Origin of the sequence: Bythopirellula polymerisocia, assembly GCF_007860015.1 — a bacterium.
Classification (GTDB): Bacteria; Planctomycetota; Planctomycetia; order Pirellulales; family Lacipirellulaceae; genus Bythopirellula; species Bythopirellula polymerisocia.
The window spans coordinates 230686-288356 of the sequence record NZ_SJPS01000006.1 but is presented as its reverse complement, the minus strand read 5'-3'; the positions used below and the strand labels follow the sequence as shown (position 1 = coordinate 288356).

General features: G+C 53.7%; 46 protein-coding genes (1 of these 46 running past the window's edge). 25 read left to right on the top strand and 21 right to left on the bottom strand.

Translation table 11 applies throughout. The features are described 5' to 3' along the window. Positions 1-49: 49 nt before the first annotated feature. From Pla144_RS18785 to Pla144_RS18770, 4 genes are all read left to right on the top strand, one after another. A complete protein-coding gene (locus Pla144_RS18785) occupies positions 50-1663 on the top strand; it encodes a calcineurin-like phosphoesterase C-terminal domain-containing protein (RefSeq protein ID WP_146452244.1) in 1614 nt (537 codons plus the stop codon). A 198-nt stretch (positions 1664-1861) separates the two neighbouring features. After that, a complete protein-coding gene (locus tag Pla144_RS18780; RefSeq protein ID WP_146452243.1) occupies positions 1862-2866 on the top strand; it encodes a 6-bladed beta-propeller in 1005 nt (334 codons plus the stop codon). 354 nt (positions 2867-3220) lie between these two features. Further along, positions 3221-3880, top strand: coding sequence for a hypothetical protein (locus tag Pla144_RS18775; protein ID WP_146452242.1), 660 nt, complete (start codon positions 3221-3223; stop codon positions 3878-3880). Between the two features lie 133 nt (positions 3881-4013). Then, positions 4014-5252, top strand: a complete 1239-nt coding sequence (locus tag Pla144_RS18770; RefSeq protein WP_146452241.1) for a PQQ-dependent sugar dehydrogenase — start codon at positions 4014-4016, stop codon at positions 5250-5252. A gap of 18 nt (positions 5253-5270) precedes the next feature. Here Pla144_RS18770 and Pla144_RS18765 read toward each other — a convergent pair whose 3' ends face one another. Together Pla144_RS18765 and Pla144_RS18760 are read right to left on the bottom strand one after the other, a co-directional pair. Then, entirely contained in the window at positions 5271-6701 is a 1431-nt protein-coding gene (locus tag Pla144_RS18765; RefSeq protein ID WP_146452240.1) for a DUF1501 domain-containing protein, read from the bottom strand. Positions 6702-6712: 11 nt separating this feature from the next. Further along, positions 6713-9100: a PSD1 and planctomycete cytochrome C domain-containing protein gene (locus tag Pla144_RS18760; protein WP_197530819.1), complete on the bottom strand. Its 2388-nt coding sequence runs from the start codon at positions 9098-9100 to the stop codon at positions 6713-6715. A 197-nt stretch (positions 9101-9297) separates the two neighbouring features. On the opposite strand from Pla144_RS18760, the gene Pla144_RS18755 reads away from it, so the two are divergent. The 5 genes from Pla144_RS18755 (at position 9298) to Pla144_RS18735 (ending at position 18627) form a co-directional block, all read left to right on the top strand. After that, entirely contained in the window at positions 9298-11799 is a 2502-nt protein-coding gene (locus Pla144_RS18755) for a multiheme c-type cytochrome (RefSeq protein WP_146452239.1), read from the top strand. A gap of 11 nt (positions 11800-11810) precedes the next feature. Next, the gene (locus Pla144_RS18750; RefSeq protein WP_146452238.1) at positions 11811-13718 is read left to right on the top strand and encodes a hypothetical protein; all 1908 of its coding nucleotides are present in this window, start codon (positions 11811-11813) and stop codon (positions 13716-13718) included. Between the two features lie 374 nt (positions 13719-14092). Next, entirely contained in the window at positions 14093-14542 is a 450-nt protein-coding gene (locus Pla144_RS18745; protein WP_146452237.1) for a hypothetical protein, read from the top strand. A gap of 133 nt (positions 14543-14675) precedes the next feature. Next, positions 14676-16376, top strand: a complete 1701-nt coding sequence (locus Pla144_RS18740) for a VWA domain-containing protein (RefSeq protein WP_146452236.1) — start codon at positions 14676-14678, stop codon at positions 16374-16376. A gap of 253 nt (positions 16377-16629) precedes the next feature. Further along, the gene (locus Pla144_RS18735) at positions 16630-18627 is read left to right on the top strand and encodes a hypothetical protein (protein ID WP_146452235.1); all 1998 of its coding nucleotides are present in this window, start codon (positions 16630-16632) and stop codon (positions 18625-18627) included. A gap of 14 nt (positions 18628-18641) precedes the next feature. Here the strand turns inward: Pla144_RS18735 and Pla144_RS18730 are convergent, their stop codons facing one another. Next, entirely contained in the window at positions 18642-21023 is a 2382-nt protein-coding gene (locus tag Pla144_RS18730) for a peptidase (RefSeq protein WP_146452234.1), read from the bottom strand. A gap of 320 nt (positions 21024-21343) precedes the next feature. On the opposite strand from Pla144_RS18730, the gene Pla144_RS18725 reads away from it, so the two are divergent. From Pla144_RS18725 to purB, 3 genes are all read left to right on the top strand, one after another. Then, positions 21344-21574: a hypothetical protein gene (locus tag Pla144_RS18725; protein ID WP_146452233.1), complete on the top strand. Its 231-nt coding sequence runs from the start codon at positions 21344-21346 to the stop codon at positions 21572-21574. Between the two features lie 69 nt (positions 21575-21643). Next, positions 21644-23041, top strand: coding sequence for an HD domain-containing protein (locus Pla144_RS18720; protein WP_146452232.1), 1398 nt, complete (start codon positions 21644-21646; stop codon positions 23039-23041). Between the two features lie 77 nt (positions 23042-23118). Next, on the top strand, positions 23119-24543 hold the full coding sequence (purB, locus tag Pla144_RS18715; RefSeq protein ID WP_146452231.1) for an adenylosuccinate lyase: 1425 nt from the start codon (positions 23119-23121) through the stop codon (positions 24541-24543). Between the two features lie 3 nt (positions 24544-24546). On the opposite strand, the gene Pla144_RS18710 is transcribed toward purB, so the two are convergent. After that, positions 24547-25050 carry a Fur family transcriptional regulator gene (locus Pla144_RS18710; RefSeq protein ID WP_146452230.1) on the bottom strand — a complete coding sequence of 168 codons (504 nt, stop codon included), beginning with the start codon at positions 25048-25050 and terminating at the stop codon, positions 24547-24549. Between the two features lie 233 nt (positions 25051-25283). Next, positions 25284-25562 (bottom strand): flagellar biosynthesis anti-sigma factor FlgM, encoded by a 279-nt coding sequence (locus Pla144_RS18705; RefSeq protein WP_146452229.1) that lies wholly within the window; start codon positions 25560-25562, stop codon positions 25284-25286. 687 nt (positions 25563-26249) lie between these two features. On the opposite strand from Pla144_RS18705, the gene proC reads away from it, so the two are divergent. From proC to Pla144_RS18680, 5 genes are read left to right on the top strand one after another with little or no spacing between them, the layout of a single operon-like run. Beyond that, the gene (gene proC, locus Pla144_RS18700; RefSeq protein WP_231936439.1) at positions 26250-27071 is read left to right on the top strand and encodes a pyrroline-5-carboxylate reductase; all 822 of its coding nucleotides are present in this window, start codon (positions 26250-26252) and stop codon (positions 27069-27071) included. A gap of 30 nt (positions 27072-27101) precedes the next feature. Continuing rightward, positions 27102-27347, top strand: a complete 246-nt coding sequence (locus Pla144_RS18695) for a hypothetical protein (RefSeq protein WP_146452228.1) — start codon at positions 27102-27104, stop codon at positions 27345-27347. Between the two features lie 44 nt (positions 27348-27391). Beyond that, positions 27392-27904, top strand: a complete 513-nt coding sequence (locus Pla144_RS18690) for a hypothetical protein (RefSeq protein ID WP_146452227.1) — start codon at positions 27392-27394, stop codon at positions 27902-27904. 50 nt (positions 27905-27954) lie between these two features. Continuing rightward, positions 27955-28518, top strand: a complete 564-nt coding sequence (locus tag Pla144_RS18685) for an elongation factor P (RefSeq protein WP_146452226.1) — start codon at positions 27955-27957, stop codon at positions 28516-28518. A gap of 3 nt (positions 28519-28521) precedes the next feature. Beyond that, the gene (locus tag Pla144_RS18680) at positions 28522-28989 is read left to right on the top strand and encodes a thioredoxin family protein (protein ID WP_146452225.1); all 468 of its coding nucleotides are present in this window, start codon (positions 28522-28524) and stop codon (positions 28987-28989) included. Between the two features lie 40 nt (positions 28990-29029). Here the strand turns inward: Pla144_RS18680 and Pla144_RS18675 are convergent, their stop codons facing one another. The 4 genes from Pla144_RS18675 to guaA all read right to left on the bottom strand — a co-directional run bounded on the left by Pla144_RS18675 (position 29030) and on the right by guaA (position 33371). Further along, positions 29030-29329, bottom strand: a complete 300-nt coding sequence (locus Pla144_RS18675) for a hypothetical protein (protein ID WP_146452224.1) — start codon at positions 29327-29329, stop codon at positions 29030-29032. A gap of 39 nt (positions 29330-29368) precedes the next feature. Then, positions 29369-31048, bottom strand: coding sequence for an energy-dependent translational throttle protein EttA (ettA, locus tag Pla144_RS18670; RefSeq protein WP_146452223.1), 1680 nt, complete (start codon positions 31046-31048; stop codon positions 29369-29371). 73 nt (positions 31049-31121) lie between these two features. Beyond that, positions 31122-31715 (bottom strand): transposase, encoded by a 594-nt coding sequence (locus Pla144_RS18665; protein WP_146452222.1) that lies wholly within the window; start codon positions 31713-31715, stop codon positions 31122-31124. Between the two features lie 87 nt (positions 31716-31802). Next, the gene (guaA, locus tag Pla144_RS18660; protein WP_197530817.1) at positions 31803-33371 is read right to left on the bottom strand and encodes a glutamine-hydrolyzing GMP synthase; all 1569 of its coding nucleotides are present in this window, start codon (positions 33369-33371) and stop codon (positions 31803-31805) included. A 204-nt stretch (positions 33372-33575) separates the two neighbouring features. On the opposite strand from guaA, the gene surE reads away from it, so the two are divergent. The 3 genes from surE (at position 33576) to Pla144_RS24740 (ending at position 36019) form a co-directional block, all read left to right on the top strand. Continuing rightward, positions 33576-34352 carry a 5'/3'-nucleotidase SurE gene (gene surE, locus Pla144_RS18655; RefSeq protein WP_146452220.1) on the top strand — a complete coding sequence of 259 codons (777 nt, stop codon included), beginning with the start codon at positions 33576-33578 and terminating at the stop codon, positions 34350-34352. A 75-nt stretch (positions 34353-34427) separates the two neighbouring features. After that, entirely contained in the window at positions 34428-35177 is a 750-nt protein-coding gene (locus tag Pla144_RS18650; protein WP_146452219.1) for a hypothetical protein, read from the top strand. 86 nt (positions 35178-35263) lie between these two features. Further along, positions 35264-36019, top strand: a complete 756-nt coding sequence (locus Pla144_RS24740) for a hypothetical protein (RefSeq protein ID WP_197530816.1) — start codon at positions 35264-35266, stop codon at positions 36017-36019. Between the two features lies 1 nt (position 36020). Here Pla144_RS24740 and Pla144_RS18640 read toward each other — a convergent pair whose 3' ends face one another. From Pla144_RS18640 to Pla144_RS24735, 9 genes are all read right to left on the bottom strand, one after another. Further along, a complete protein-coding gene (locus Pla144_RS18640) occupies positions 36021-36590 on the bottom strand; it encodes a hypothetical protein (protein WP_146452218.1) in 570 nt (189 codons plus the stop codon). 14 nt (positions 36591-36604) lie between these two features. Then, on the bottom strand, positions 36605-36973 hold the full coding sequence (locus tag Pla144_RS18635) for a hypothetical protein (protein WP_146452217.1): 369 nt from the start codon (positions 36971-36973) through the stop codon (positions 36605-36607). Between the two features lie 27 nt (positions 36974-37000). Further along, complete coding sequence (gene eno, locus Pla144_RS18630) at positions 37001-38278, bottom strand: phosphopyruvate hydratase (RefSeq protein ID WP_146452216.1); 1278 nt, start codon at positions 38276-38278, stop codon at positions 37001-37003. Between the two features lie 138 nt (positions 38279-38416). Next, the gene (locus tag Pla144_RS18625) at positions 38417-39547 is read right to left on the bottom strand and encodes a hypothetical protein (RefSeq protein ID WP_146452215.1); all 1131 of its coding nucleotides are present in this window, start codon (positions 39545-39547) and stop codon (positions 38417-38419) included. 109 nt (positions 39548-39656) lie between these two features. Then, the gene (locus Pla144_RS18620; RefSeq protein WP_146452214.1) at positions 39657-43619 is read right to left on the bottom strand and encodes an FtsK/SpoIIIE domain-containing protein; all 3963 of its coding nucleotides are present in this window, start codon (positions 43617-43619) and stop codon (positions 39657-39659) included. After that, positions 43607-43831, bottom strand: a complete 225-nt coding sequence (locus Pla144_RS18615; protein ID WP_146452213.1) for a hypothetical protein — start codon at positions 43829-43831, stop codon at positions 43607-43609. The genes Pla144_RS18620 and Pla144_RS18615 overlap by 13 nt, the downstream gene beginning before the upstream one ends. 2 nt (positions 43832-43833) lie before the next feature. Then, complete coding sequence (locus Pla144_RS18610) at positions 43834-44403, bottom strand: hypothetical protein (protein ID WP_146452212.1); 570 nt, start codon at positions 44401-44403, stop codon at positions 43834-43836. A 112-nt stretch (positions 44404-44515) separates the two neighbouring features. Further along, entirely contained in the window at positions 44516-44788 is a 273-nt protein-coding gene (locus Pla144_RS18605; RefSeq protein WP_146452211.1) for a WXG100 family type VII secretion target, read from the bottom strand. Positions 44789-45090: 302 nt separating this feature from the next. Continuing rightward, positions 45091-48579 carry an aminotransferase class I/II-fold pyridoxal phosphate-dependent enzyme gene (locus tag Pla144_RS24735; RefSeq protein ID WP_197530815.1) on the bottom strand — a complete coding sequence of 1163 codons (3489 nt, stop codon included), beginning with the start codon at positions 48577-48579 and terminating at the stop codon, positions 45091-45093. A gap of 786 nt (positions 48580-49365) precedes the next feature. Between Pla144_RS24735 and Pla144_RS18590 the strand changes: the two genes are divergently transcribed. Beyond that, positions 49366-49551: a hypothetical protein gene (locus Pla144_RS18590; protein WP_146452210.1), complete on the top strand. Its 186-nt coding sequence runs from the start codon at positions 49366-49368 to the stop codon at positions 49549-49551. A gap of 63 nt (positions 49552-49614) precedes the next feature. Here the strand turns inward: Pla144_RS18590 and Pla144_RS18585 are convergent, their stop codons facing one another. After that, the gene (locus Pla144_RS18585; protein ID WP_146452209.1) at positions 49615-51261 is read right to left on the bottom strand and encodes a BBP7 family outer membrane beta-barrel protein; all 1647 of its coding nucleotides are present in this window, start codon (positions 51259-51261) and stop codon (positions 49615-49617) included. Between the two features lie 406 nt (positions 51262-51667). Between Pla144_RS18585 and Pla144_RS18580 the strand changes: the two genes are divergently transcribed. From Pla144_RS18580 to trmB, 4 genes are all read left to right on the top strand, one after another. After that, complete coding sequence (locus tag Pla144_RS18580; protein WP_146452208.1) at positions 51668-52645, top strand: hypothetical protein; 978 nt, start codon at positions 51668-51670, stop codon at positions 52643-52645. A 102-nt stretch (positions 52646-52747) separates the two neighbouring features. After that, a complete protein-coding gene (locus Pla144_RS25605; protein ID WP_390622054.1) occupies positions 52748-52846 on the top strand; it encodes a 50S ribosomal protein bL37 in 99 nt (32 codons plus the stop codon). 83 nt (positions 52847-52929) lie between these two features. Further along, positions 52930-53451, top strand: coding sequence for a 3-hydroxyacyl-ACP dehydratase FabZ family protein (locus Pla144_RS18575; protein WP_146452207.1), 522 nt, complete (start codon positions 52930-52932; stop codon positions 53449-53451). An 18-nt stretch (positions 53452-53469) separates the two neighbouring features. Beyond that, positions 53470-54111, top strand: a complete 642-nt coding sequence (gene trmB, locus Pla144_RS18570; RefSeq protein WP_146452206.1) for a tRNA (guanosine(46)-N7)-methyltransferase TrmB — start codon at positions 53470-53472, stop codon at positions 54109-54111. 15 nt (positions 54112-54126) lie between these two features. On the opposite strand, the gene Pla144_RS18565 is transcribed toward trmB, so the two are convergent. After that, entirely contained in the window at positions 54127-55707 is a 1581-nt protein-coding gene (locus tag Pla144_RS18565; protein ID WP_146452205.1) for an amidophosphoribosyltransferase, read from the bottom strand. 232 nt (positions 55708-55939) lie between these two features. Beyond that, positions 55940-57671, bottom strand: partial view of a PVC-type heme-binding CxxCH protein gene (locus tag Pla144_RS18560; protein WP_146452204.1) — the 3' portion only. Its footprint extends 587 nt past the window's final position; only the last 1732 of its 2319 coding nucleotides appear in the window; the start codon falls outside the window, past its right edge; its stop codon occupies positions 55940-55942.

Genomic DNA, 57671 nt, shown 5'->3' with positions numbered 1-57671 from the left:
GACCGCCCGTCAGGTAAGTTGTCTAATCTATTCCGGAGTAAGAAATCCTATGAAGTTTTTCAGGAGAAGCTTTTCTTCCAAGAATTTTCTGCTTGCGATAACCATTTTCTTAAGCATTTGCTCTCACGGCATCCTCCGCGCGGAAACCGCTCGCGGCATCGTATTCAACGATCAGAACGCCAACGGTGAACGAGACAGTGGTGAGCCGGGACTGAGAAATATAAAAGTCTCCAATGGGCTGGAAATCGTTACCACTGATTCCGAGGGGAACTATCAGATCGATGTCGATGATGACACTATTCTGTTCGTCATCAAACCCCGCGATTGGCAGACGCCTGTCGATGAGCAGAACCTCCTTCAGTTCTACTACATTCACAAACCGGACGGTTCACCAGACCAGGGATACAAGTATGCAGGGGTCGAACCGACAGGCGATTTGCCTAAGAGCGTTGATTTCCCCTTGGTTGCATCTCCCGATCCCGACGAGTTCACCATGATCGTCATGGGAGATCCCCAACCGGCTACTCGCCAGCAAGTAAGGTTCTACGCCAACGATGTGATCGCCGAGCTGATCGACTCCCCTGCCCTGTTTGGAATGTCGATGGGTGACATTGTTCACAATGATTTGTCACTATTCGAGCCCGTCAACGCCGTGCAGGGGCTCGTTGGAAAACCGTGGTATAATGTGCTGGGCAATCACGACATAAATTTCGATTCCCCCGACGACAAATATTCCGATGAAACCTTCGAGCGGGTCTACGGCCCGCCCAACTATGCGTTTCAGTATGGCGAAGTACATTTTGTGGTGCTCGACAACGTCGTGTGGCTCGGAAGCAAAGACAATAGCTATCTTGGCGGATTGTCGGATGAGCAACTCGACTTTGTGAAAACATATGTCGATGGCGTGCCTCGGGATGATCTCATCGTGATCTGCACGCACATTCCGCTGCCAGAGATTGTCATTGACGCCGACTCCAAGCCGCACAGTTCCCCGGAATATCGAAAGCTGCTGGAAATTCTCTCCGATCACCCACGCACGATGTCGTTCTCTGCCCACACGCATTTCACTCATCAGCACTTCTCTGGCAAGGAAGATGGTTATACTTCCGACGCAGGTGGCGAGCACCACCATCACAATGTTGCGACAGGATCAGGGAGTTGGTACAAAGGCCCGCAGGACGTGCAGGGCCTCCCTGACACAACGATGGCTGACGGCGCGCCCAATGGGTACATCCTGGCAACTTTCAAAGGGCATGACTATCAACTTCGGTTCAAAGGGGCAAGAATGCCCGCCGAATATCAAATGGCGATCCAAGCACCGGAGGTAATCGCAGCCAAGGATACCGTCCCCACAAAGATCGTGGTCAATGTCTTCAACGGAAACGAAAAGTCGAAAATTCGGATGCGAGTCCGAGGCCACGGAGGATGGCAAGTGCTTCCGCAAACTCCCGGATATGATCAGGCATATCAGACCTACCAGGCGCACAATCGAGATACGGAGCGCGAAGAGAATCGAGTCCTCCCCGAAGCCAAATTCACACGCCACCTTTGGTCCGCGCCATTAGGAGTTGCTCTCGAGCCCGGTTTCTATGTCCTGGAAGTCGAAGCCACGGACATGTACGGTCAAAAGGATCATGGGGTGCGGCTGATTGAAGTGGAATAGAAAAGTGGTGCAGGCTTCCAGCCTGTGTATTGAACTGACAACCAGAATGGCTGTACCAGAGGATTCGCTTAGCAAAACGTGGCTGCACAAACTAATCGATTTGGAATGCGATAATTTGCGGTCTAGCCGAAACTGGTTCCCCCAATACGTCAATTCGACAAACATAGTACCGCCAATACCTCGGCAGGAGTCCTCGTCATGAAACTTGATTCAACTTTTCTCGCTCTCACGGTCTCCCTGGTTCTAACGCAGCCAGTTACTGCACAAGAAAAACCCCAGCCTGTAAGGATGGGTTGCGGGGCGATGACCTTCGACACGGTACCCGGATGGGGACTCCGCCCGAATGGAGAATCTGCTCTGGGACCGACCCATGGTTCTGTTGTCATCGATAAGGATGGCAATATTTACACGAGTGCCAAGAAAGGAGTCGTTGTTTTCTCGTCCGAGGGAACTGTGATTCATTCCTACCTCGGGGAGGATTTCACGGACATCCATGATATGGAGATACGCGAGGAAGGTGGAGAAGAATTCATTTATGGGGCCCGCAACAATAATGCTGAAGGAATCAAGTTCAACATCCATGGAGGAGAAGTCGCACTTCGCCTGCCTTTTCCAGAAGAGTCTGGCCTCAAGATCGATGCATTCAAACCCACGGCAATCACAGTTGCTCCCAACGGCGATGTTTTCCTCTCGAACGGTTACGCCAGCAATCACATATTTAAATACGACAAGGCAGGAAAATATCTGAAGCACTTCGGCACGAAGGGGAACGGCCTCAAAGAGTTTAATACGGCCCACGGGATGACTCTCGACACGCGCTACGATCCACCCCGCTTGCTGATTTGTGACCGTAATCATGAGCCCAAAGGTCGATTGCTTCACTATGACTTGAACGGAGAATTCATCGACGAGGTCATTACCGGCCTGGGAATGCCTACTTCTGTTGCCATCCAAGGAGACTTCGTCTCCGTACCCGATTTGCACGGGCGACTGGTCATCCTTGACAAGAACAACACGATTATTGCAGTCCTCGGTAACAATCCAGATCCCGCCAAAGGGTCGAGTTACGACATTCCTCAAAAGGACTGGGTCGAGGGGGCTTTCAGCGGAACCCATGGTTCCTATTGGGATAAAGACGGCAACCTCTATGTCCAAGACTGGAACATCGCGGGGCGAATCATGAAACTAGTGAGAGTCGAGTAGCTGCGACTTAACGTCGGTGCTTATCCTGGCATCCGCTAAGTGTATTCCGGTTGACTCGCTTTTTATTGTGCAGTCGGTTCTCGGCCAAGTAAATTGCCTCGTAATGTGGCAATTAGAATTGTCAACCTGGGACGATAAAACTTCGTTGAATTGAGCCGCGTAGCACAGGCAATGCTGGCTATTGGGCTTGGTATCCACAGCAGATCGCCTGAGGCCGCGCGTTTTCCAAGCCACTCTTTGCCCTTTTCGAAGCTGTCCTGGAGCAGTTAACTTCCAGATGCTATTATTGAGTTAAAGGAGCATTCCAACACCATCAATCTCCACTCGAAACAAGAAATCACTCAGGAGAAAACCATGAACCGCATCCTATCTATTTCCATCTGCTCAGCGATTGTGCTATTGGGACTGACAACGGCCGCGATTAGTCAAAACTCACAGTCCCGAACTCGAACAGCCGTGTCTAGCTCGTCATCTTCAACCGACACCGCTGCCGAGCGCGAGAAGATTTGGAATAGCCCCACGATGCTTCACGCGCGCGCCTGGGTACAGGAGTACTGCCAGCGGTCGGCCAAGATCACTCCCGCGGAAGCCCAACAGTACATGAAGGAATTAGAAAACCTGTCTCCTACGCAGATGAAATTGTGGTTACTCAAGTTCCAGCATGACGAAGACATGGCACGTCAGCAGCAGGCGGATTTTGAGATGGCTCGCAAGGCACATCTCCAACAGGCGATCTCGATTGATAAGGCCACGCAACAAGACTATGCCAATATCAATCGCGATGAGAACGAGGCAGCTTCGACCGCAGAGCAATCGATTCGTACGCAAGCTGCTGAGGCCTCTCAGCGAGAGCAAGCCAAACAAGACCAAACTGCCGTCGATGCCGAGAACGTTGATAGTTTCTACGGTGGTTACGGCGGGATATATGGCGGCTACGGCGGATTGTACGGCGGGTATGGCTTTGTCCCGCATATCCACATCCATGTTCATCCACAAAGCGATCCTGACCAATAGACGTGGTGTAGGCTTCCAGCCAGTGAATGAAGATGACAGCCAAGTTGCTACAGCGACTCGCTTGCGGAGTGGTGGCTGCCTCACCACCTTGCCAATCTCGTTCAATCTTAATTCCCGCACTTAGGAATTTCAAATGCTCTTATGTTTCCGAAGCTGTATTCTTGGTCTCGGCTGCTTGAGCCTGTTTGCCACTGGCGTCATGGGTGAAGTTGATGAATCAACTCTCCCCGTCAAAGTTGTACCGGCGTTTCCTGATCTAGAGTGGCCCGAGTGGCTCACAGGAGTCGACACGGGGAAACCTCGTGATCCTCGCCCAATCGAAATCACTGGTGCAGGGGATGGATCGGACCGTTTGTTCGTGGCCACCCAGTACGGCACCATACATTCGTTTGAGAACAATCCTCATGTTACGAATATGAGTCTGTTTCTTGATATTCAAGAGCGTGTCATGCCTTTCAACCCAAATACCAACGAAGAAGGGTTTTTGGGACTCACGTTTCATCCCCGCTTTCAAGAGAACGGTGAATTCTTCGTCTATTACACCGCCGCACCTACTGAGGAGAAGCCACACCTTTCTCGCGTCTCTCGATTTCGCACCAAAGCAAACAACCCCGATGAGGGCGATCCAGACAGCGAAGAAGTCTTGCTGGAAATCGACGAGCCCTATTGGAATCACAACGGCGGAACGGTGGTGTTTGGTCCAGATGGATATCTTTACATTGTAGTCGGTGATGGAGGTGCATTTAACGATCCCCACATGAATGGTCAGAACCTGCACACCCTGCTTGGGAAAATCCTTAGAATCGATGTCGACCAAAAGGATAAAGATCTGTCTTATGCGATTCCAAAGGACAATCCGTTCATTGGGGAGCCCAAATTCGCGAGGGGTGAAATCTGGGCCTATGGACTCCGCAATCCCTGGCGACTGTCATTCGATCGAGAGACGGAAACTGGCTGGGCTGGTGATGTGGGCCAGAATGAGTGGGAAGAGATCGACATCATCGAGCGTGGGGGCAACTATGGCTGGAATTTACGAGAAGGGATGCACTCCTTTGGCCCCGGCGGGGTTGAGCCTAACGAAAATCTCATCGAGCCCATTTGGGAATACCACCATGACGTCGGTAAGTCGATTACCGGAGGCACTGTCTATCGAGGGAAAAAGATACCAGCGCTCGCTGGAGGCTATCTCTATGCCGACTATGTGAGTGGGCAATTATGGGCGCTGTGGTACGACCCCGAGAAGAAAGAGGTCATCGCCAATCGCTCCATTCGAGACAAAGGAGCCCCCGTGATTTCTTGCGGCGAAGATGACGAAGGAGAAGTCTACTTCACCGGTGAACGTGAAATATTCACGTTTGCTCCTACAGAATAGTGTGCCGTCTTTAAGGGTTTATGAGAGTAAATCGTGAATCACTCGGGCTTCTTCGACGCCAGTGAGTCGCATGTCGAGTCCCTGAAACTTGACGGTAAAGTGTTTGTGGTCAATTCCCAAGAGGTGCAACATGGTTGCGTGGAGATCGCGGACATGCACGGGATTCTCTACAGCGTTATAACCTAGCTCGTCCGTTGCTCCGTAAGAAATACCGGGACGGATGTTGCCCCCCGCCACCCACATTGAAAATCCTTTAATATGATGGTCGCGTCCGGGGCCTCCTTTACCCTGGAACATCGGAGTGCGTCCGAATTCACCTCCCCAGACGATCAACGTATCCGCGAGCATCCCACGTTGCTTTAGATCCAACACAAGGGCTGCTGTCGCCTTGTCGGTCAAGCCACTGCATGTGTTCATGTGCTGGACAAGATCACCGTGGTGATCCCAGCCGCGATGATAAAGATGAATAAATCGCACACCTCGCTCCGCAAGTCGGCGAGCAAGCAGGCAATTAGACGCATACGAACCATCACCGGGCACAGCCCCATACAAATCAAGCACATGTTGTGGCTCGTCAGACATATCCACCAGTTCAGGGACTGAAGTCTGCATGCGGAAGGCCGTTTCGTAGGCCGCAAGTCGCGCTGCAAGGTCGGGATCATGCAGATGCTCTTGTCGATGGCCGTCGAGTGCCAAGACGCTGTCAACGACTCGCCGCTGCATGTCGCCAGATACTCCCGGAGGATTCTTAATGTAGTGCACAGGGTCACCAGAGGAATTGAAGGGGACACCCTGAAATTGACTTGGCAAGAAACCGGCCGACCATTGCCGTGATGCTATCGGTTGCGGGCTTCGACCTCCAACACTGACGAGCACCACGAAACCAGGAAGTGATTGGTTTTCACAACCCAGGCCATAATTGATCCACGCGCCCATTGAGGGTCGGCCACTGATAACGGTACCCGTGTTCATAAAAGTGTGTGCTGGATCATGGTTGATCTGTTCGGTGACCATTGATCGAATAACACAAATTTCATCAGCGATTTGCCGATGGTAAGGGAAAAAGTCGCTTATATATTGGCCGCTCTGGCCATAACGACCGAACCTAGTCATGGGACCTTGCGCGATCAACTCTTGTCCTTGAAGTTGAGCAATCTGTTGTCCTTGGGTGTACGACACAGGCATCGGCTGGCCATTAATTTTTTCGAGAGTTGGTTTGTAATCAAAGGTCTCAAGATGCGAAGGTCCCCCTGCCATGCAGAGAAAGATGACTCGCTTCACCTTCTGCGGCAGATTGGGGAGTGTCGGAAGACCGATGCTTGAGGCTGCGTGTGTTTCGCTCCCTAACATGGTTGCTAAGGCAGCACTTCCCAGCCCCAGTCCTGACTGGGCGAGGAAAGTGCGCCGACAAAGTTGGCGGCCAATGGAAGATGGCAGGGATTCTTTCATAATTGCGGCTTTTAGTTGCGAGTCGTTGTTTCACTCATGTTGAGAATAGCACGGCAAACGGTGGTCCAGGATGCAAGCTCTTCAGGGGGATGTTCTTTTCCAACAGTTGACATACCGACTCCTAAGAGTTCCTCACATGCTAGGGGATTGGCGGCGCAATAAGACCGGCTTTCACTCAATAAGTCCGCCAATACCTGATACTGGCGGTCATCGGGTAGCCGAGAGACAGCCTCGCGGAAGGCGCATTCAATCCGCTCATTATCATCAGGAGCCATTTCGTTCGAAAGAATCCGCGACGCAAATGCCCGGGCAGCCTCCACGCTATTTGGATCGTTCAAGAGCACCAACGCAGCCAGCGCTGTATTAGATTTTGGTCGGTGGGCCGTACATTCTTCTCGAGTAGGCGCGTCGAGTGCTTTGAGCATCGGATGCAAAAAAGTGCGTTGCCAGTGCATGTAGACACCTCGCCGCCATTGTTCATTGCCAGTGTCCGGTTCGTATTCTCGCTCTGGGAAATTAAGGTTCTGGTAGTAATGGGCAGGCTGCATTGGTCTCACACTTCGTCCGCCGATCTTATCTACCAGCAACCCACTTACTGCAAGTGTAGTATCACGAATCATTTCTGCGGGTAAGCGAAAACGATTTTGCCGAGCAACCAGTCGGTTCAATGGATCGCGAGTCCGCAAGGAGTCATCGGCCACAGCAGTCTGCCGATAGGCATTGCTCATCGCGATTAGTTTAATCATATGTTTGGTATCCCAACCGTTCTCCAAGTATTCTACTGCTAAGTTATCAAGCAACTCGGGGTGAGAAGGGGGCTCACCCTGCCCCCCGAAATCGTCGAGTACACGTGCCAATCCTTCTCCGAACATCAACGCCCAGTAGCGATTGACCATGACACGGGCTGTCAGCCCCCCTGCCCCGCTCTCAGGATCCGTGAGCCAATTGGCGAGATCGAGTCGATTCGCGCGCCGGTTCTCCTGGCTTATGTCGCCGAGAAAGTCGGGTATGGCCGGAGTGACAATCTCACCACTCTCGTCCTGCCAATCACCTCGACCAAGGAGGCGAACCTCCCGTGGATCGGTCGATTCTGTAATCATCGTGGGTGATTTTGCTGCGGCCAAAGCTTCACGCTGCGCGAGTAAATTAGCGATCTGCTCGGCGTCCTTCTCAGAATCTAGTGACGCAATCTGCCGGTCCACACTGGCGAGTTCTTCGCGCTGATACACACTGAGCACATCTTTTTCAGGCTTTCGCACTGTGGGAGAGGTGTTTCCAACTGCACCGCTCGGATTTCTGAGATGCCATTCGTCATCGATATCCGCGAAGAATGCTCCCATTGCATAGAAATCTCTCGCAGAATAGGGATCGTACTTATGATCGTGGCATTGGCAGCAACCCATCGTGGCACCCATCCATACTTGTGACACATTCCGTACCCGGTCGGCAAGGTAAATAGCCCGATATTCTTTGAGCTGAATTCCCCCTTCATGAGAAGTCTGCAGCAGGCGGTTGTACCCCGTTGCGATCACTTGATCCTCGGTGCTATCAGGCAACAAATCCCCCGCGAGTTGCTCGCGAGTGAATTCGTCAAATCGCATGTTCCCATTGAATGCGTGGATGACATAATCGCGATACGGCCAAATATTGTGCTCTTGATCCCCATGATAGCCAACTGAGTCTGCATAGCGGACCAAATCGAGCCACATCATAGCCATGCGTTCGCCATAGTGGGGCGAAGCTAAGAATTCATCAACCAGTCGCTCGTAGGCCTTGTCGCTTGGGTCGGCCACGAACTTATCGACTACTTCCGGTTCTGGCGGCAGACCCGTGAGGTCAAATGATAGTCGTCGCACCAGTGTTACGGGGTCGACTTGCTGGCTGGGGGGGAGGTCTTCCGCTTCCAATTTGGCAAGCACAAATTGATCGATCCAGTTGCGATTCCAGTCAGTTTGGTTGGTGACAGGTGGTCTCCACCACTTAGGTGGAACGTACGACCAAGCAGGCGACCAGACGGCTCCCTCGCTGATCCAACGTTTGAATAAAGCGATTTTCTCCCCGGTAAGATGCTTGCCCATCTCGGGAGGGGGCATTTGCTCGTCTTCGTCGCTGCTCTCGATGCGACGTACCAACTCGCTCAGTGAAACATCCTCCGCGACAATCGCGGCATATCCACCGCGGTCTTCTTTTGCGCTATCTTCCTGATCCAGGCGGAGATCTGCCTCACGGGTCGCCGAGTCTGGACCGTGGCAGGCAAAGCAGTTTTCGGACAATAACGGACGTATATCACGGTTAAAATCAACGGGAGCCTGATCGCCGAAGCAATCAGCGCAGTCGATGTGGTAGGCGACCATGGCTCCGAAGAGGCAGAGCCGTGCTAGCAAGCTGCTGTTGACCACTTCGATATCTCCAATGTTATCGGTTCAAGAGCAAATTGGCCCGATTGGTGTAATTTTGTTCATCATTCGAGCTAGAGTGCAATCAATCAGCCCATTCTACACAACCGCCCAAGAGGGAGCTAGCAAGTGTTGCGTTAAGATATGCCGGTTAATTGCATTGCTCTCAAATTGCCAAAGGAATCGGTTCGATCAGTTATATGACCTCCTACACAGCCGCAGGAGCACTTTCTGGGACCGCAAAGCGATTCCACTGTTATTTACAATTAGCATCTCTGCAGAACAAGGACGTTCGCAGCATGGAGCGGAAATCGCTTGGAATAGGAGTGAGGCCATGGCTCGGCGGAGCCGTGGTGGTCGCCATCAGTGCGCTGGTGGGCTATTGGCATGCGCAGCCGCAATCCGCTCCCGAGTCCAGCCGCTATTCAGACATTGTGCTGGTGGATCATGAAAGCGACCGAGTCGAGCAAATTGAGCAGGCATTGGCTCAAGCAGGTTGCCCGGGGTGGATGGTCCTGGCCGGCGAAGGCCCCAGCGCACTTGGTGCTGAAGTAGTTCCTCCTGAGATTCGCACTATATCAGCTGATATACCCCGAGTGAGTTATCCTCAGCCCTTGCGCGTCGCTAGTCGTGTTGCAACGGGGGCATCTTCAACCGCGGTGGTCGCTACGCCTGGCGAATCAAACGACCCGGACGATCTGCTGGATGGCACAGCCGACTTATTGTGGAACGACGATGCGGCGCCGGAAAAAGAAGCAGCTCCAGTGGAAGCTCCCGAAGAGAAACCTCCACAAGAGGACTCTGTTGATAAAACGCCTGCTGTTAATAAACCAGACGACACTCTCCCTTTGCGCGAGCCGAGCTTTCCCGTCGACGTGCCAGAGCCACCAGGGAAAAATGAGCCACAAGCATTGCCGGTCCCTTTGCCCGCAACGGCTGAGGAAATTGCTCCCCCTGCTCAGAGCCCTTTCGCTCCTCCGCCATCGCCAGCCAATGCTGCCCCTCACTCAATGCCCTCCCATGCTACCGGGGATACTCAATCCACTGGCAAATCGTACTGCGAGTTCGTTGCTGATTCCCTCTACCCGTCTGCCTTTGCGTGTGCGACGTGCCACGAAAAACTCTTCGAGGAATGGAGCGTCTCAAGTCATGCCTATGCGGCAGTCTCGCCTATGTTTCACAAGTTCGAGCAGAAGATCAACGATATCTCTCAAGCCACGATCGGTTACTTCTGTTATCGCTGCCACTCTCCGGTAGGAACAAGCCTAGGTATCTCTCGAGCGGCACCTCTCTGGGATCTACCCCAAGTTGCGCGCGAAGGAGTTACCTGCATTGCTTGCCATCGGGTCAACCAGCGCTACGGCAAAGTCAACGGCGAACGTCGCATCGAACCCGGTAATATCTTTGCACCGGTCTACGGTTCAATTGGCGGCAGCGGTGTGGCGGAAGTTATCGCACACAAGAATGAATTCAAAGTGAAAACCTCGTCCCAGGAACAAGGGCCCGGGCAGGACATCCACATCGCGGGATGCTATTTCGATCAACTCTCGAAACCCGAGTTCTGTGTGTCTTGTCATCAGGTGGCCGTGCAACCGGGAATTAAGCTGGAAGTGGTGTGGGAGCAGTATCGAGCTTCGCCAGCCTGCAAGAAGGGAATTTCCTGCCAGGACTGCCACATGGGCCGTCTTCCCGGCGTACCGAGTGGCTATAAAACGGGCCCGGCGGCGATCGTCAACGGCAAGACCGTCAACGACCACCGAAAGCACGCCAACCATGTCTTCTATGGCCCGGGGTACTCAATCGCTCATCCCGGAGTGTTTCCTTTCAACAAGGATGCACTGCGCTGGTCGATGCTCGAATGGTTGCAGTTCGATTACCGCGCTGGGTGGGGCACCGAGGAATTCGAGAAGGCGGTCGAAGATGGCCTTCTGTACGCCACCTTCCCACCTGTGTGGTCCAATGTGGATGACCGCTACGATGCCCGCGAGGTTGTGGAGGCGAATCTCAAGAAACTAGGCCAGAAGGATATCAGCCGCCACCAGATCATGGAGAACGGGTCCCATGTGGATGGGCCATTCTTCGACAAGCCACTTGCGCGCGGACGGGATCTGAGATTCCATTACATCGTGACTAACCGCAACGATGGCCACAACATGCCAAGTGGCTCGCTTGGTGCCCAGCCTCAATTATGGGCGAATGTTGTGCTGATCGGTCCACGTGGGCAACGCTTGTGGGAGTCGGGCTACACCGATCGTTGGGGAGACGTTGCAGACATCCATTCCGAAGATGTTCGCAATAAGCGGATTCCCTATGATTGGCAACTGTTCAACTTGCAGACCATGTTCCTCATCACAGGAGCTACCGGTACCGATCGAGAGTTCTTCTTGCCGGTGAATATAGATATCGACCAGTTGCCCTACCTGAGACCCGGTGCCCAGCCGATCTCCGTGATCAATCACCCACCCTTCATTCGCATGGAGGGTCGATCGCTTGCGCCGCTCGGTTCGCGTCGCGCTCCTTACAAAGTACCAGCGGAGTTGCTTCAGGAACCAGGGTGCTATCGGCTGTCGTTCCGTCTGCGGATGCGGACTCAGCCCATCTACTTTATGCGATTCTGCGACGCGACGCTGGAGATGCAGCGGGCGATGAACGAAGGGATCACCGATTTCCATCTCAACTCCTATGAATTTGAGATTCGCTAACTAGCCACCTTATGATTCACAAGTTTTTCAAGACGATCAGCTCACCAATGAGCCGTGCCTGCTGCGCGGTGTTGCTGGTGGTCACTCTTGGATTCTTGCAAGAGTCTCATGGCGAAGATCTCTTTGCAGCACCGGAACCTGTGGAAACGCCTGCCGAATTGCCAGCTGTAGAAACCATTCACAACGAGTACCGCCCATTGCCGCCCATAGGTGACATCGCGGGCCATCGCTCCTCGATCTTGCCGCGATGGACGTACTCGCCGTTGCAATCTCCGCTCTTTCTCGAATTCCCTGCAGTGACACGGCCAATCTTTGGGCCGCCGCTGTTGAACCGCGGCACACAATGTCAACCGGCACCCGGGTACTGTCCGCCACCGAGTGCGCCGGGCTATATGCGGGGACCAACCCGCTATGGAATCACGTCGCCTGTGGCCCCTGCAGTGGTCTCGGCCCATGCTCCACCGTGGGAGCAACTTCCGACCCCTGCGGAACTCAACGGCGGAATCCTGAAAGTCGGTGAGCAATGCCATGATCCCCGCAGTTGTGAAGCACAGTTCAACAGTGGCGACTTCTCGCCAGGTCCTTTCTATGGGCAGTTCGGTTGGGATTCCTGCGGTGAGTTGGCCATCTATGGTGGCAAGCACATGAACCCAATTCAACGACCGGCCATTGAATGGGGCTTGCCGTTTTACGAAACGGGTCCCCTGCCCCGCTCCGGAACGGCGTTCGGCTGCACGAATCTGGTTCAGCAAAAGTTCTATGTCTACGGTGACTATCGCTCGGCACTTGCCTACAACCAGAATATTGGCAACGAGCAGACCATCTGGGCCAACCGCCTCAACCTCGAATTTGATTGGGCGATTACCGCCACCGAGCGGATTCACATGTTCATGGGGCCCCTTGATGAACGCAATGAATTCAACAGCATCATCTACGATGATGGCGAAATATTCACGAACGATGCCTGGGACTTTTGGGATCAACGCACTGATACACTGTTCTTCGAAGGGGATCTCGGCTACATCATTGGCGGTTTTACCGATCAATACGCGTCGTTCAATTTGCCGTTTGCCCTTGGGCTGATGCCACTGCTGTTTCAGAACGGCATCTGGATGGAAGACGCGTTTCTCGGCGTTGCTGCCACGATCCCCGCGCGGAACAATCCCGTGCTGGATTGGTCGAATTTCGATACGACCTTGTTTATCGGCTTGGATGAAGTGACCAGCAACATCGCCTTCGAGGGAGACAACCGAGCAGCCAATGTTGTCGGTTTCACGACCTTCATCGAACGTCGCGGCGGCTACATCGAAGCCGGCTATGCTTTCCTCGATGACACCGAGAACCAGGGCCGTAGTTATCACAATATCGGAGCCAGCTACACGCGCCGCTATGCCAATCTCGTCTCCAACTCACTACGTATGATTGTCAACACGGGGCAGGATGGCCCCAGCGAACAGCGAACAGCCGACGGCTTGTTGCTGCTCATGGAAAATAGTTTCCTCACCCGCAATCCATACAATGTGATTCCCTACGCAAATTTCTTCGCTGGATTTGGGCATCCCCAATCGGTCGCCCGCTTGCAGGGACCGCTCAAGAACACCGGCATCAACTTTGAAAGCGACCTCTTGACCGGCTATCCCACGCTCGACTCCACGGGGAACAACACCTTTGGTGGTGCCGTAGGAATCGATCTCTTGGGCAATTGTTTCGAGCAGCAATTGATCCTCGAAGCTGCCACTGTGCAGGTGATGAATTCACCAGCCGATCGCGTTGCTCAAGGAGACCAGTATGCTGTGGGTTTACGTTTCCAAAAACCGCTCAGCCATACACTCATCTTCCGCACCGATGCGATGTACGGAATCCTGAAAGACAGCCCGGACATCGCCGGGGCGCGCGTGGAACTTCGGCGGAAATTCTGAGCAGAACTTGCTGCTGTTCTGCGATAGTCCCCCCACTTTCGGACACCGGCTGTGGAGCGGACAATTCCGCTTAAGGAGGATCGAAATGGATGCGCCACAATCGCAGCGAGGGCAGAAGCGTCCGGGAGCGTCGTACTCCGCATGGCTGAACTCCGCTCAGCGACGCGTCACGGCTAACGTAGGGAACTTGATGGGTTGCCCGCAATCCCTATTCTCGCTCAAAAATCGCCAAATTCGATACAGTCGAAGCGACGGGGACAATTTTCTTGATCGCTAGGCAGCTCGCAACTATGCTTGAGGGAGGGGACCGAGAGTTCGTCTTGGTCTCCACTCCACCATCTCTTCTATACCAGCAACTTGCGAGGCATCTCACGATGATTCAAACCGACCTCTTGGAACTGACGATGGAAGGGTGCATTGAAGCAGCCATGGAAGCTGCGGATGCACGCAACAGCGACTTCGCGGCCATGGTGGGTTGCCAGGCGAGGCCAGATCAAGATGGGGTGGCTGGGTTCCGTCGGCAGTGTGATCAATTTGGCGAGTTGGCCGATCGGCTGCGACAATGGAAAATGCGTCTCTCAGGTGGTGAGCAGAAACTGGACCGCAGCGACAAACAACAACTTCTGGCAGATTTGCGGCAAGTGCTGGTGGGGATTCGTGTTGCCGCTTTCGATGTGGGGCTGTACGGTCGATCGGCTCAAATGACAGACACGGAGATCGCCGACGATCTAGGCAAGTATGCCCGCTTGGATAGCCATCTTCGCCAGAGCGTTATCCCACAACTCAAGAACGATCTGGGTGTGACCGATACGCTAGTGTTGTAGGCAGCGATGAATTGTCTCCTGCAGTTTTTGGTCATTGGACCTTGAACACTGTTCATTCTGCCTCGCTAGTTCCCCCCTGCCCGGTTGGTGCGTATGATGTCCTTGCTCGCACTACCACTCTCAGGGGGGGCCCATGGCCAATCGCAACACGCTCGGCGGGATCATTCATACTTATCAGAAATATGACCCCCAACGGTTTCCAAGTCCCACCCAGGACCCCCCCGATCTCGTCTCATCGGCGTTCGAGCATATGCTCATGTACGGCCAGCACCGTGAACTCACGGATGAAGAACTGGCCCGCGCCGTGCGGCTGGACCCCAGTCAGATCGCCGGTTTAGGTCCCAGCATCGACGCGCTGCTGGCAATTCTGCGAGAACGGAAACGTAAGATTCTTGAGAGGTTTGAAACTCGCAAGGTTCGGCAGCGAGCGCATGGCGCGTATGTCGAACAGGCCCAGAGTGTCGCTCCGCCTCGCAAACATCGCGAAAGATTTCACGCGGCCATTCGCGAGGAGCAACTCCGCGACTTGGAACGGCTTTGGTATGCGACTGGGGACGACCAATCTCCTTTCGCCCGAGCGCTGGTCGGATTGATCGAGACCCTCGGCAATAAATATGAGATCGAGGAGTTGGCTGCGCGATACGAGTTTACTGGTCATGAAGCGATGACGGTGCCGCAGGCGCTTGAGGTGAAGGAAGAACTGGAGCGTATCGACGAACTTATCAAGCAACTTGAAGAAGCTCGCGAGACTGCTCAGATCGGTGTGATCGACATGGAAGCGCTGGCCGAGTTTGCCGAGCCGGGAGATATAGACCAACTCTCGGCACTACAGCAGCAGATTCAGGATTACCTGCGCGAGATCGCCGAGCGGCAAGGACTCGAGCAAGAGAAGGGGAACTACCGCGTTACTCCCAAGGCGTATCGCATCTTTCAGGCAAAGCTGATCGATAGGCTATTCAGCGAACTCTCGGAATCACGCTCAGGGAGGCATCTAGGGCCGATTCTGGGCGAAGGGGCCGTCGAACTCCAGGCCACCAAGCCCTACGAATTCGGTGACTCGATCACGCAACTTGATATCCCCGGCACGTTCATCAACGCCATGTTGCGGCAAGGACCGGGGCTGCCGATTCGGTTTAACTCCGACGACATGCAGGTTCACAAGACCCGTAACAATCCTAAGTGCGCGACCTGCGTGTTGATGGACATGAGCGGCTCGATGCGATACGACGGCCAATACATCAACGTCAAGCGAATGGCACTCACTCTCGAAGGGCTGATCCGAAGTGAGTATCCGGGCGACTATTTGCAATTCGTGGAAATGTACAGCTTTGCCAAACAAGTGGAACGCGGTCGGATCGTGGAACTAATGCCCAAGCCGGTGACGGTGTTCGACCCCGTGGTGCGTCTAAGGGCCGATATGAGTCGAGACGACATTAGCGAGTATCAAGTCCCGCCGCACTTCACGAACATCCAGCATGCCCTCTCGACTGCGCGGCGATTGCTTTCGACGCAGGACACCCCTAACCGCCAGATCGTGCTGATCACCGACGGTCTTCCCACGGCCCATTTTGAAGCCGAGATGCTTTATCTCTTGTACCCCCCCGATCCGCAGACGGAGCAAGCCACGATGCGCGAGGGTCAATTGTGCATGCGTGAGGGAATCACGATCAACCTGTTTCTGATTCCAAGTTGGTCGCAAACACAAGAAGATGTGCGTTTTGCATATCGTCTCGCCGAGAGCACAAAAGGTCGCGTATTTTTCACGGCGGGCCGTGATCTGGATCGGTATGTGGTGTGGGATTATCTCAAGCGGCGGCGAGAGATTCTGGCGTGAAGTAGACGCTAATATATCCGACTTCAAAAAGTAGAAAACAAACCGCAGAGCCAGCCCGTACATTCCCCCTATTTTACCAGTTTTCTATTTATCCCGCTGGGATGTCTTGCTCCCATTAGGTAAGCTCTACAGGGTGACGCTAGCTGGGCAAGACAATCTTTGCTGGCTGGTCGATAAATCACTACACCCCCCCGCGTCTTCGCGATCACGCTCATACCGCTCACCTCCACGACCCCTACCAGGCAGGTTCATCGTGCAAATTGAAATCCTCGGACGTCGCCCTCTGCGCATTTTTCCTAACTTGGCACTTTTAGTAGCGCTGCTGAGTACGATGCTGCTTTCTCCAATGCGACTCTTGGCAGCCGTGCCGAGTGATCAATTAATGTCTCCCCAATCGCGCGGTTTCATCTCGGTCCCTAACATAGAGAGCCTGATTGCCCATTGGCATGAAACACAACTCGGGCAACTAGTACAAGACGAGTCCATGCGGCCATTTGTCGAGGATGTTAGAAAGCAGATCGAACGCAAAATCTCTGGAGTTCGAGACAAGCTGGGGATTTCAGTTGAGGATCTGAGGGATGTGGCTGGTGGTGAGATTGGCATCGCAATGGTCGAAGTCGAGAACGGCCGCGCGGCCGTGGCACTTACTGTCGACACCACCGACCGTCACCGCGAACTTGAGGGCTTTTTGGCAAAGCTTGACCGCGACCTAACCAAGCGAGGTGCTACCAAGACCACTGACAACTACGAGGGGACGACGCTTACCACCTATGATATCCCGGCCAAAAAAGAAAACGGCATTGCGCGTCAAACGGTGCACTTTGTCAAAGATAATATTTTCTGTGCCAGCGATAGTGCTATCGAGGCCAACGAGATGCTCAATCGCTTCAAGGACAAGTCAGCGGGGCTTGCCGAGGTCGTGACTTATCAGCAGACGCTGCAGCGTTGTCAAAAGGAAGCCGGCGATATAGTGCCCGACGCGCAATGGTTTGCCGACCCCTTTGGATATGCCAGGGCGGTTCGTTCTTTGGAGTCTGCCGACGCCAAGCGTGGGGGCAAAGACTATGTGAAGATCTTGCAGGAACAGGGGTTTGATGCCGTGCAATCACTGGGAGGATTCGTGAACCTGTCAGTAGGAAGTTCTTTTGAACTCTTGCATCGTACGGCAGTATACGCTCCCGCTATTCCTGGCGAGCCTGACAAATATCGGCTAGCCATGCGGATGATGAAATTCCCAAATCAAGAATCGTTAGAGACTCATGACTGGATTCCTCGCAAGTTGGCCAGCTATCGCACCTTTAGCATTGATATGGACAATGCCTTTCAATTCTTTGGCACTCTGTTCGATGCGATTGCCGGCTACGAAGAAGCTTTTGCCGGGGTTCTGGAAGGTTTGGAGCGTGATCCCTATGGCCCTCAGGTTGACGTTCAGAAAGATTTTATTGCTCACTTGGGCGACCGCGTGGTACTAGTCACGGATTATGAGCTGCCGATCACGCCAAAATGCGAGCGGTTTATGATTGTAGTGGAATTGAGCAATGAACAAGCGATCGCCAAGACGGTAGAGAAGTTTATGAAGAGTGACCCGAATGCCAGCAGTACGGAGTTTGAAAACAAGATCATCTGGGAAATCCATGAACCGGAAGCGGATCTCTCGGGAATGGACCTGGATCTGAACGATCTCGATCTTTTGGAACCCACCGAGGGGGCTTCTCAGGACGATGCCTTTGGTGCCTCCGCACTCACCTCTTCGGCGGTGTGCGTGACCGATGGGCACCTCTTTATTTCCTCCCATGCCGAATTCCTACGCAAGGTTCTTTCGAAACAAGAGGAAAAAAATGACTTGAATGACGCTGGCGACTTTCGCGAGGTTGAGAGTGTGATGAATCACTTGATGCCAGGGCCCGTCGCGGCGAAGTTTTTTGTCCGCACGGACGAAGCCTATCGACCAACCTATGATTTGCTACGGCAGGGCAAAATGCCAGAGGCCGAGACGTTGTTCGGTCGGTTGCTCAATCGCCTGATGACACCGGAGGAAAGCGAAGACGAAGGGATCTTGCGCGAACAGAAGATCGATGGCCATCAGCTGCCAGAGTTTGACATGGTGCGTCGCTACTTCGGCCCAGCCGGGACACTGGTGCGTACCGACGCGGACGGGTGGTTCATCGTGGGAGCTACGCTTACCAAGATCGCCCCCCAAGCTCGGGCATCCAGCACGCAGCTTTCGAGTGATGTGAATTCAGTGCGTTGATTTAGCCAGGAGCTTCACGGCACCTGTAGCTTCGCCCAAAAGGGGCGTTGGCGATCAGCGCGTGTGCGGGCATCTTCTAGCAGTACTTCTAGACTTGGCTGATCGTCCCCCTTCACACGGTTGCCGTTAAGGGTCACGCGGATCGGCTTATCAAAATCTACGACGTCGGGCCTCAGCCAGATGGTCGTCTCAGCGCATGCCGTGCGAGCCGAAAGTCGATTGCCATTACCGATGCGTCCCTCGACAGGGGTCGGACGTGCATTGCGGGCCGGCCAGTTGCCAGGAGTCACGCTGCTGGGAAATCCGCGGCCTTCGATCCACCAGAAAAAGTTATCCCAGTCGCGCATCGTATTGCATTCAAATTCTTGCGGTGGCCAGACTCGCTGCTTTCGCCCCAGCCAATCGAAGATTTCGAGGATCTCGTCGTGAAACGGTTCGTACCCTCGGCCATGGAATTCGACCACGGTGGTATCAAATCGTTTTATGAGAAACTGGTCGAAGAGTTGGGCGTTTTCCGACATCTTAGTGCCATCGAGTTCCCCGGCGACAAAATAGAACGGCACATACTCAGCGTTTTCCCAATAGTGTGGGACATACTTCTCCTGCTTACTGAACTGAGCCACAAACGGAATCGCTCCTGCCCACAAATCGGGATGGGCCAGGGCCATATCCCATGCGGCATCACCGCCGATGCCATGGCCAGAGATAAAGACGCGGTCGGTGTCGACACTGAACCTTCGGCAGACATCGCGAAGCACAGTGAGCACGCCCTCATGCTCTCGAAATGAGTATTCATAGGTGTACTGGCGAGGCTTGAGCCACTTGATGGACACCGTGATATAGCCATGCCGCATTGCCTGCCCTTGTCGCTGGCCAGTGGGCTTGTTCTCTTCATCGAGTGGTGGCTTGCCAGTCCAGAAATCCAACTCCTGGTCGGGGTCATTGAATGCCCCGTTTAGAACAATCAACACTGGATATCTCCGCGAGGGATCGTATTCCGGCGGGACCTGCACAAGATAGCGAAAGTTGCCCTCTTCTGTGTGGCCCCGAGCAGACAATTCGTATGCGCCATAACCCAGTTTTGCTTCCTTAGGAATGGCCAGAGGAGGAGTAAGTTGGGCTAGCACGCTGGCAGTGCGCGACACAGTCACTCCCTCGAGTGTACGAATCGAATCGATGAGCGCTGTACGCTTATGGGCAAGGGTTTCCACGAGATAATTGCCAACCACGCCACGGACGGCAACCATATTCAGAGCCACAGTAAGTTCGTCGATGGCATCCTTGGGCCCCAGCACCCAGCCCGATATAGCCAACGCCAGCTTGTTTTCCGTCGTTAGACTCGCATCATCGGCTAATTGCAAAAAGGGTGCGAGTCGATCGACATTGTTTAGATTGAGATTGTCGAGGATTTCATCGGTCACAGGTTTGACAAGGGCGCGTGAATCGTTGCTGGGAAGTTTGCCAACAAGATCGCGCAAATGAGTTGAGATATTTGCCACACGGGTCTTGTCGTTTTCGTAGTCGGTGGAAGCCTCTCGGACTTGCTGCAAGGTCTCGCCAGAAACGTCCTCAGTGGGAAAATTGGTTAGCAGTCTACCCACGAGTTCATGTTGTCCAGCAGCATGGCGAAGTTGAATCTCACGCAGAATACGACGGGCACCGATCTTTCGCAGTTGTTGCACCTCTGTCTGCAGGTCTGCTTTGTCGGGGAACGCAGCGATGATTGCCTCAAGTTCCGCGAGGGCCTCGCGATAGCGTTCGGCCTGCAAATAGAACCGCACGATTTGGAGCCAATCCTGGGGGTCCTCATGTGAGACGGCCTTATTCAATATGGCAGCAATGGTTTCTCGGGGAATCGAACTGGTGGCTAGCCTCATGTCCCATACAATGGATCTTGGTGCACCGAGTAGTCCTTCGACCTTTGCATAGCGAGGTGTGATCTCAGTGATTCCCTGTACAATCGAAAGCGGTCCGTCACGGGTCTGCATTTCATAGAGTCGGCGACCGAACTCGTCGAAGGGTGAAACTCCCAGGCTGGGACCTACACTCCCCAGCGTGTTTCCCGCTTTTGCCACTTTCTGCCACAAGGGGATCTTGATCAGATTCTCAGGTGCCTGATCCAGAATCGCAGCGACCTGTGCCTTTGGCACATAGACGCGACGAAGTTCATCATCGATCAAGAGTATTGGTGTCGAGACAGCCTCTCCCTCCGGCCCGGCGTCTGCCAATGGAGGATCCGAGACTCCGGTCACCGGAAGCACCCGCCCTTGATAGATGCGACCATCTTTCAATTGTATTTTCTGGGCGCAGACCGGAGCAACGCCAGAGGACAGCAACACAACGGCGCAGCAAACTGCAATGATGGTCCATTTCGCGCGATGATCAGAGAAAGTCATTGCCTACGCTCAATTCCAAGGAATATCCTTCGGCCGGAACAAGCCGTGCGCGGTTCAGGCATGGAAACACAAACGACGCCGTTTGCCGGAACTCGACTTACTCGTTCGAGCCTACAAGATGTCTATCTAGCTTCATTGTGACCTGGCGAAGGAAACAGTCAATTTCGCACCTCGGGGGTGACAGTGCCTCGCGAGTCGAGATTTTCTGCTCTTTCCCAGCATTGACAGGTCACACTGTCGGACAAGAAAATGCACATCCCTGACAAGCTGTAACGATTCCGCAGTTTGCGACACCTTGGTAAAACTCCCCGAGCGGACCGATGAATCTTCGAAACTCTCTAAAAACTCTCCTGGTGTGCGTGCTGGGGCTGCCGATTCTGTTAGCCGTATTAGGGTGGGTAGCCGGACTGCTCACTGCCATGGGTGACGAGGCGACCGCCAGCGTCCTAGGCCACATCAGCACAGCAGCTCGAGTGATCTGGCTCGTGTGCCTGGTCGGGGCAATTGTCGTCTTAGCGATGCAATCGTTGGAACATACTCGTGAAGAGTAATTCAGTGGGAGAGTAAGCTCACATTCGCTCCCATTGCCGTGTTGGCCTCGCCCCGCAACAATACCTCGCATGCCTGATCTTACTCGCGAAAGCCTGCTTCACGACCCCATCCACGGGTACATTCCATTCGTATCCATTGTCGACGAAGGGGAAGCTTCCGAACGCACTCTACTCGACCATCCCTGGCTGCAACGCCTACGGCAAATCCACCAACTACAAACCGCCTGGTGGGTCTATCCGTCTGCCGAGCATACTCGGTTCCAGCATGTCGTAGGCGCCATGCACATGGCGAGTCGTATGGTCGGCTCACTCTACGAGAGCCTGAAGCAGGTTTGCCCAGATGTTCCCAGCCGGGGATATGTGGAATGTCTTTGTCGCCTCGCCGCTTTACTGCATGACGTGGGGCATGGGCCGTTCGGACATTTCTTCGACGCTCATTTCCTTTCGGACTATCGGCTAACCCATGAAAAACTGGGAGCCCACATTATTCGCCATGATTTGGGGCCCCTGCTCTGTTCGATTCGCACCTGTCCCAACAGCCGACTGGCTGACGGTGAGCGAATCGATCCCGACCAGATTGCTTGGCTGATTACCCGCCCGGTGGAAAATGACGCGGCAGACAAACCGCGCTGGCTGGTAATGCTGCGCAGTTTGTTCTGCGGGCTGTACACCGTCGATAACATGGATTTTGTGCTTCGCGATGCCTACATGTCTGGCTACAGCACCCGGTCCTTTGATCTGGAACGTCTGATTCGATACACGTTTTTTAGCGAGCAGGGACTCACGATCCATTCCCGTGGCATGAATGCCCTTGTGCGATTTCGGCAGGCACGTAGCGAGCTCTTTCGTTCCATCTATTTCCATCGCACGGTGCGGGCGATCGACAAGACCCTGGAAGACCTATTTCGTGCCGGCAAGCAATACTTGTTTCCCGGTAACCCTCTAGAGTATCTGGACGAATACCAGCGATTCACGGAGTGGTCGTTGCTGGTCGATGTCGCTCGCTGGCCTCAAAGCGACGACCCAGTCCAACGCGCCCTGGGGGAACGGTGGCAACAGCTTCTGAGCCGACAAGTCGACTGGGATTTGGCCGATGAACGCACCCGACTGGACCCGACTTCCACGGACCTGTTTCGCAAAGGCCGCGAGGCTTTGGCTGAGCAGGCAATTCGTGAGGTGTTACCAATTGAACTGCGCGACATCCCTCTGAAAGTGGACCTTCCGAACTACATTGACCGCCCCGACCCCAAGACGGCTGCCGCGGGCCAGAATTTCCTCTACCGTTCCGCCACAAAACAAATCCGCCCCCTCACCGACGACGAATTGTACAAACACTTGCCGATGAGCCAATTAGTCTGCCGTGTGTATCTCCCGAAGGGTGCGCCAGCTAGTCATAACATCGCGGTATCAAGTGCTCTCGACGCCCTGTTGGGGAGCGCTGGTGATGATGATCTAACGAATATGTGAAAAACGATCTCTATTCGACCCAAGCAGCAGTGGTTTGCCCATACCGAGTGAATCGCTCTCGGACTACAATAAAGTTTATGAGCCACGAAACATACGAAAACCCGCTGATTTCTCGCTATGCTTCGACCGCCATGAGTCGGCTTTTTGGTGCACAACACAAGCACAGCACTTGGCGGCGTTTATGGGTTGCGCTGGCTGAAGCCGAGGCAGAGTTGGGGCTGCCCGTCACGGCTGCACAGATCGAGGAATTGCGTAAGCATGTCGACAAGATCGACTTCGCAGCCGCGGCGAAGTACGAGCGACAACTTCGGCATGATGTAATGGCTCATGTCCACGCCTATGGCGATCAGTGTCCGACCGCCAAACCAATCATTCACCTGGGGGCCACCAGTTGCTTCGTCACCGACAATGCCGATCTGATGATCTTACGTGAGGCACTCGAACTAGTTGCTCAGAGATTGGCGGCGGTTATCGATGCCTTAGGAAAATTCGCAACAGACTACCGCGATTTACCTACCTTGGGTTTTACGCACTTGCAACCGGCCCAGCCCACGACTGTCGGCCGTCGGGCGTGTCTCTGGGCCTACGATCTGGCTCTAGACCTAGCGGAAATTGAGCATCGACTCTCCACTCTGTGTGCCCGCAGCACGAAGGGAACAACAGGCACTCAGGCCAGTTTCTTGCAACTCTTTGATGGCGACCACAACAAGGTTGGCAGGTTGGAACAATTGGTCGCCCAGAAGATGGGCTTCTCGGCTACATACACAGTCACCGGCCAAACCTATCCGCGTAAGGTTGATGCCCAAATCGTCGATTCGCTCTCAGGAATTGCGGCCTCGGCTCATAAGGCAGCTACTGATCTGAGAATTCTCGCGCACCGCAAGGAGTTAGAGGAGCCCTTCGAGAAAGACCAAATCGGCTCTTCAGCCATGGCTTACAAACGAAACCCCATGCGGAGTGAACGCATCTGCGGACTGGCTCGCTTTGCAATGAGCTTGCAATCCAGTACCTCAGCGACCCTCGCCACACAATGGATGGAGCGCACCTTGGATGATAGTGCCAATCGACGTCTGGTGATCCCGCAGGCGTTCTTGGCAATCGATGCGGTTCTCATTCTTTACCAGAACGTCGCCAGTGGGCTGGTAGTATATCCCGAAGTGATCGCCCGCAATCTGCGAGAAGAACTTCCCTTCATGGCGACAGAAAACATCCTCATGGCGGCAGTCTCAGCGGGAGGAGATCGCCAGGATTTGCACGAAAGGATTCGCCAGCACAGTCAGGCCGCGGCGGCTGAAGTAAAGGAGCATGGTCGGACCAATGATCTCGTCGATCGGTTGCAAAAAGATTCGGCCTTTACCGGGGTAGACGTTGATTCAGCAATCGATGCCTCAAGTCTCACAGGCCGTAGCGTTCAGCAGGTGGACGAGTTTCTCTCCGAGGTCGTTGAACCTATCCGCCAGCGCTATACACTTCAAGCGACCACAGAAGAATTACGCGTGTAAGCTCTACACCAAGTCCAGCGGTGTCTGGCGACGATGACGTGTCGCACTGCAGGCAGAGCAAATGCCCGAAATAATCAGCCGATGGCCTGTGTCGCGGAAATCATATTCGGCGGCGACTGCACGGAGGAGATCGGAGAGCTCGCTGCTTTGGAACTCGATTAGCTTGTCGCACATCGTGCAGTGCAGATGATCGTGCTGAGGATAGCCATAATCGTGCTCGTAGATGGCGCGTCCGCGAAGGTTCATTCGCCGTAAGAGTCCCGAGTCGACCAATTCGTTCAAAGTTCGATAGACCGTAGGGCGGCTGACTTTGCGGCCTTCAGGTACCTGGGCTAGGTTGAGGATCAGTTCCTCGGCGTCGAAATGATCGTGCCGCTTGAAGACGAAGTCAATGAGGATCCTCCGCTGCTGAGTGATCCGCTTTCCCTTGCTTTGCAAGAAATCAGCAAACCGCTCCTGTGGGGAGCTAGATACTTCGACGGTGCCTAGTGAATACCCGCTGGACATGGCGAGCCCGACCTTTCTTCCGACTCCAGAATCAATACTGCGAATCTCAATAAGAACTGGAAATGTTCCTATTGAGACAAGCGAGCCAATTCAAATACCCGCTAATAATCGCCAAGAAACGCTACTAAGCTACACTTGGCTGTTCGATTATTGATTCTACACTGAGATTGGAAGAGTCTCAAGAGGCTCGCCTATTGGACGTCGTTAAGAACCTGCAACGCCATGAACCAGCCTCAGACGACATCATCCAGCAATCGCTCCATGGCGGCCTCAAACTTGCCCGGAGTATCGTAGGTCCCGGCAGCAATTTCGTTGCGGACGCGATTCACCAAGTCGGCGCGGATATCGCCAGTTTCGACTGCTTGGGCCGCCGCCTCAGCGGCGGCAGAGATCTCAAATTGATCACCCGTGGCATTCGCTCGTGCGGTAGGTCGGGCACCGTTAGTGTGGTTCGAATAAGGGCCTTTGAGGCTGTGAGGTCCATGAACATGAGAGGAGCCGTGAATTTGCATGATTTTCTCCGGTGGATTGCATCACGTGAGCAGTGCGAGCTGCAACACGTTTGTCCAACTAAATAGCTAGTGTAACGCCTGGGAAAAGTTGAGCCACATTGAATCTAAAAAACTATTCTCAATCGCCAATTTCTTGATCGAAGGGGCGTCGCATCCCTGGTCGGCGGGGAGTAGAGTGACCGTGCGAGCGCAACTGCGAGTGCAATAGGTTCATCGACCAAGGTGCTAGCATGCGTTGATAATTTCTCCGGGGGGCCGATCAATCAACTAACTACTTTTGTAACAGGTATGCGAATCATGATTTGGCGGGACAGGTGGAAACTCACGTTGGCCGTGGCTAAATCACATCATCTAAATCGAGATTGTCCTCATCGATGCCCGGCGACGACTAGAAAAACCGATTGTACGGGCCAGACTCTTCATAGGTCTGGTAACGCTAGAAGTAACTACGCAATAGGACTCGCCAACGTTCGCCTGACAACCGAGCCAAATTTCATGTCCGAGGAAGCACTCTTGAGCTTCGCGAGCGTAAGGAAATCAATAGGCCTCGTCAATCGCATTCTTGGGCCAAGAAATCAGTAATTCCCCGAAAATATGGGCATTTGCGAGATTGTCGGTGTCGGTTCAATTCCGTAGGATACTTGTTACTTCGCCCATAACTAGCAATGCCAGCAAAGGAAACGTTTCTTGCCTGAATTCACCAAGTCCGTTGGTTTCATTGGTGCCGGTCGTATGGCAACCGCGCTTGCGCGGGGTTGCGTCGAAAGTGGCTTGATGACCGTCGGACAGTTGATCTCTGCGGACCCTTCGCTTGACGCTCGGCATGCTTTTGCCGATCAAGTTGCAGGGGTCGCTGTGTTCGATACGAACGAACCGATCCTGGCACGTGCTGACATTATCGTGCTGGCGATCAAGCCACAGGTCATGCCAGATGTGCTGGCTGACATCGGCAACCAAGTTACAGAGCAGCAGCTGGTGGTGTCGATAGCCGCAGGAGTAACGCTAAAGAAACTTGCCAAGGCGTTGCCCACGGACTCTCGGTTGATTCGAGTCATGCCCAATACCCCCTGTCTGGTGGGCGAAGGAGCGTCCTGTTTCAGCCGTGGCTCATCGGCAACGGACGAAGATGCAGAAGACATTCGCCTTGTCTTGGAGAGTGTTGGGCGAGTATTCGAGGTCGCCGAGAATCAACTTGACGCTGTGACGGGGCTTTCGGGTTCAGGTCCCGCTTTCGTGTATAAGATGATTGAAGCGTTAGCCCAGGGGGGCACCCAAATGGGCCTGCCTGAGGAGTTGGCACTCGAATTGGCATCGCAGACAGCCAAAGGTGCTGCTCAGATGGTCCTAACTACTGGTTTGTCTCCGGCTGCGTTGCGTGAACAGGTCACCAGTCCAGGAGGAACGACTGTGGCTGGGTTGGAGGCGTTGGCCAAGCTCGAGGGAGCCGAGGCATTCCGCGAGGCGGTGGTGGCGGCTACGAAGAGGTCACAGGAATTAGGAGAGAGTTAACTCTACCTTGAACTTAAACGGTGAGCAGACGTGTCGATTTTGATTCGTGTCGATGACAAATTTATCCCACTGTACCGAGTGATGTGGGTCGCAGCGACGCCCCATTTTTGTGGCGAAGAGGATTGCACGCGCGAAGGATATTACGAAATTCGGCTTGAGCAAGGAGAATCGGTCTGGGCCAATCTGGCGGAACGCGACGAGATGTCCAATCGACTCGAACTATGGCAGGGTGGCCTTGGTCCACCTGATGAAGAACCCGGCGAGAACCTTTGGTAACGGTGAAGCTGGCTACTGGCTTAGCAAATGGAAGGCATTCGACGATGGCCGAAAATGACGAGCTCTACTGGCGAGAAACGTATTTCATATTGTTTCCGCAGAAGCGGCGACCCACACTCAAGCAAGTTTCGACTGCACTTGCGAACGCGAATTGTCGGTTCCAGATTGAGAATCCTTCCTCAGACCCAGCGGGCTTGATCGAGTCGCTACTCGTAGAATCTCCTGAGGATCATGCTGCCGTCGAAATCAGCTACGAAGTGGGTGACGCCATTATTGAGCAAAATCTCGCCTGGGCTAAAGAGCTACGTGAAGACCTTGCACCAAATCAGTTGCAGGAACTTATCATTGCCGATGCACGGCTGGATGTTGCTCATTTCGAGCGCATGGCGGCCAGTAACGGCGTTGTTAGCGAAGACGCTGTTCACGACGAATTCGCCGATCCTGAGGACGACTACGACATGTTGGACCCGACGTGCCTTTTGACTGTGGTGGAGACTCTGGCCAGCTTGACCGGCGGCTTGACGTTTGACCCCTCGTCTGGTGAAATCCTGGCTTGATTTTCCTGCGATGCGTCGCATCGCGGCTACATCTTTACACGAAGGTCCCTATGCTTGCCAAAGATGCCAAACCAGGTGCAATTGTGCTTCAACTCGAAGCCCCACACATTATTGAAACCGTGCATGTCCAGTCCCCGTCGGCCCGTGGCGGGAATACACTCTACAAGTTCCGTGCTCGCAATCTGGTTACCCAGCAAAAGACGGACTTCGCCTGCAAGGGAACTGACTTGCTCCCTGAAGCCGACTTCCAGCGCCGAGAGGTGACGTTGATGTACTCCGACGGCAGCGAGGTGCATTTCCTTGATTCCCAGGACTATAACCAGTATCAGCTTCCTGCCGCGGACATCGCCGAGCAGATGCAATACATCACCGAGAATCTGACGGGAATCCTCGTTCAGATTTACAACGACGAGTGCGTGGGACTGCAACTTCCTGCTGCTGTGGAATTGAAAATCACGCAGTGTGATCCCGGTGTGAAAGGGAATTCGGCCACCTCTCGCACCAAGCCAGCTACCATGGAAACGGGGGCCATCGTTCAGGTGCCCGAGTATATGAAGGAGGGAGAAGTCATCAAAGTCGATACTCGCACAGGTGATTTCCTGGGAAGGGCGTAGCGCATGCGACTCGCGCTTGGACTGTTGCTGTTAATAGCAATAGCTGGCTGCCAACCCTCAGCCAAGCAGGCTGTCTACACGGTTCCCAATTACAACCCGGAAGCGGATCCGGCTGTTGATCTCGCAATGACTGTCAAACGGGCGCAAGCAGAGAATAAGCGAATCATTTTGCAAGTAGGAGGTGAATGGTGCCAGTTCTGCCATCGACTCGACGCCTTTATCCGAGAGACGCCGAGTGTTGCCGAGGGAATGCGCGAGGGGTTTCTGATCATGAAGGTGAGCTACACGCAGGGACAAAATGAGAACACGGAGTTTCTCGGTCAGTTCCCTACCGTGGCAGGCTATCCACACTGGTACGTGCTGGAGAGCGACGGCACGTTGCTGCACTCGCAAGACACTTCAAAAATCCAAAAAGGTAACTCCTACAGCGAAGACAAATTGCTCGCCTTCATCAAGAAATGGAAACCGTAAAACTAGCCCGGAACTCGTGTTAATCGTTCAGGCCTCCATTCTAGAACAACTCTTTCTGCTTAAGCCCTGATTTCGATTTCTTCTTTCCGCGAGCGGAAGTTTTTTTCTTTGAGACAGGCTTTTTCTTGGGCGACTTCTTAGCTGCAAACTTTTTCGAAGTGGATTTCTTGGTACCGGACTTCTTGGCCGACTTTTTCTTAGGGCTTTTCTTGGTCGGCGGCTTCTTAGTGGACTTCTTCTTGGCTGATTTTTTAACGGCCGACTTTTTCTTTCCGCCGCCAAATGCCGCGCCCCAATTGTCCGCAAATTTCTGGTTTGAACCTAAACGCAGTACGCTCATTTTTTTAGTGCCTTTAATCCGTAAATAGTAAAAACAGAATTAGCTCTGCTGGAGTTTTTTATACCGAAACCGATGCGGGGCGTCAGCCTCTTCACCAAATCGCTGACGGCGTTCTCGTTCGTAGGCCTCAAAATTACCATCGCACCAGTGGACGTAGCCTTCTCCCTCGAAAGCCAGAATATGCGTTGCCAGACGGTCCAGAAACCAGCGGTCGTGGCTCACCACCACCGCACAACCGGCAAAATTGGCGACTGCTTCTTCGAGAGCCCGCAGGGTATCGACGTCGATGTCATTGGTCGGTTCGTCCAATAGAAGCACATTGGACCCGCGCCGCAACAATTTGGCCAGATGCACGCGATTACGCTCCCCGCCGGAAAGGACCCCGACCTTTTTCTGTTGGTCGGTGCCTGTAAAGTTAAACCGCGATACGTACGATCGGCTGTTCAGGCGTCGGCCCCCCATTTCCAAGTTGTCCAGTCCGCCTGAAATCTCCTGATAGACAGTGTTGTCGGCGACCAAATCATCGCGGGACTGGTCGACGTAACCCAGTTCAACTGTGGGGCCGATTTTGAGTTCCCCCTCGTCGGGCGTTTCCAATCCCATAAGCATTTTCAACAGTGTGGTCTTGCCGGATCCATTGGGCCCGATGATTCCAACAATGCCGCCAGGAGGAAGGCGGAAATTGACGTTCTCAAAAATCACGCGGTCGCCAAACGACTTACCAAGATTGACCGCCTCGACGACCATATCCCCCAGTCGCGGTCCGGGGGGGATTTGAATCTCTAATTCATCCGGCCTGTCGTTGAATTCCTCGGCAACCATTTGTTCGTAAGCGTTCACGCGGGCCTTGTTCTTGGCTTGCCGAGCACGCGGTGCCAACTTGACCCATTCCAATTCACGCGCCAACGCCCGTTGTCGAGCACTTGCCTTTTTCTCCTCGGTTTCGAGTCGCTTATGTTTCTGTTCGAGCCATGAAGTGTAGTTCCCTTCGAAGGGATAGCCCTGACCGCGATCAAGTTCCAAGATCCAACCCGCGACGTTGTCGAGAAAATAGCGATCATGCGTCACGGCAACGATCGTGCCGGTGTACTCGGCCAAGTGGCGTTCAAGCCAGGCGACGCTCTCGGCATCGAGGTGGTTGGTGGGTTCGTCGAGCAAGAGTAAGTCGGGCCTTTCAAGCAGTATCTTGCATAGTGCAACCCGACGTTTCTCTCCCCCCGAGAGTTTGGTTACATCGGCATCGCCTGGAGGGAGGTTCATCGCGTCCATAGCGATTTCGATGTGTCGATCAAGTTCCCAGGCATTGGCAGCGTCGATCTTGTCTTGCAGGGCAGACTGACGATTCATCAGTTTTTCCATCGCGTCAGGGTCGTCGGCCACATCGGCGTACTTTTCACCAATGGCCTCGAACTCCTGGAGCAAAGCACGGGTTGCAGCGACTGCTTCTTCAACGTTCCCTTGCACGTCCTTGTCAGGATTGAGATGCGGTTCCTGTTCCAGGAGGCCAACAGTAAACCCTTCCGCGAGGCGGGCCTCGCCGTCGAAATCCTTGTCCTTGCCAGCCATGATTCGCAGTAAGGTGCTTTTGCCAGAGCCGTTGCGCCCAAGGACGCCGATCTTTGCGCCAGGATAGAAGGCGAGCCAGATCTCTTTGAGGACCTCGCGCGGGCCGATTTTCTTGGTGAGGTTGCTGATTTGGTAGATGAATTTTTGGGACATAGAGGTTTTTGGGTTCTAGGCGGGGGGAACTGGTTGCTGAAGCAACCAGTCCGTAGGGGTTGGACTGGTCGCTTCAGCGACCAGTTTGATAGCGTCTATAGGGTACACCTTCAATGAACGCCTTAAGCTCCATCGCACGCTTCAAGCCGCGTTCCAATTCGATTTGCACACGGGTGTGGGGGTAGTCGCGATAGTCTCTGACGACTCCTTGCCGCTCACCTTGAGTAAGAGTATAGCGAAACGCCAGGCGACATTGCTTCTCATCGCGCAGGCAATCATCAAAGTAATCTCGATTCCCAGCGGATCGCCAAAATGGCAACCGCCGCTCAGGGAGCAGGTCGTTGACCAACTGTGCCACTGAACCGTGCAAATGCTGTATCAGCGGACCTAGATTTTCACCGGTCCTGAGGTATCCCAGTGTATGGTAGTGGTTGTCCAAAAGAGACGTAACCCAAGGAAAGAATTCGTACTTGGTGGTGTAGTGATTAACCCGCTCCCAGAAAATGTGTTTCGCATCATCCCCGGCAAATGCCGGATACCGCTCACGGCAGCGGGCAGTAATGAAATAGACTTGGTTGTCCAGGTACCAGTGTTCGTAGCGGTGCTCTCCTCGGAATACCTCCGTTTTGGTCGCGGAGCTTTTGCGGAGTTTTTTAAAGTGACTCATGGGTTTTGTTTTCTCGTGTTTCACTGGTCGCTCAAGCGACCAGCCCGATCAGCTTTGGACTGGTCACTTTAGTGACCAGTCGTCCCGTCACTCCCATTCAATCGTCGCTGGGGGTTTGGAGCTGATGTCGTACACCACGCGGTTGACCCCTTTGACCTCATTAATGATACGAGTCGAAATTCGAGCGAGTAAATCGTAGGGCAAATGGCTCCAGTCGGCGGTCATGAAATCATCAGTGTTCACACACCGCACTGCAAGGGCATCGTCGTAGGTGCGGCTATCGCCCATTACACCGACACTCTGTACGGGAAGTAGCACCGCGAACGCCTGCGAGGTAGCCCGATACAATCCAGCCGCTTTGATTTCACCGACCACAATGGCATCCGCGGCCCGTAGGGTGTCGAGTCGCTCGCGAGTAACTTCCCCCAGGCAGCGCACGGCAAGCCCGGGTCCAGGAAAGGGATGCCGCCAGACAATTTCCTCGGGAAGTCCTAGTTGTAGACCGAGTCGCCGGACTTCGTCCTTGAAAAGATCCCGCAGTGGTTCAATAAGCTCGAATCCAAGTTCGTCCGGCAAGCCACCGACGTTATGGTGCAGCTTAATCGTGTCGGCAGGCCCATCGCGGGAGGCCCCACTTTCGATCACGTCGGGATAGAGCGTTCCTTGGGCCAGGTATTTCGCGCCCTCGATACGCTTCGCCTCTTGGGCAAAACAGTCGATGAATGTGTGTCCGATGCGCCGACGCTTCTCTTGTGGGTCCGTCACTCCGGCGAGAGCCGTCAGAAATTGCTCTTCAGCCTTTACCACGTGGAGGTCCGTTTGAAAGTGCTTAGTGAATTCCTCGATAACTGCTTTTTCTTCGTCGAGTCGCAAGAGGCCATTGTCAACCAGGATACATGACAATTGCGGACCAATCGCGGCAGCTAACATGGCAGCGACGACCGAAGAATCGACTCCACCAGAGAGCCCACAAATCACGCGGTCAGTGCCTACCGACTGACGGATCTGAGCGATCGTCTCAGTGGCAAAGTCGCCTAGTTGCCAAGTGCCGGTTGTGCCGCATATGTTTCGCAAAAAATTGCCAAGCAGTTTGATCCCTTCGAGCGTGTGGGTCACTTCTGGGTGAAATTGCAGGCCATAGATGGGCCGAGAGCGATGCTTCACGGCGGCGAAGCGACAATCGTGTGTGCTGGCGAGTTGCTCAAAGTCTTCGGCAATGTTGGCTACCTGGTCACCGTGGCTCATCCAGACCTGGCTAACGGGAGCGACATCCTCAAACAAGGGGTCGGCTTGGTCGATCCGCCACTCCGCTCGGCCATATTCGCGCGAAGGAAAACTCTCGACCTTACCCCCTAAAACATGACAAGCAAGCTGCATTCCGTAGCAGATACCCAGGATGGGAATACCCAGGTCGAACAGCTCGGGATCGCACTGAGGGGCCCCCTCGGCGTAGACACTCGCGGGGCCGCCGGAAAAGATCAACCCCAAAGGTGCTAACTCGCGGACCCGCTCGGCTGCGATGTTGTGCCGCACAATCTCGCAGTACACATGCTGCTCCCGGACCCGACGGGCGATTAATTGGGCGAATTGCGAACCAAAGTCCAGCACCAACACTCTCTCGGCGGTTGTACTGCTTTGGGTGGTTTGGGTCGTCATGGTCTGAATCCGTGTGACGCGTTGCATCGCGGCTATTGGGAAAACGAGCCATTATAGAGGCCACTAGCTGCTATGCAACGCGCCGCTGGGAGCCCCTAGGCGTTGTCATTTCGCCACACTAAGTTGAATTTTCACACCGCAAAGCGTTATGATGTAGAAAGCAGCAACGAAGACGCAAATCCCTACTAGACGGACAGTTACGGCATGAAAATCCTTCTTACAAACGACGACGGCATCTATGCCCCTGGTTTAGCAGCCATGGAACGCCAGTTGCAACATTTAGGAGAAGTGACCGTTGCCGCTCCGCTCACCGAGCAAAGTGGCGTGGGCCACTCGATCACCTATCTGAAGCCACTGATGGCACGGGAGGTGTTCGACGACGCGGGCCGCCGACGTGGTTGGGCCGTGGAAGGAAGCCCAGCAGATTGCGTGAAGTTAGCAATTTGTGCCCTCCTACCTGACAGACCCGATTTGGTGGTCAGCGGCATCAACAGTGGCATGAACGCCGGTATCAACGTCCTGTACTCCGGCACGGTGGCAGCGGCAATTGAAGGAGCTTTTTTTGGAACAACCAGCGTCGCGGTTTCGCTCGAGTTTCACGAGGCAGCCCGTTATGACGTTGCAGCGGAATTGGCCGTCGGCGTGATCGAACAGATGCTCAGCCAGGAAAAAGCAAAACATCACCTATACAACATGAACATCCCCATGATGGCGCTAGACAATCCGGCTGAAGTGAAAGTCGTACCGATGGCGACCTCCCCTTGGGGCGAAGATTTTCGCAAAAAGATAGACCCGCGTGGCCGCCCCTATTACTGGGCCAACGGCCTTCAACCTGACCCACCTAGCCATGAAGAGACTGACCTGTCCGCTCTCCGAGCGGGAAAAATTACGCTCACGCCGCTGAACTTCGACATGACTCATCGCAGCAAGCTGGCGGAGATGAGAGAATGGAACCTAACGAATGTGGAATGTCAGATGTGAAATCATTGATCCGAATGATCAGACATTTGCTGTTCGACATTTCAAAGTTCAAATCGTTATTAAATGGAAAACCCGATGAAAACCAAATCACTCCTCGCCGTGTCGCTACTTATTATCCCGATGGCGGCTTGCGACGTGCCTGATATCGAAACCGGACCGGTGGCCAGTACACCAGCGCCGAAGTCGACTACGGCAGGCGAACCTGCCGGACAAGGCGATGGCGAACTGTTCGGCAAGGAAGATTGGTATTTGCCTGATGGTCGTATCGACATGTCTGGCGTCGAGGGAGAACCACCGATGACCACGGGGGTGCCCCGCGAAGTGAAACCCAAAGACCCTAAGCAGGGAAAACTCTCGCGCAGATCAGGTGGTGCACTGGGCACGAACATGCAGGCTATCCCTTGGGTGAAGAACGAAACCACTTTTAACCTGGTGATCAAACCGGCCCTGATGCAGTATGAAATCATCCACTCGCAATACCCGAAGAACCACCAAGAATTTATGGAAAAGTTTATTCCGGAGATGTGTCCTCAGGTGTTGCCATTGCCCGAGCTCGAACCCGGCGACGAATACCTTTACGATCCCGAAGACAACTTGCTGAAAATCTGGCGACCTGCCGAGGCGACCCCCGAGTTGCGGGCGAAGTATCTCGGTGAAAAAGCTGACTCCGATTCCGCTGGGGTGCCTGCCGATGCAGCGGCTGAATCCGTGGCCGACGCCACGGCAACACCTGTCGATCCTTCTGAATCCACCGAGTCCGAAAATGTTAGCATTCGCGGGCGGGCAGAGGCATTAAATCGAACTCGGCAAGCTCCGATCGAATAGTACTGCCACCTATCCCACTGCGAAATTTTCATTGCTGATAAAAATCTCTTCTCCAATTCTCACCTCTTCTCCCACCGATACACATCATGACTAATCGCATTCCACAGTTTGTATGGCGGCTCCTGTTCGCAGTTGCCTTGTTGGCCGTGTTTCTCTCGTCACGTTCGCGTGGGGCTGAGTGTGCAAGTTGCTACACTTTGGCGACTGCTGCCCCCTTTGTGCCGCAGGCCGATAGCTGGGTATTTGCCCCGAGTCGCTACACGCATGATCCGGCTACCGGTTCTCGTGTGGCCCAGTATGACCCGATTGCACCCGTGGAACCCTTGCCCGACCAGCGGATCGTGACCAGCGGTTATAGCCGCACTCGGACCGTCTTGCGCGGAGCGGATGGTTCATCGAGCGCGAACTATGTTGTCACCAACTATGGCAACGGCAGAGGCGGAATGGATGCCGAGTGGGAACGATTCCATGACGCCTGGCGCGGTTCGACTGTTGCGGGCGGCAACTACTTTGGCATCTCCGGCGGGTTTCCCGGCTATGGTCCCTATGGTGGGGGCTACGGCGGAGGTTATGGACAAGGCTATGGCGGCGGTGGCTATCCAGGTTACGACCAAGGTTTTCGTGGACCGGGAGGTGTTCCAGGTCCTGGTTTTACCTCGCCAAGCTACGGTTACGGTTCCGCGGGGCCAGATCCTCGCCGGCTTGATCCGGACGCAGCCGATGGCTACCACGATGGTGCCTGGCGTCGCGAGCCGAATCGTGAGTTCTTCCGTCCGATTCCTCAGGCAGGGTTTGAGAAGGAGTATCACGGGCCCTACCCTCCTCACAAGCCCAAGCCGTAGGTTACCGGACAGGTCGATTTCCACGAACGCTTTTCACAGCATCGATCGCCTGGCCCTTTTGGAAAACTCGATAATTGAGGATCAACCACTGGTCGGCGGTCTTTTGCCAATCGATTTCTAATTGATCAAAGTAGAAGACTCGACCACCTGAGCGGGTGTGGACACCATCGACTCGACCGCGGAAGAAGGCCGTCGCTTGAAGTGGCACTGCTGTTTCATCGAGTTCGATTCGAATTGCAGTGGCACCGGCGTCTTTTATTTTCACCTGGGGCATTAAGGACTCGGCGTCGGCACGCACCTTGTTTGCAGAGGGATCGACTAGTGCCAGCACCGCTGCAAGATCATTGACCTCAAGAGCATTGGTTAGCTGCAAAATCGACTCTTCGACCTTCTCACGCTCCGTAACAACTACTTTCTCGGCAAGAACCAAGAGCAGCGTGATTGCAATCACTACCACGAGGGCAATTATCGACGCAAGCGACCGACGGGCAAAGACCAAGACCAAACAGAGCGTAGTAAACACCGCCCCAGCGGACCAGATCGGCAACGGATTCTCAAGCAGCAATGTCATATGTTCGATCTTCGTTAGCCGCGACGCTCTGCTGAGTCCTGCTCAGCGATAGCGGAGCGCGAGAACAGGCGTTCTCGCACCAGCATCCCCAGCGATGCTAACGTTATCACCGATAATGTGACAACCAACGGCCAAAGTTTGACCTGCGTTTCACCAGGTTGAGAATAGTGCGGCACCCCCGAAGACGACTTGCGGCCAGTCGAATCCTCATTGATATCGAGTGACCCCTCCGCCACGGCTGTGCGAGCCTGGCCCTGGCGCTCGATATTCGCTTGTCGATCCCCAAACTTCCCCCCTGTGGCTAAGATCGCCACAAGCCCTACCGCTGGGAAGATGGCAAACCAGAGCCAGGGGGAATCAGTGATGGGGGGTTGGGATTGCATAGCAGCGTCGGTTTTAAATGTGCCTGACTACCGCCGGGGAAATAGTGGTCCGCCGTATTGAGCCGCGTCGCCTAGTTGCTCCTCGATTCTCAGGAGCTGGTTGTACTTGGCCAAGCGGTCACTGCGAGAGGCGGAGCCAGTTTTAATTTGACCGGTAGCCAGAGCCACGGCCAGATCAGCAATGGTGGCGTCTTCGGTCTCACCGCTTCGGTGGCTGGCGATGCTAGTGAAGCCATTGCGATGGGCCAAGGTAATTGCGTCTATTGTCTCGGTGAGCGTTCCTATCTGGTTCACCTTGATGAGGATGCTGTTGCCGATCCCCTCGTCGATGCCGCGTTGAAGCCGTTCGACGTTGGTCACAAACAGGTCGTCGCCGACGAGCTGACACTTGTCACCGATGCGGTCGGTGAGCAATTTCCAGCCTTCCCAATCGTCTTCGCTGCAACCGTCTTCAATCGAGCAAATGGGATACTTGTCCAACCAACTTGCCAACAAGTCAACCATGCCACCGGAATCAATTTGCTTGCCGTCGATGGTATAGACCTTCTTGTCGCTGTCGTAAAATTCGGTTGCCGCGCAGTCCATGGCAAACCAAACTTGCTCACCCGGTTTATACCCTGCCTTCTCAATGGCAGTGAGTATTACGTCGAATGCCTCCGCGTTAGCACCAAGGTCGGGGGCAAAGCCACCCTCGTCCCCCACGGCCGTATTGAGTTTCTTGTCCTGAAGTACTTTTTTAAGATTATGGAAGATCTCGCAGCCGCAGCGCAGCGATTCGCTGAACGTTTCAAAGCCCAGAGGCATGACCATGAATTCTTGGATGTCGACCGAGTTGTCGGCGTGCTCTCCTCCATTGAGTATGTTCATCATCGGTGCGGGCAAGAGACGTGCGTTCGAACCGCCGAGATACCGGTAGAGCGGCATTTCGCAATAACTGGCGCCTGCATGTGCTGTCGCCAGAGAGACACCAAGAATTGCATTCGCACCGAGGTTCTTTTTGTTTGGCGTTCCATCTAGTTCAAGCATCATTCCGTCAATCGCCATCTGATCGAGAGCATCCATCCCGATCAGTTCGTCAGCTATCTTCGTGTTGATGTTCTCTATGGCCTTGGAAACGCCCTTGCCGAGATAGACGCTCTTATCACCATCACGGAGTTCCCATGCTTCGTGGGCCCCGGTACTCGCGCCGCTAGGCACGGCTGCCGTGCCAACGGTGCCATCAACGAGGGTAACGTCCACCTCAACGGTAGGATTGCCGCGGCTGTCTAGAATCTGCCGGCCATGGATATCGACGATAGTGCTCATACGGGATCTCTCCTGAATATGGGTATTTGAGTTGTATGTCTATTAGAATCCCCATTTTATAGCGAGAGTACCGGCTGTCGAGGCGCAACTAAACAGCCGGGGGATTGCAAATCTCCGGCGTGGCGGTGGAGAAAGGGTCTACCCGAGACGCCGCAACTTACTCACTCGACCGGTGGCTACCCATTCAGCGACAAAAATATTCCCGTCTTTGTCGAAACAAGCATCGTGAGGATGGATAAATTTTCCGGAAAGCCACTTGGATTCATCGGTTCGAATACTGAATCCGCCGGTGTCCCGCTGGTCTTGCTGAATCCGTTTGGTATCGGTTCCCAAATGAGCAATTACCTCGTTGTTCTTATCCAACAGAGTAACACGGGCCACCAATTCTGACACTAACATGACATCGCCGTATGTATCGACATTCGCCGGCCATAAAAAGCCATCTAGAGTTTGCTGATGCTCACCCCCCAAAGTGAACCATTGAAGACGGTCAAATTCGCGGTCGGCCACCACAACCAACGGCTCGCCACCTCGATTGTCGATCCAGATACCATGCGGCAATTTGAAGGTGCCATCCTTTTTGTTGGTTGGATCACCAGGCTCACCAAACGAACTCACCCAATTAGCGTCTCGGTCGTAGCGATGGATTCGATAGGCGCCATAGCCATCGATCAGCAGAAATCCACCCTCCGAAAGAAACGCGATGTTAGTCGGAATAAAGCGATCACGGCCCCAAGGGTTGTCGTCCCGCTTTCTGGGGAAAGAGTCTTCCCCTTTGGCATAAACACCACTTTTCATTGGTGCCCCTTTGCGCCAGACCTGCTCACCTGCGGTGGTGAGCTTGGCGAACGATCGCTGCTGTTGGTAGGCACAGACATACAAGAAATCTTCACCGTCTTCGTTGCGGATCTCAAGGCCATGCCCTCCACCAACGAATTGCTCGCCGAAAGCGCGCATGAATTTTCCGGTCTCGTCAAACACAAAAATTGTAGGATGTTCGGGATTCTCAAACTTACCTTCGTGAATCACATACAAGTTTCCCTCGCTATCGAACGCGACGTTGTGGGTCGTTTGCCAATGGTACTTATCGGGTAGCTGAGGAAAAGAATGCTGCACTTCATATTGATACTCACCGCTCCCGACAATCGGATTGGAATTGGTTTTCCGCGCGGTGACGATGGCAGGTGTGGCAAAAGTTGCTGCGGCACCAACGAGGCTCGTTTGCAGAAAACGGCGACGAGAGGACTCGGACTGCTTGGAGCTATTCATGACAAGATTCCTTGGAGAAGGACAAAGTGATGCGATCTTAACGCATTCGTAGGAGATCACATTATAGAGGACCAGGTCCTAAGGTCCATGCACCTCGAGAGGGCTTCGCTTAAGCTCTGCCGACTTTGCGTACAGCATTTTGCTCTGCAAGCCAGGCAAGCCACTCAGCACTCGGTCTGCCGTAGGGACGGAATTTGGTGCTCGTGCCCAAGTCGTCGCGATAGAAAATGGCCCGATGCTCACCCAGTCGCCCCGCGGCTGGGGAATCGATCAGGCTCGTAGAATCGACAGGGCTCATCTGCAAGGCGACACGATAGTCCACCTCCCGCATGGCAATGCGATCCAGAGCACGGGTCAAGCTGTTTTGTGAATCGCACCAGACAAGAAAGTGAATGCCTACTGCTGGTCCCTCTCGCAGAATTTCACGAAACTGATCGTCAGTCGCCCGCGGCTTGTCATCATTCGTTGAGCCGACGGAGAAGCTGAATTCTTTTTCGGTCACACGCAGGTCTCGGAATTGGGCCAGATCGTAAATGACTACAAACTGAGGTTGGTATTCCTGATCGAGATCTGCATTGCGTCGGGATAGCTCGTCAGCCAATCGTGAGATCACTTGCGGAGTCTCGCGGAGAGAGCAGACGCTCACTCGTCCAGGTATTGCGTCGGCCACCTTTTGCCAGGCACCTTGATCAGGTGATTCACTTCGCATGCCGTTCAGAATTGTGATATGTGGATTGCCTTTAATAAATTGAGAAGCCAAGGTCGCGACGGCCGTGGAAAGAATGCCGAGTGCCAAGGGCTCATCTTGTCCAACGATCAGCAAGTGATTCCCTCCCTGGCGGCGAAAAGTCATCTGTGTCGGTGGCTCGATTCGCACGGCTGAACCTAGCCAAGTCGTGGGTTCGACGATCGGCAAGTCGGATCCACAAGCGATCAGCTCGACGAGAGCCTCGTTCTGCAGTGGGTTGGCAGGGAGATTCCCCTCGAACACAATTGCTGGTTCAGACGTGATTTCTTCGGCAAGTTGACGTTCTCTGATTTCTGTCAGATACTGCTGCCGCTGTCGGTCAGCAAGCCACACTACCTGGAAAAGATGATTTCCTTCGACCATGCCGTTTTGGTCGTTGTAGATTGCCTCGCCAGGTCGATTGAGAAGTCTGGCTGCCGAATTGTCATCGCTAAGTATCAGATGGGCATCTGCCTCACTGCATTCCAAGGCAATGCGGACCGCCATCTGGCCGATTGTGCTGCGGGCCAACGAGTAGGCCCCGGCCAGGGTTTGCGATCCCAGTAGCACGTGAATCCCAAAGGCACGTCCTTGACGCACCAAGCGGTCTAATAGCAAAGCGGCGTCTTGAGCGAGCTTGTCGTCGGAGACAAATAGTTCCTGGAATTCGTCGATAACTAGCAGCTGGCGGGGCAAGTGCTCTCCCGATTCACGCCGGTAGCCAGCCAGGTCCTGTACGCCAAGACTGCGGAATCGTTCTCCTCGGCTTTTGAGTTCGTCATCCAGTCGTTCCAATACGCTCACCCCAAATTCTCTCTCGCTCTCGATGGCGATGACCCGCGCATGGGGTAATTTGTGAGTGGCGTAAGTCTTGAATTCCACGCCTTTCTTGAAGTCGACCAGGTAGAACTCGACTTCCTTCGGACTGTAGTACAACGCCAGATTGGTAACCAAGGCATGCAGCAAGGTACTCTTGCCGGAGCCGGTCTTACCAGAAATCAGGGCATGTTGAGCCGTTCCCTTGCCAAGTCGTAACGATTGCAATTCGTTGGCACCTGCTCGACCAATGGGCACCACCAATTCCTCCGCAGCACTGCCCGTCCAAATCTGTTCTGGGCCGGGTGCGACCACCTCGAACGGGACCTCTACCCGACTGGCAGCCCGTGATTCCTCGCCTGCGTATCTTAGAATTTCGTTGAGTTTGTTTTTGGGGGGAAGTTGGTCCAACTTAAGAGTAAGTTTTTCAAATAGTGGATATCGCCACCTCAGACGGTCATTGGCCCAATCGAGGTGTACCGCGCCGTTGAGCATGTCATCTAGAGAGAATTCCGCTGGAAGTTTGACAGAACTGTCGACACTCAGCACAGTATAAACACCGCAGCGAGGGCCAGTCGCGGCGATCGTCTTTATCTTACGTATCGACGCGTCACTTAATCCTGAGGGGAAGTTGGCCACGACCAACACATGAAAAGGCTCGGCGACTTCGCCTGCATGGGCGTTGTATTCGTGTATAGAAGCAAATTCGTTCCGCAAGTATTTCTGCAATACCTTTTCCATGTGATCCGACAGAAGCGAAAGCCGCTCATCGATTTGGCGAGAGTCAGTCCAGATTCGTTTGCCGACGAGTTGTTCGTCGTAGTCGGCCAAATGCATAAAGGTGGCAAAATTTTCCCCGAGGGCTGCAGGATCGATGATCGAGAATCGCAGTTTCCCAGCAGGAGCAGCCGTCAGGAACCGGAGCATGATGAGTTGCAGCAATTCGACCGCGACGCGTCGCCCTGCCCCGTCGGCTGTTATCATCAAGCGAGGACTTTCCGTGAGAGACATCCACGCCGGGAGCATGAGTTCCGTTTGCTCTGGAACGAGTCGCGGATCTGTCGAAAGTCCGTTTTTGACAGCTTGCAGCGGGAGTGCGCACTTGCCAAAGGAAATAACTGGCGGCAAAACGTCTAACCGTTGCCAATCCTCCCAAGCTGTCTTTGACCAATCGGGGAAAAACTGAGCGCATTGCGCCTGCATTTGACCAAGTTCATCGGAGATTTTCCGAAAGCCAGTCAGCCAGTTCTCGGCCATGGCATTCCACGCAGTGTCATGTTCTGATTGGGCCGACGTGGTGCAAGACTCATACAGGTCTTCATTTTCTTGGCAGGAAGCCTGCCGATCAATTGCCAGCTGGTCCAAGAGTGGAGGATATTGCTCGGCAGATGTATCCAGTGCGTCCTGTAGTTGGGATTCCAATTTCACCAACTGCTCTTCGAGCTTGCCTCGAGATTCCGCAAGTAATTCTTGTTTCTTTGCTTCAGCTACTTCGAGTGCCTGCTGGCGGGCCTCCTGGGCAGCGTTCAATCCTTCCTGTTTTCTCTCAAGAATCGCATCGGCTTCCTGACGGCTCCGAGCCTGAGCCTCTTGTCGTGCCTGCAATTCGCATCTTCGGGAATCCTTCACCAACAAAACGATTTTATTGTACGCATCGAGCGTAGCCCGCTTGGCCCGGGGCCCTAAGATGAGGTAACTCGCTCCCGTGACGAGGCCCCCTATCACAGGAGCCAAGAGAGCGCCGATCCATAGTGAACTCGAGAGAAAACTAGAGACAATCAACGCGGGAATTAGCAGGATAATGGTCGCAAGGATAAACCAAATAACAATGCGGTGATCTTCGAACAAGAGCGATGGAAGCTTCTGTGCTTGGAGCGCGAGGACTGCCTGATGCAATTCGGTAAGTGCTGCTTGCTGCTGATCTTCGCCGGTCCCCTCCGCGGTCGCTTCCGGAGACTGAGGTGGAGAATGCACTTCCTCTTCAGGAATGTTCTTCGCCAGCCTCCGCATTTGAAGTAGCGTGTTGGCATCCCGTAGTAGAGCATCAACTTGGGACTTACGCGTGTTGATGCGCTTGCCTGCCTGGTCGAGCAATAGTTGGGGAGTGTCCTTTGAGGCATCGAACACGGCCATTGCTTCCCATTGCTTTTCCTTATGAGTGCGTTCGATTCCAAGGAGCAACTGCTTATAGTCGACCTCAATCCGGTTTTGCTCCGCCTCCGACTTAGTTGAAATCGCTGCCTTGGCTTCTCGATGCTGCTGCCCGGCAGAAAGTTTCGCCTGGGAAAACTCGTTTTCCAAATCACGGCGCTGTTGTGTGAACTGCTTGGTGAGCCGATTTAAGGTAAGTTCACGCTCCTTTTCGGCTGCGGCGAGCTTGTCGGCCAATGTCTTGGAAATGTAGGCTTCGTCCGCGGCGCGCGTGTCGGCCAACTGCTGCAACTTTTGCATCAGTTCCAATTGGCGTCGAGTTGAAAGCTGCACTTTGGCCACATGTCTGACGCGTGAGCGTCCCGTTAACTTTCGCAATCGCGTTGCATCTTCTTCGTCAGATCCTGCATTCGCGATATTGCATCCAACGTTCTTTTGGTAACAGGTATGAGTGGTTCCAGGTATTGCTGGCTGAATTGCTGACTTACCTGATCCTGCCACGACTCGCTAACTTCTTGCCAGGCACGCTGCAAGTCTTCCATCGCATGCCGCATCTGTGCCGAACTCGTATCGAGGTCCCAAGGTCTCATGGTCAACTTTCTGGAGAGGGTGCGGCTCCGCTCGATTCGCTGTCTCTGGCTATTCGTGTTGCACCTGGAACTGCTTCTTGATAATCGGGGGGGCGCTCAATCTGATATCCTTCGACACGTCTTACGATAAGTTGTAGTTTGGCTCTGGCTGCCGGTAGTTCGGTCTCCAGAATTCTCTGCAAATGTCCGATGCGGCCACTGTATTCAAACATTTCATGGTTCATGACACCGCGCCAATGCTTCACCAAGCCCTTCTTGTCATGGCAGTAAGTGAGTCGATTCTTGGCCACAGCGAGTGCGGCACGCTCCTCACGGCACGCGGGTCGCTCGTCAGTGACCGCAAGAATTAAGCATCGTTCGACATCGAGCTTGGCCTGATGAACTGCATCGGCGGCTAACTTCTCTTGTTCCTTCCAAAAATGAGGACAATCTTGTTCCAGCCAGTTATTTGCCCGCTGCAGTTCCGCCGTCAAAGTATCGAGCGCTCCTTGCATACGTTTCTCAAATTGAGCTAACGCAGCTCGGAAACGTTCAATAGCTTCCACAGAATGCACATTCGCTGATTCGGACATGATTGTTGTTAGTCGTAAGTCGTAAGTCGTTGGTATTTGGTGGAAAGTTGGTAGTCATAGTAGAGTGTAATGGCCTACTAACGACTAACGACTTACCACCTTCCCCTTCCCTCTATTTCTGCTGCAAATACTCTTCGATCCGCTCGGCCTTTCTCATCAAGAAGGGGGCGTATTCGCGAGACGCTTCGATCGAACGGGCGATAAGTTTGAGATGATGTTCAAACTCCTCGGCAAATTTTCGATGTTCTTGATCTCGCCAACTACTGTTGAGAGTATGCAGTTGACTGGCGAGTGTATTGAGGCGGTCTTCAAGTTCAACATTGAATTGATTGAGTTGATGAGCAAACCGGCGTAATTCAGCAGGATCGACAATTGCTTGCGACATGAGGAGTCTCGCAGACTAGAGGATTTGAATGCGCAGCATCCATAGCGGATGATGCAATAATTCGTTCAATCGAACCTCAACCGAACGCGAATAAATTCTTATGCGAAGTAGCCCCGCAGAGCACGGAAAAAAAGTAATCTCCCCACTTTTAGTGTACTCAGGTACCGTAGGCCAGTAAAGCAAACGCCCAAAGCAGAGTTACCACAAGACAATCGGCCAGTATACTCAAACTAATCGGAACAATCAGACGCAGTGATGCTCAAGTATAAATGTACCGGTGGCCTTGGAGCGTTCCAGTCTATTTACCGAAACACTACGGAATCGCCAGCTGCCGTAGGAGCCGCCCGAAGCGAACGGCCATACTCTGGATCGATCTCGGCAAGAGCTTCGGCTACGGCTGCTACGGTCTGCCGAATCTGCGCTTCAGTATGCGTGCTTGTGATAAAGAAACGTAATCGTGCGGCACTCTCTTCCACAGCCGGGTAAAGAATGGGCTGCACATTGATTCCCTGCTCGAATAAGACGTAGGCAAGCCGCAAAGCATTCTCCGAATTCCCGGTGATGACCGGTACAACGGGCGTGTTATTGCTCGTGCCCGTGTTCAATTTTGCTTCCTGCGCGAGTTGCAAAAAGAGCCGAGAATTCCTCGCAAGTTGGGCAACACGCTCTGGTTCTTCTTGCAAGAGACGCAGGGAAGCCAACGCCGCAGCGGCATTGGGTGGGCTCAGGCCGACGCTATACACAAACCCTGGAGCCGTATACTTGAGGTACTCTACGAGTTCTTTGCTTCCAGCAATGTAACCTCCGCAACTGCCGAAGGACTTGCTGAGGGTTCCCATCCATAGATCAACGTCACGTGGCTCGATCTGAAAGTGTTCCGACATCCCACGACCATGCAGCCCCATGGTTCCCATCGAGTGAGCCTCGTCGACCATCAAGTAAGCCTTGTGGCGTTTCTTGACATCGACAAATTTGGGCAGGTCGGGATAGTCACCGTCCATACTGTAGACACCTTCGACCACAATCAACACCTTGTGGTATTCGTGGCGTAGTTCCGTGAGAATCTCGTCACATGCCTTCCAGTCATTATGGGGGAACGGGCGACGCCGAGCTCCAGATAGCATGGCTCCTTGCAAGATACTGTTATGAGACAGCGAATCGTGCAGGATCATGTCGCCTGAACCGAACAGGTGACCGATCGTCGTTTCATTGGTCGAGTGCCCCCCCACGAATACGATTGAATCTTCGGTCCCTATAAAATCGGCGATTGCTCGTTCGAGTTCAACGTGGATTGTTTTTTGGCCCGATACCACTCGACTAGCCGAAACGCTAGTGCCGAATTTAGCTACAGCATCTTGTACAGCATGGATTACAGCCGGGTCGCCAGACATGCCGAGATAGTTGTAGCTACTGAAGTTGATGTATTCTTTCCCACCAATCAAAGCCCGATCGTTAGTAATACCTTGATGGACATTGAAAAAGGGAATCGGCAGTCCCGACCGTTGCGCGATTTTCAGGTTCTGTCGCAAGCGGAGGTAATCGGCACTTTGGGCAAAATCGAAATCTTCTGGATGTACTTCGTAGTGGTCTGGCCGAGCCGAGCGTCGCTTCGCCGCTCCACCCATGTAACGCTGAATGGCCTCAACCACCTCGCCGCAAGTTTCCATGCTGGGCAAGACTTGTTCTGGAAATCGCCCTCCAAAGGCTTCTTCTAGCGAAGCGACAATCTCCATCCGCTCAAGAGAATCGAGACCCAGTTCCAAAATGCTGGTGTCCCAATTGAGTTCTCCCACGCGTTCGCGGCCAATCTCTCGAACCTTGGCATAGACCACGTCGGCAATCTCGGCCGTTTGCCCGACGGGGACTTTGGTGGGAAGTTTCCCGGGAGTAAGAGGACTAGGCCGAACGACAACACCGTTCGCATCGACCGTTCCCTCAGCAATCGAGGGTGATTCTGAGATCGTGTCCGAAGTATCCCCTTCTTCAACCCAGGTTGCTTCGTCCAAACGTTCGCGGCGGCGCAACGAAGGAGCAACCACTTCATCACCTGCTTCGTGCGACCAAGTGGCTACTGCCGCCAAAGTGCCTGCCAGGTATCCGTCTCGGCATGCATGCCGTTGAATCTTGCCACTGGAGGTCTTAGGAATGCTGCTTGCCTTGATCAATACCACTGCTGCAACGGACAAGTCGTGTACAAGGGCAACCCGTTTTCGAATTGCTTCCGTAATTTCGGAGAAGTTAAGATCCCGTCGGCGAACTACTTCTTGTACTATGACCAACTGCTCCGACCCGTCTTCCCCGACCACGACGGCCGCACCGGCTCCTGATACGACATCGGGGTGGGCTGCTTGGACAGTTTGCTCAATGTCCTGAGGATAGTGATTAACCCCACGGATGATGATCAAATCTTTTAGTCGCCCCGTGACGAACAATTCGCCTTCGAGGAGAAAACCCAAATCCCCAGTTCGCAGGAAGGGACCGCGTCCATCTTGCAGGCGGGCCTGAAAAAAATCGCGAGAGAGGTCGTCTCGCTTCCAATAGCCACCTGCCACACTGGGACCCGTGACCCAAATCTCACCGACCTTGCTATCGCCCAAATTGGCAAACGTCTCCGGGTCGGTAATGACGATTTGCTGATCGAGCAAATTGCCTCCACTCCCGACGAGCAGGCGAGAGCCCTCCGCTCCAGGTGTCGTTTCGATAACGTTGTTCTGCTCCAGACCGGCGATATCAAAAGCTCGGATATCGGGGGGAGATTGCTTGAATCCCCCCGTCACGATCAGGGTAGCTTCAGCCAGGCCATAGCAGGGGTAGAATGCTTCCTGACGGAAACCGCACTCTGCAAATGCCTCGGAAAATCGCTTGATTGTTTCAGCTCTAACTGGCTCGGCACCGTTGAAGGCCAAGGCCCAATTGCTTAGATCGAGGGTCGCTTTCTGTTCGCTTGTGACTTTTTGAGTGCAGAGATCGTAAGCAAAATTTGGCCCGCCAGAGATCGTAGCGCGCGTTTGCGAAACGACCTGGAGCCAGCGAACTGGTTTCTGTAAGAAGTGGGTAGGCGAGAGCAGTGTGTTCGAACGCCCCATGTGTAGCGGCTGCAGGATCCCGCCGATGAGTCCCATGTCATGATACAAGGGCAGCCAGAAGACACCGCTACCAGAGCGGGTGTGTTCAAATGCGTAGGCGATCATCGCCGAGTTATGCATTAGATTCGCGTGGGAGAGCATCACCCCTTTCGGCGATCCAGTCGAACCCGAAGTGTACTGCAAGAATGCAAGCGTATCGCCATGGACATCGGGACGCTGCCAACTGTTGGCCCATTCGTCGTCCCACTGATCAGTGGCGCGCCAACGAATTCGCTGCAACGACGGCGTATCGCCGATCATTGTCTGCACTCGCTCCAGCACGTCGACGGTCGTGAGGGCGACTTTGGCTTCGGCATCGTTTGCAATCGCATCGATGCGAGCCATGTTGCGATTGCGGCGCGGCGGATATGCCGGCACAGCGGTCACACCGGCATACAAGCAACCAAAAAACGCTGCAACAAAATCCAGTCCAGAAGGGTACAGAAGCAATGCCCGCTCCCCTTCCAGATCAAGGGATTGGAGCGACACGGCGATTGAGCGTGCTTTGCGATCGAGATCGGCATAGGTCCATTCGATGGTTTCGTGCTCACCATCGACGATATACCGAAAGCCAACATCGTCTCCTTGGTGCAGAGCGCGATGCTGCAACAACTCTACGAGATTGGAAGGACCAAAGAACGAACCAGGCAAATGATCCAGATGCACGACTAATACCAATTCTCAAACAGGAATATCGATACTCATAAACACATCAATGCGAGCCATAAGGCGCGAGGTAACGGGTTACCGGCGCGTCGCACGTATGGCGAGCAGCAGGACGGGATATAACAACTTAGTTTGGCTTCGAACCGCAGCATCAATTATTCACTGGGACTGGAAGGCGCCGGTCTCGACAATCCTCGTCACGGCAAGAATCTATCTGCGAACGGTCGCACAAGCGGGAACAAAGCTTAACTGCCAGCGCCACGTCATCGGTCCAACGATGCGAGACACCCCCTGCTGTGAGAGGCGGCTGAGACCAACGAAAACTCGCCATGTATTGTAAATGCCAGTCATACAGTATGCACCCCCTACGGGAGGAAAATCGAAAACCCGATCAATTTCAGCGGATTTCACTAGGTAATCAGGTCAGAACCTCTCCTCAATCGACATGATGGCATTCGTGACCAGAGGATAAATCGCTAAGAATCTATCCCCACGGAATAATTCGAACGTAAATCAAGGCCGTCCGCTAGGTTACGGACAATGCCTCGTAAATGGCTAAGCAGAAAAGTCATCCCTATCGTGGTGTTCGACAGCGCCATTACGTCTTACCACGCTGCATGATTCTCCAGCAATTGAGCGCCTTAAGCTTCGAGAGTTCATCTAACTATCCAAAATGACAGCAAACTGGCCCCATCCACTTGCTGCAAATTCTATTTGCAGCGATAATAAGAAAAGTCAAATAGAGATCACCAAGCAAAGTTTTTCGTACCCATAAGGAACATCAAGTTGCTTACCGAGAACGAAGTTTCACGTACCTGGAGTCGTTTATTCAAAGATGGCCTCTCCGAAGAGGCTTTTGATAATGCCGACAACTTGTTGACGGAATTGCGTCCTGAGAGTCCGCTGCGACATCGATTGGAGTTGGAACTCGGAGAATTGCGCAAGATGCTTTCAAATCAAGTGAAGGCCTAAAGAAAAACGCCCCGGGATTGCAATCCCGGGGCGTTAAATGTTTCTTTAGTGATTCAGGCTCGTCTAAAAGACCGCTTCAAAACCGAAGTCCACACCGTTGATGAGGACATCTTGCTCACCGCCCCGCAAGATGCCAAGGTCGGGAATGAACCAGTTCACTGTTTCAGAGGCACGAGTAATGTTGTCTATGAACATTCCTGTGTAGCCGAGTTTGGCAGCTATCGATTTGGTGATTTGATAACTACCATCGACACGAATCTCTGCCATCGGCGAGAAGTTCTGTTGCTGCCTTCCATAGTTCACAGCGTGGGGTTGAGCGAAGATCGGCGAATTAACTGCCCCAGGTTGTAAGTCCTCGCCTATTGCACCGTTTTGGGTTTGGTCTTGGATGTTGTAACCAAACATAAACCGACCATCGAGTCCCAGGTTCCAGCGACCTCGTTGCTTTGACCATCTACCACGGACTTGTGGTCCTACGATTTGATTCTCTGCACCAGTCGTGGCATAGGTGCGACCGAGGATGCCCCCGTCACCATCAAAGGTGAATTCGTCATTCAATCGAAAGTAACGGAGACCGCAACTGAGTTCGACAAATTCACCCTGGCGGCTGACCGGCAGATGACGATTGTCAAGCTGAACAGTCTTCATAAGTTCGATGCCATCTGACTCCGTAAAATTGCGTACTTCAAACCGCTCGAAAGATACATTGAACGTATGCAAATCGTCGTAGTCGATACCATTGCCAATTATAATCTCCTCGCCATCTTCATCGAGGACAGACACGACGAAGAAAGTGACATTGTTCCCATTCAGGTCGTCCGCCTGACCATCACCACCGCTGTCAACAACGACGAGATCTATACTAGGAGTTCCGTCTGCAGAGATGACGATATTGGCTACGACTACATTACGTCCTGGGCCGAATCGATTTTCAGATTGGCTCGAGCCAGGTTGGTCATTGGGAATATTCACATTGTAGTCAACAAATCCTTTGAGGAAGTCTTGGGGAGTACGAAAGTTAACATGAACGGAACCCCAGCCATAACGTGAAGTTGCAAAGTCATTTGAACCCGTTCCAGGTACCCCCAAAAAATAAGGAGCAAAGTTAACAAAGTCGAATCCATAGTTGAGGAAGTTGGGATCAAAGATGTCAGTGAGATTATTGCCCACCTGAGGAATAATCGGGAGCGTGTTGGGTATGTCGAGTTCTTGAAAACCGTAGCGCTCGTAATGATTGATTTCCGGACCATCGAGGATACCGATTGACCAGCCATTCTGTCCTTGGTAGTAGCCGAACTCATAGCGAGTGCCTGACCCGAACTTAGCGCTGGGCGGAGCATCCTGAATGCTATTGTTGATCTGATACTGTTGAGGGACTTCGCCAAATGAGAAGGGACTATCACCGTAGATCAGTTCTGATTCAACAAATAGGTTTGGATCACCGACGGTAATCCTCTGTCCGGTCACGGCCCAAAAGACCTTTTCGTAGCCAAAGAAATAGCCGCATTGTTGCCGAATCGGCCGACACTCAAAGTCGAAATCAACCGGTGCAAAAAACTGCAGGTCGTGATTGGGGTTGTCCAACAAGAGCGGTGTCGGGTTAGGGCCTTCGAGCGGTAGCTCGTGGTGAATTTGCGCCTGACTTACGGCGGTACTCATCGTAATAAGCAGACTGGCGGCAACCCAATTTATGATTTTTGGAGCGGTCATAGCTTCCCACTATCCCTGTCGCAGGCACCTCAAGGAGAGGTGCAGTTTCGTTGGTCCAGCCCCCACGAGGGCACTAAAATCGGACGATCTGTGCTGGTAGTATCGGAAAGGATGGTCGCACGGGTTGAGTAAGTTCGGTAAACTCTGACGAAAATAGCGATTCTCCGGCCATGCATTGCTAGCGTGATTCCAAGGAAAGAGCCCGATTCTGGAGCCCAATGCCGTGATCTGGCGGGTTTGTTCCCCGTGACCGCCGGGGATATACTTCTTGCTAGTCGCTAGCTGTAGCCGACATAGTCGCCATTCGCTCCGCGAAAGTTGCGTTTCTTCCGCGGAGCGAAAGGCGACTATGATCCTGAGAGCTGCCTGCCCGTAAATGCATCTAACCTGACCAAGGAGAAATCCATTGAATATTTCGCTCCGCTTCCCCCTTCGTCTGGCAACAGCCCTGCTGGTTTGCCTCCCGGCAGCATGGGTGGCATGGCTGACCGTCCCGGGCTCCGTGCAGGCTAAACCAGCCGTGGTTGAAGCCGAGCCAGCCTTGGGCGAAGAGTGGGTGCGAGTTAGCAAGGATGAGAACGGCGATCCGACAGCTCTAGAGGTGGCAATCGTGCGCTATCTGCCAGCAAAGCTTGCCAAGCAATATCGGCAGGCGAAGCCGACCGCGGACTTGCCCCCGGCACGTCAGTACGTGGATTTGATCGGAGCTGTCCATGTCGGCGATTCCAGCTACTACACCCAATTGAATCGCCGCTTTCGACAATATCAGGCTTTACTCTATGAGTTAGTGGCTCCCCCCGGAACACGGGTTGAACGGGGCCGTGGCACGTCGAACCTCCATCCTGTGGGTGCACTGCAAAACAGCATGAAGTCACTCCTGGAAGTCGAGCACCAGTTGGAACAGGTCGATTACACACGTCCCAACTTCGTCCATGCTGATATGTCTCCTGAGGAGTTCGCCTCGTCCATGTCTAACCGCAACGAGAGCTTCATGCAGATGTACACCCGCATGATGGGGCAGGCAATCGCACTGCAAACAGAGCAGGCGGCTCAGGGCGAATCGACCGATTTCGAGCTTTTTACGGCCATGTTCTCCGAAGACCGTCCCCGCATGTTGAAGACCGCCATCGCCAAACAGTTCCAATCGATGGAGTCTGTTCTGACAGGTATGTCGGGCCCTGAGGGATCGACGCTCATCACGGAGCGCAATAAACGGGCTCTCGAAGTGCTAAGAAAACAGCTTCGATCTGGTAAGCAGAAGATTGGCATCTTTTACGGCGCCGGGCATCTGACAGACATGCACGAGCGACTTGTGAAGGATTTTGGCTACGAACCCGTGGGAATCGTATGGCTCGAGGCGTGGAATCTGCGTGAGAAACCGTAACTGGGAGTGCTGAACGGGGGCTCTCCGCACTTCCCGACAGGGCTTCTGCATGTTAGAATCCTAGCCTACCTAATTATTTCGCTAGTTTGAAAGGGACCTCCTATGGCCAAGCCTGGTCGCAAAGTTAAGAAAGCTAATCACGGCAAGCGCCCCGCTTGCAGCCGCCCCCGTAAGAGCCGTCGTCAAAAGGTCCGTACGTAATCTAGCTCTGTTTCATCATTCCGCGGCGTTTCAGCTGCTGCAGAGTGGTGCCCGGGAGATAATTCGGCTAAGGAATTTGCGTCGTGGCAGGCAAAGATTGGATACTCGATCCCGAATCGCTCGATTATTCCAATATCGTGGCGGATGTTGAAGAAATTCGTAAGGTGAATTCCCAACGTGGTGCGATGGAGCATCTTACCGCGATCATCTTCGACGATGCCAACATCAATATCTGCGCTGGCTACCTTGATGTGGCCGACACGGAGTTTTGGGTCCCTGGCCATATGCCTGGCCTACCTCTCATGCCTGGAGTGATTATCTGCGAGGCCGCTGCGCAGATGTGTTCCTACCATGCCCTTAAGCACAATCTGCTGGGTTGTGAGATAATGGGTTTCGGAGCGCTTAATAATGTCAGGTTTCGCGGTGCGGTAATTCCAGGAGACCGACTCACGGTAGTTTGTAAACTAACCAAGATGCGTCGGGGCCGGATCGTGGTCAGCCGTTTCCAGGCGATTGTCGGTGCGAATCTGGTTTGTGATGGCGAGATTAGTGGGATCCCCCTGCCGACCGACGAACTCCGCAAGCTGGCGACTCGCAGCAACTAAGCAGGCTACTTTGCAGTTATGGGCCGACGTGCTCTTCCCAAAATTGAACCGCAACTTGACCTGTCGGCGCATTTTCGCACGCTGGAAGAATTGCCCCAGCCTTGGAATCCGAACGCATTGTTCACCAAGGACGCTCCTCTTGAGGTTGAAATTGGCAGCGGCAAGGGTCTGTTCCTCCAGAACGCTGCCTCGAGTTGTCCTCAACACAATTTTTTGGGCATCGAAATGGCCCATAAGTATGCCCGCTTTACCGCGGCTCGACTGGCCAAGCGAGGACTTCGAAATGCCTTGGCCGTTCAAGGAGACGGTTTGCGGCTCATGCGGGAAATGATTCCCGACAACACACTCACGGCAGTGCATGTTTACTTCCCCGATCCGTGGTGGAAGAAGCGGCACCACAAGCGCCGAGTACTTAACGAGCCCTTTCTAGTCGATGTCTACCGGACGCTTAGGACTCAAGGACGGTTCCATTTTTGGACCGACGTTCAGGACTATTTCGAAGCGACGTTGCAACTGATTGCCGCACATACCAGATTCGTTGGGCCTCTCGACGTGGAGGAAAAACCTCCGGAGCACGACCTCGACTTCCGCACCCACTTTGAACGTCGAACGCGACTCAACGAACAACCTGTTTACCGCGCTGAATTTATCAAAAAATAGTGGAATGTCGCGTGATCAGTGAGAACTGGCCGTTTCATAGGTGCGGATTGAATCGTCGCTATCGCCTCGACTGTTCTCCAGAGCGATTCCGTAGAGTTGCTGACCGCACGGGGTCGGATATTCACCCGTTATACAGGCCCGACATAAGTGATCGGCAGGCTTAGCGACTGCACGAGCTATGGATTCGACGGGCAAGTAGCGAAGCGAATCCGCGCCAATCTCAGCAGCCATCGCCGAGAACATCTCGACCGAGCTTTGCCCCGGTTTTTGAAACGGCGGGGCGAATAACTCGCTGATCGTCGACATGTCTATGCCATAGAAGCAGGGAGCAATAATGGGTGGGCACGCCACGCGCACATGGATCTCACGAGCGTGCCCCACTTCCCTGATCTTGGAGATGAGTACTCGCATGGTGGTAGAACGCACGATGGAGTCCTCAACCAGGATGACCTTCTTGTCGGCAAGTACCTCGGGAAGGGGCGTGTACTTAATCGCAGCTTTGGCGACCCGGTCGCTCCCCCCTTCGATGAATGTGCGACCTGAATAGCGATTGCGGATGAGACCCTCGATGCTGGGAATCCCCAATTGAAAGGCCATCGAGTCGGCCGCAGCCTTGCTGGTATCGGGAACTGGCACAACGATGGTGTCTTCATCCAAAGGCAAGTCTTCCATACGGGCCAGCTCCTCGCCGAGTGCCTTGCGGGCAAGATAGACGCTTCGATCATCGAGCGTACTGGCGACATTTGAAAAATATATCCACTCGAAGAAACAATGGGCCCTTTCAGGAATGTCGCTGAATCGCTCGATCTGGATGCCGGCATCGGTAATGGAAATGGCCTGTCCCGCCTCTAGTGGACGAATTGAATCAGCCTTAAAACCTAAGTTCACAAGCGCGACACTTTCACTGGCCGCCGCAAAAAGGGGGCCCTCGATTGCATAACACATCGGCTTGATGCCCAATGGATCGCGTGCCACCAGCATATCACCTTGTGCATTAAGCATGGCCAGGCTGTAAGCGCCGTCGAGTCTCGTGGACAGATTCCGCATCAAATCAATCAACGGAAGATTGCGGTCGCCCGAGAGCTCTCGGCTGATTTCGTGCATGAGGATCTCAGTATCGGTTGCACGGGCCAAGTGATGATCATCCTCGGCCAGCAACTTATCACGCAACTGGGCATAATTGGCGAGCTGCCCATTGAAGGCAAAGCTAAACCACTTGAGTTTCTGCAAGTGATGCCGTTCGAAGGGTTGTGCAAAGCTGCAATCGTCTCCTCCACAAGTGGCATAGCGGACATGGCCGATCGCAGCCCGACCGACGTACTCGCGCATGAGGCTTTCTGCTTTGCCGCGATGATTGAGCCGAAACACTTGAGTAACTGGTCCCAATTTGCGGTAGGTGTCGATGAGCTGGTTGCGATGCGGGTTGTATGTCGTGAAACCCGCGGAGAGTTGTCCTCGATTCTGGATATCAAGCAGCATCCGCGGCATGAGCCGCGATACTTCCTCAGGACCTTGCGAAGTACAAAGAGGGCTCGCTGGCTGGCCGGGCAAGTGGTAGATGGCCGCGACGCCACACTCGTGAAATAATTCGCTCATGGAGGATGGGTCTGAGAGAAATGGGTGAAGGGGTGCAACCGCTGGCAATCAGGAATTCTATGCCATACTGGGCCGGGCCTCAACTGCAGAGAAAACTTATTCAACAGCAAAGAAAGAGGATTAAGCCGAAAAAAAGCGGCGCACTTTTACTCAGAGATGTTCACCATGCCTCAAAACATTGGCGAATCTCCTTGCAACTATCACTATGCCAGTATGGTTTGCTTGATCGGAATCAATTTCCTTTCTTATCCTCCATCAAGAAAGTAACCAAATCTCGCAGATCCTGAATCGATAAATTCTTATCTAGTCCAGCTGGCATAATGGACGAAGTTGCCGGCTCTCGGTGAGCGATTGATTCGCTGGGCAGCACAAAGGTCTTGCCAGCAGTATCGGCGTACGGTTCAAGCCCGTCGTCCCCTCCCTTAGGAAGCCGCAGTCCGACGAAGGTTTGCCCATCATCAGTGACGAGGATCCACGGCAGAAAGTGGGGAGCTATTTCACGGCTCGGATCGAGGATGGACGTGATCACTCGCTCGCGTGAGATTTGACTGCCGATCTGTGAAAGATCGGGGCCGACGTTTCCACCCCGTCCACTGTGTCGATGGCACGCGCTACACTGCGGGCCGACGGGACTATGAAACAGTCGCCGCCCGGATTCAGCATTCCCCGGCTCTGCCAGCAAATCCGACCAGGCTTGCAAGTCTCCAGCCGCCGGTTTTTCCTCTGAGTGTAATGGGCCTAGTCCATTGAGTCTCAAGATTCGCTTAGCTTCACCTTGGAGAAGAGGTTCCTCACCGTCGGTAAAGGTCTCAAAAAGATTATGGTATTTATCAAAGTTCGCTGCCAATCCGACCAAGGCCTCTGCGCGTATTACCACTGGCTGACTTGAGTCGCGTACGACTTCCTCCAAGACGGGAAACCTATCGGAATTCGAGCGATCGGCAAGTGAGCGAATCGCTGCCAGTCTCAAGGGCACTGAATCTGAACCAAGGAATTCTCGCAGTTCTTTCAGAGTAAGTTTCTGATCGTCAGGAGATAGAAGGCTCAGAGCCAACGCACGACTCTCAGCACTCCTACTGGGATTTGCCACTTCCTGAAATAATAACTCATCGGCAATATCCCGCCCTCTTTGTTTTGGCTCTCGATTGAGCCAGTCGATCGCGGCCAGCAAAGCGAGATAATATCTCTGGCTGGGAGGCGTTTCGTTCTGGAGCCTTTCCAGTTCGGGCAGCAACTCCGTAAGATGTTCTTCAGCTATCCACCGAACTGCAAATAATCGTTGCTGCGGATCGCCGGTCGCCAGGGCATCGAGGAGAAACCGAGGCAGCGCATCTTTAGGAACTGACCGGTTCCACCGCTTGGAGTGCAGACTTGAAAGATTGGGTGCAACGGCTCCCCGCGGATTCTCCAGCGACTTGAATTCTGTTTGCATCTCCGGAGGGAGTTCCAGTCTCCAAAGTCGCCCCTTTCCATGCACCGGATAACTGCGGTCAACCCAATCTGCAAAGTAAAGCGAACCATCTGGCGAGATGGCCATACCCGTGGGCCGGAAATCCGCGTCCCCTTGCACGACAATTTTTTGCTCAACGGCATAACCGCCATCCTTCTCAGGCTTGAGTTCGTACCGTTCAATTCGATGATCTCCCCAACTGGTGACCCAAAGGTATCCTCGGTGAAAAAGGATCGCAGTCGGCGCTTCCCCGGTACCACAAACCATCGGCAGCGTGCCGGGAAGTTCGCCGTTCCAGGCTTGCAAAGGATGCACCCCTGCCCTTCCGTACTCAAAGCGAAATCCATAATCGCCCGTTGGCAGCACATTAATCAATCGACATGGTGGGCTGGCATCAGGATCGTTATCAACGCAAAAGAGATCGCCATCTGCCACGCACAATGAAAAAGGATTCCAAAATCCCTCGGCCCACCGTGTTAACCTTGAACCATCTAGTTTGCATTTGTAGATGGTC

Excerpts from the sequence above, each read along its gene's own strand:
- Pla144_RS18785 (WP_146452244.1), top strand. The coding sequence starts at position 50 with ATGAAGTTTTTCAGGAGAAGCTTTTCTTCCAAGAATTTTCTGCTTGCG.
- Pla144_RS18780 (WP_146452243.1), top strand. The coding sequence starts at position 1,862 with ATGAAACTTGATTCAACTTTTCTCGCTCTCACGGTCTCCCTGGTTCTA.
- Pla144_RS18775 (WP_146452242.1), top strand. The coding sequence starts at position 3,221 with ATGAACCGCATCCTATCTATTTCCATCTGCTCAGCGATTGTGCTATTG.
- Pla144_RS18770 (WP_146452241.1), top strand. The coding sequence starts at position 4,014 with ATGCTCTTATGTTTCCGAAGCTGTATTCTTGGTCTCGGCTGCTTGAGC.
- Pla144_RS18765 (WP_146452240.1), bottom strand. The coding sequence starts at position 6,701 with ATGAAAGAATCCCTGCCATCTTCCATTGGCCGCCAACTTTGTCGGCGC.
- Pla144_RS18755 (WP_146452239.1), top strand. The coding sequence starts at position 9,298 with ATGACCTCCTACACAGCCGCAGGAGCACTTTCTGGGACCGCAAAGCGA.
- Pla144_RS18750 (WP_146452238.1), top strand. The coding sequence starts at position 11,811 with ATGATTCACAAGTTTTTCAAGACGATCAGCTCACCAATGAGCCGTGCC.
- Pla144_RS18745 (WP_146452237.1), top strand. The coding sequence starts at position 14,093 with ATGATTCAAACCGACCTCTTGGAACTGACGATGGAAGGGTGCATTGAA.
- Pla144_RS18740 (WP_146452236.1), top strand. The coding sequence starts at position 14,676 with ATGGCCAATCGCAACACGCTCGGCGGGATCATTCATACTTATCAGAAA.
- Pla144_RS18730 (WP_146452234.1), bottom strand. The coding sequence starts at position 21,023 with ATGACTTTCTCTGATCATCGCGCGAAATGGACCATCATTGCAGTTTGC.
- Pla144_RS18725 (WP_146452233.1), top strand. The coding sequence starts at position 21,344 with ATGAATCTTCGAAACTCTCTAAAAACTCTCCTGGTGTGCGTGCTGGGG.
- Pla144_RS18720 (WP_146452232.1), top strand. The coding sequence starts at position 21,644 with ATGCCTGATCTTACTCGCGAAAGCCTGCTTCACGACCCCATCCACGGG.
- purB (WP_146452231.1), top strand. The coding sequence starts at position 23,119 with ATGAGCCACGAAACATACGAAAACCCGCTGATTTCTCGCTATGCTTCG.
- Pla144_RS18710 (WP_146452230.1), bottom strand. The coding sequence starts at position 25,050 with ATGTCCAGCGGGTATTCACTAGGCACCGTCGAAGTATCTAGCTCCCCA.
- Pla144_RS18705 (WP_146452229.1), bottom strand. The coding sequence starts at position 25,562 with ATGCAAATTCACGGCTCCTCTCATGTTCATGGACCTCACAGCCTCAAA.
- Pla144_RS18690 (WP_146452227.1), top strand. The coding sequence starts at position 27,392 with ATGGCCGAAAATGACGAGCTCTACTGGCGAGAAACGTATTTCATATTG.
- Pla144_RS18685 (WP_146452226.1), top strand. The coding sequence starts at position 27,955 with ATGCTTGCCAAAGATGCCAAACCAGGTGCAATTGTGCTTCAACTCGAA.
- Pla144_RS18680 (WP_146452225.1), top strand. The coding sequence starts at position 28,522 with ATGCGACTCGCGCTTGGACTGTTGCTGTTAATAGCAATAGCTGGCTGC.
- Pla144_RS18675 (WP_146452224.1), bottom strand. The coding sequence starts at position 29,329 with ATGAGCGTACTGCGTTTAGGTTCAAACCAGAAATTTGCGGACAATTGG.
- ettA (WP_146452223.1), bottom strand. The coding sequence starts at position 31,048 with ATGTCCCAAAAATTCATCTACCAAATCAGCAACCTCACCAAGAAAATC.
- Pla144_RS18665 (WP_146452222.1), bottom strand. The coding sequence starts at position 31,715 with ATGAGTCACTTTAAAAAACTCCGCAAAAGCTCCGCGACCAAAACGGAG.
- guaA (WP_197530817.1), bottom strand. The coding sequence starts at position 33,371 with ATGACGACCCAAACCACCCAAAGCAGTACAACCGCCGAGAGAGTGTTG.
- surE (WP_146452220.1), top strand. The coding sequence starts at position 33,576 with ATGAAAATCCTTCTTACAAACGACGACGGCATCTATGCCCCTGGTTTA.
- Pla144_RS18650 (WP_146452219.1), top strand. The coding sequence starts at position 34,428 with ATGAAAACCAAATCACTCCTCGCCGTGTCGCTACTTATTATCCCGATG.
- Pla144_RS24740 (WP_197530816.1), top strand. The coding sequence starts at position 35,264 with ATGACTAATCGCATTCCACAGTTTGTATGGCGGCTCCTGTTCGCAGTT.
- Pla144_RS18640 (WP_146452218.1), bottom strand. The coding sequence starts at position 36,590 with ATGACATTGCTGCTTGAGAATCCGTTGCCGATCTGGTCCGCTGGGGCG.
- Pla144_RS18635 (WP_146452217.1), bottom strand. The coding sequence starts at position 36,973 with ATGCAATCCCAACCCCCCATCACTGATTCCCCCTGGCTCTGGTTTGCC.
- eno (WP_146452216.1), bottom strand. The coding sequence starts at position 38,278 with ATGAGCACTATCGTCGATATCCATGGCCGGCAGATTCTAGACAGCCGC.
- Pla144_RS18625 (WP_146452215.1), bottom strand. The coding sequence starts at position 39,547 with ATGAATAGCTCCAAGCAGTCCGAGTCCTCTCGTCGCCGTTTTCTGCAA.
- Pla144_RS18615 (WP_146452213.1), bottom strand. The coding sequence starts at position 43,831 with ATGAGACCTTGGGACCTCGATACGAGTTCGGCACAGATGCGGCATGCG.
- Pla144_RS18610 (WP_146452212.1), bottom strand. The coding sequence starts at position 44,403 with ATGTCCGAATCAGCGAATGTGCATTCTGTGGAAGCTATTGAACGTTTC.
- Pla144_RS18605 (WP_146452211.1), bottom strand. The coding sequence starts at position 44,788 with ATGTCGCAAGCAATTGTCGATCCTGCTGAATTACGCCGGTTTGCTCAT.
- Pla144_RS18585 (WP_146452209.1), bottom strand. The coding sequence starts at position 51,261 with ATGACCGCTCCAAAAATCATAAATTGGGTTGCCGCCAGTCTGCTTATT.
- Pla144_RS25605 (WP_390622054.1), top strand. The coding sequence starts at position 52,748 with ATGGCCAAGCCTGGTCGCAAAGTTAAGAAAGCTAATCACGGCAAGCGC.
- trmB (WP_146452206.1), top strand. The coding sequence starts at position 53,470 with ATGGGCCGACGTGCTCTTCCCAAAATTGAACCGCAACTTGACCTGTCG.
- Pla144_RS18565 (WP_146452205.1), bottom strand. The coding sequence starts at position 55,707 with ATGAGCGAATTATTTCACGAGTGTGGCGTCGCGGCCATCTACCACTTG.